The sequence below is a fragment of the Kribbella sp. NPDC004536 genome (genome assembly GCF_042873835.1).
Classification (GTDB): Bacteria; Actinomycetota; Actinomycetes; order Propionibacteriales; family Kribbellaceae; genus Kribbella.
Window position 1 is genome coordinate 109914 of the sequence record NZ_JBIALY010000004.1, and the last position, 55920, is coordinate 165833.

The following is a 55920-nucleotide window of genomic DNA, read 5'->3' on the forward strand; positions in this document are numbered from 1 at the left end:
GTCGTCGTACTCCTCCACCTCGCCCAGCGGAACCTCGCGGAGCGCGGAACGTTCTTCACGGCGCCGGCGCGCCTGCTGCTGGCGTACTTCGTCGATGAACCGTCTGGAGGCCGTCTGGATCAGCCAGGCCTTCGGGTTGTCCGGACGCCCGTCCCGCGGCCAGGTGGTCGCGGCTGCGAGCAGGGCTTCCTGTACGGCGTCCTCGGCCGCGGCGAAGTCACCGGACCAGCGCACGACAGCACCGAGGACCTGCGGCGTCAGCTCACGCAGCAGGTCCTCGAACCCCTCGTCAGTAGTCTTCGAGATCGCCATCCGCATCCATCAGCCGGCGGACCTCGATCGGTTGTTCCAGCGGTACGCCACCCGGCCCGGGAGCGCTCGACTGCTCCGCCGCGATCTCCAACGCCCTCTCCTCCGACTCCACGTCGATCAACGTGTAGCCGGCCAGGACCTCCTTCGACTCCGCGTACGGCCCGTCGGTCAGGACCGGGGAGCTCACGCCCGTCGCTCGCACGACCTTGGCGTGCTTGGGCCAGGTCAGTGCGTTCACCTCGACCAGTTCGCCGCTCTTGCGCAGCCGTTCGATGCTGTCGCCCAGGTGTTTCATGTGGGCGTCCATGTCGGCCTTGTCCCACTCGAGCATCGGGACGTCGCAGTTCCCGCCGTCCATGTTCATCAGCAGCATGAACTTCGTCATCAGGTCCTCCTAGTACGGGTTGTTTACCCGGGGACGGAGCCGGTGGCCGGTTCTCGACATCAGTCCAGCAGCGCGTCGACGAACTGCTCGGGGTCGAACGGCGCCAGGTCGTCGGGGCCTTCGCCCAGGCCGACCAGCTTCACCGGTACGCCGAGTTCGCGCTGGACCGCGATCACGATGCCGCCCTTGGCCGTACCGTCCAGCTTGGTCAGCACCAGGCCGGTCACGTTGATGACCTCGGCGAACACGCGCGCCTGGGTGAGGCCGTTCTGACCGGTGGTGGCGTCGATGACCAGCAGCACCTCGTCGACCTCGGCGGTCTTCTCGATCACCCGCTTCACCTTGCCGAGCTCGTCCATCAGACCGGTCTTGGTGTGCAGCCGGCCGGCGGTGTCGACGAGTACGACGTCCGCCTCCTCGTCGATGCCCTCCTTGACCGCGTCGAACGCGATGCTGGCCGGGTCGCCGCCTTCCGGACCCCGTACGGTCCGCGCGCCGACCCGCTCACCCCAGGTCTGCAGCTGGTCCGCGGCGGCCGCACGGAAGGTGTCGGCGGCTCCCAGGACCACGCGCTTGTCCTCGGCGATCAGCACCCGCGCGAGCCGGCCCACGGTGGTGGTCTTGCCGGTGCCGTTCACCCCGACCATCAGGACGACCGCGGGTTGGCCGTCCTTGCGGCTCGCGTTCAGCGACCGGTCCATCGTCGGATCGACCAGGCTCACCAGCTCCTCGCGGAGGATCTCCCGGGCGTGAGCGGCGCCGGTGCCCTCGACGCGCATCCTGGTGCGCAGCTTCTCGACCAGCTCCTGGGTCGGCGCCACACCCACATCAGCGGTGATCAGCGTGGTCTCGATGTCCTCCCACGCCTCCTCGTCGAGCTTGTCCCGGGACAGCAGCGCGAGCAGACCCTTGCCGAGCGAGCCCTGCGAACGGGCCAGGCGAGCGCGCAGCCGGACCAAGCGGCCCTGCGCGGACTCCGGCTTCTCGACCGCCGGCGCAGCCTCCGGGAGCTCGGTGTCCTCGAGCGTGCGGGTCGGTGTGTCGCGCGGCTCTCCGGCGTCCTCGCCGACCTGGGGCTCCGGGGCCTCGACCTCCGGCTTGGTGGCCGACGGCAACTCCCCGCGCCGCCTCCGGGCGACGACCAGGCCGGTGGTACCGACAACCAGGACGACCGCGATCACGACCACGATCGTGATCAGCGCCTGGTCGGTGAGCATCGAGATCAGCTGTGGGATCAACACGGTTCCCCATCTTGACAGACGCCCGGCCCGTCGCAGGCATTCGTCACGTCAGGCAAACCTGCTGTCGCGGTACGTGACGGGGTACCAGCTCGGGGCGATGGGTGAGCAGGACCACCGTCCTCTGCCCCGCGGCGGCGAACAGGTCGGCCAGCAAGGCCCGGCCGGTCTCCTCGTCCAGGTGCTCGGTCGGCTCGTCCAGGACGAGTACGTCGCGCTCGGCGAGCAGCAGGCGGGCGAACGCGAGCCGCTGCCGCTCGCCGCCGGACAGGCGCGCGCCGTGCTCGCCGACCATCGTGTCGAGGCCGTCCGGGAGGTTCTCGACGAAGATCCCGAGGCGGGCGCGGTAGAGCGCCTTCCAGAGCTGCAAGTCGCTCACGCCGGGCTTGGCGAGGAGGAGGTTCTCACGGATGGTCGTGTCGAAGACGTGGCTCTCCTGGGTCAGCAGACCGACCACTGACCGCACTTGGTCGCCCTCCAGCTTGGAGAGGTCTACGCCGTCCAGGAGGACCTCTCCGCCACGGGGCTCGAGGAAACGGAGCAGTACGGCTGCCAGCGTGCTCTTGCCTGAACCGCTCGGGCCGGTGATAACCACGCGGCTCCCGGCGGGCAGGTCGAGGCTGAGGCCGTCCAGTACGTCGGTGTCGTCGTACCCGACTCGTAGGAGGTTCACGTGCAGGTCGCGGCCTGGTGGGAGCGTTACCGGGTTCGCAGGCTCGGTTACTGGTACTGGGGTGTCCATGAGTTCTTGGACGCGGGCCAGGGAGGCTCGTACGCGGATGGCTAGTTGGGCGGCGGCGGGGATTCCGCCGAGTACGTCGGCGAGGGCCAGCGGGGTGAATACCAGTACGGCGAAGACGGCACCGGTGATGTTCGCCGTACTGCCGAGGACGAGGGCTGCGACGCTGGCGCCGCCGATGCACAGGACGAGAAGAGCGCTGCCCAGGCCGGCGCTCCAGGCGGACCGTCGTTCCGCCCGCGCCAGGAGGGCGTCACGGTCTGTGAAGTCCTTCAGGACTGTGTCTACAGCGTTGTAGGCCAGTACGTCGGCTGCCGTGAGCAGTGTCTCGGTGGTGGTGGCTGCCACGTCTCCGCGGGCGCCGGCGAGATTGCGCTCGGCGTGCTGTGCGCTGCGGGCTGTGAGCCACGGTACGACTGTGCAAGCCACGAGAACTGCCAGGGCGACCGCGGCACCGGCCGCTGGTAGTAGCAACGCCAGCAGGGCGACTGTGGCGGCAGCTGTCACCGCGGCCACTGCTACAGGCAGCAGCACTCGCAGCCACAGGTCCAGTACCGCATCCACATCCAGCACCAACCGCGCCAGCAGGTCCCCCTTCCGCTGACCACTGAGTGGCGCCAGCTTCTCCAATCGCCCGGTGATCCGCCCGCGCGTCTCCCCCAACACCCGGTACGCCGCGTCATGCCCCACGAGCCGCTCCACGTACCGGAACACGCCCCGCCCAACCCCGAACGCCCGCACAGCCACAATCGGCACCATCAACAACAAAACCGGAGGCTGCCCCGCAGCCGCCGTAATCAACCAGGCCGAGGTCGCCAACAACCCAACCGAAGCCCCCGCCGCCCCCACCCCAAGCACCAAAGCCAAGCCCAGCCGCCACCCAGCCCCGCCCCGGGGCCGCGCCAACTCCAACCCATTCATGCGTTCACCAACTCTCGTGCCCCCACGGCGACTGTGCGGTCGACGGCTGCGATTAGTGCGGGGCGGTGGGCGACCATGAGGATTGTTCTGCCGGTGGTGCGGAGGCTGTGGATAACTGCGGCTTCTGTGGCTGGGTCGAGGCCTGCGGTTGGTTCGTCCAGGAGTAGGACGGGGGCTTCGGTGAGGAGGGCTCGGGCCAGGGCTACTCGGCGTTGTTGGCCGCCGGAGAGTTGGTGGCCTTGTTCGCCTACCTGTTTGTCGAGTGGGAGGTCGGGGGCGCCGGCGGTGGTGAGGGCGGCGCGGACCTGAGCGTCGGTGGCATCGGGGCGGGACAGGCGAATGTTGTCGGCGACGGTGCCCAGGCGGAGACCGGGAGTTTGCGGCACCCAGGCGAACTGGCGGCGCCACTCGGCTGGGTCGAACTCGTCGGCGGCGCTCCCGCCGGCCACGACCACCCCGCGTTCGGGGGTGACGAAGCCGAGCAGGACCGAGAGGACCGTCGACTTGCCGGCGCCGCTCGGGCCGGTGAGTGCGACCACCTCACCAGGGTGGAGCTCCAGGTCGAAGCCTTCCAGCGCCGGCTCCGTACGGCCCGGGTACGTCACGGCCACGTCGTACAGCTGAAGAGCAGTCACCCGCAGATCAGGTACGTCCGAACGCTCCCCCCGCACTGGCAGCGGCGTCTCCAGCACACGGAACACCTCTTCGCTCGCCGCGACACCGTCAGCACTCGCATGGAACTGCATCCCGACCTGCCGCAACGGCAGATAAGCCTCCGGCGCCAAGATCAGCACCATCAACGCAGTCTCCAGCCCGAGCTTCCCGTCCACCAACCGCAGCCCGACGCCAACCGCAACCAGCGCCACCGACAGGCTGGCCAGCAACTCCAGCGCGAACGACGACAGGAACGCGACCCGCAGGCTCCCCATCGACGCAGCCCGATGCTGATCGGTCACCCGTCGTACGGCGGACTCCTGCGCCTTGGCACGGCCGAACAGCTTCAGCGTGGTCAGTCCACCGACAACATCCGCGAAGTGATGCGCCAGCACGGCCAGCGCATGCTGCCGACGGCGGCTACGCGCCTGTGTCACCCAGCCGATCAGCACCATGAAGATCGGGATCAGCGGCAGCGTGACCACCACGGTCCCCGCAGCAATCAGATCACCAGTAGCCATCCACCCGATCACACCGGCAGGCACGGTCGACGCCAGCACGAGCTGCGGCAGGTAGCGAGCGAAGTACGGATCAAGATCGTCCAAGCCCTTTGTCAGCAGCGTTGTGAGCGCACTGCTGCGTTCGCTACTCAGCCACACCGGCCCGAGCTTCAACGAGTGCTCCAGCACTTGCCGACGCAACGTCGACTTCACGGTGGCCGCTGCACGTTGCGCGACGACCTCCTGCGCCCACACCAGCAACGCCCGACCAGCCACCACAGCCCCTAGACCCCACGCGACCGCACCGACCCCGCTGCCCCGCAGTACGACGCCTGCGATGCCATGGGCCAGCAGCACCGCCTGCGCGATGATCAGCACGCCACTAGCAACACCGATCAGCACGGACCCAGCCAGGAACACCCGTGCACCACGTGCGCGACGCAGCAGCCGCGGGTCGAGCGGCTTCATGCGGCCACGACCCGCTTGCGGAACACCCAGTACGTCCAGCCCTGGTACAGCAGCACCAGCGGCAGGAAGATCGCCGTGATGATCGTCATCGCCTTCAGCGTGTACGGCGAGGAGGCGGCATCGGCTGCGGTGAGGGAAGTGCCCGGAAGCGTCGACGGCATCACGTCCGGGAAGAGCGCGACGAACAGCGACACCACGGCCAGTCCGATCGCGAGCGTTGTACCGACGAAGGCCCAGCCCTCACGGCGCAGTACGTTCGCGACCAGCCCGCCCGCGAACGCAACGATCGCGGCGACCGTGAGCACGACCGACGCGACGTCCCCACGCATGGACTGCGCCCACACCAGGAACGCGATCGTCAGCACCGCGGCGACCACACCCGCACGGGTAGCGAGCCGGTTCGCGCGGACCCGCAGGTCGTCGGTCGTCCGCAGCGCCAGGAAGATCGCGCCGTGCGTCACGAAGACAGCCACGAACGTCAGCCCGCCGAGCAGCGCGAACGGGTTCAGCAACGTCCCGAAGCTGCCGACGTACTCGTGCGCGTCGTCCAGCGGTACGCCGCGCACGATGTTGCCGAAGGCAACGCCCCACAGCAGCGCGGGCAGCACCGAGCCGACCACGATCATCAGGTCCATCCGGGACCGCCACGCCGGATCGTCCCGCTTCCCGCGGTACTCCAGCGCGACGCCGCGGACGATCAGCCCGACCAGGATGAAGAACAACGGCAGGTAGAACCCGCTGAACAGCGTCGCGTACCACTCCGGGAACGCGGCGAAGGTCGCAGCGCCCGCCATGATCAGCCAGACCTCGTTGCCGTCCCAAACCGGCCCGATCGTCTCGATCGCGGCCCGACGTTCGGTCTCGTTCCGGCCGAGCACGCGGTGCAGCATGCCGACGCCGAAGTCGAAGCCCTCGAGCACGAAGTACCCCGTCCACAGCATCGCGATCGCGATGAACCACACAGTCGTCAGTTCCATCTCGAGCCCCTCAGTACGCGAACGACAGTGGTTTGTCGGGTTGGTCCGACCCGGTGTCCGGTGGTGCGTCGGTCCCGGCCAGGCCGCCGCGGATCGTCCGCAGCATCAGCTTGACCTCGACCACCGCGAGCGCGCCGTACAGCGCGGTGAACCCGACCAGCGACGTGATCACCTCGCCGCTGGTCGTGCCCGGCGAGACACCCGATGCCGTCGGCAACAACCCGAACACCAGCCAGGGCTGCCGCCCGGTCTCGGTGAAGATCCAGCCGAACGTGTTCGCGATCAGCGGCAACAGCGGGAGCGGGGCCGCGACCCAGATCAGCCACCGCGCCGGTGCGCGGCCGCGGCGGGTCGTCCACAGCAGCCAGAGCGCGATCGCGGCGGACAGCATCCCGACGCCGATCATCAGCCGGAACGTCCAGTACGTCAGCGGGATGTTCGGCTTGTACGAGCCCGGGCCGTAGAGCTGTTCGTACGCGTCCTGCAGCGAGTTGATGCCCTTCACCTCGCCGCCGAAGTGCCCGGTCGCGAGGAACGACAGCAGGTACGGCGCCTTGATCGAGAAGATCTCCTTCGACCCGTCCAGCGTGCCGACGGTGAACACCGAGAACGACGCCGGTTTCTCGGTCTCGTACAGCGCCTCGGCCGCCGCCATCTTCATCGGCTGCACCTCGGTCATCACCTTGCCCTGCAGGTCACCGCTGATCGCCACACCGACACTGGCGACCAAGACGACCGAGGCGCCGATCTTCAGAGCGCTCCGGAAGACGTCCCGGTCGACGGACGGCCGCCGGATCAGGTGCCACAGCGCAACGCCGGCGACGAACGCCCCGCCGACCATGAACGCGGCGAAGATCGTGTGCGGAAAGGTGACCAGGACCACCTTGTTGGTCAGCACCGCCCACAGATCCGTCAGCTCGGCCCGGCCCCGCGAGGCGTTGTAGCGGAAGCCGACCGGGTTCTGCATCCACGAGTTGGCGGCCAGGATGAAGTACGCCGAGAGTTGCGTGCCGAGTACGACCATCCAGATGCAGCCGAGGTGGACGAGCTTCGGCAGCCGTTCCCAGCCGAAGATCCACAGGCCGATGAACGTCGACTCGAGGAAGAACGCCAGCAGCCCCTCGAGCGCCAGCGGCGCACCGAACACGTCGCCGACGAACCGGGAGTAGTCGCTCCAGTTCATCCCGAACTGGAACTCCTGCACCAGGCCGGTGACCACGCCCATCGCGATGTTGATCAGGAACAGCTTCCCGTAGAACTTGGTCAGCCGGAGGTACTTCTCCTTCCCGGTCCGGTACCACGCGGTCTGCAGGCCGGCGGTGATCGCGACCAGCGAGATCGTCACCGGCACGAAGAAGAAGTGGTACACGGTGGTGATCGCGAACTGCCACCGCGCCAGGTCCAGGGTGTCCATCGGAAGGCCTCCCAGCCCATCTACGACGTTACGTAGTAGATGTTACCCCAGATCTACTACGACCTGTAGTTATACTGATCGCGTGGCGAGTGAGGAGAAGGCACCGCGTCCCCTGGGTGACCTGGAACGCCTGGTGATGGAACAGCTCTGGGCGGCTCCGGCAGCGCTGACCGTGCGCGAGGTCCACGAGCAGCTGTCCAGCACGCGTGAGCTCGCGTACACCACCGTGATGACCGTTCTGGACCGGCTGGCGAAGAAGAAGCTGACCGAGCGCGAGCGCGACGGCAAGGCCTGGCGCTACCGGGCGGCCGCGCCCCGCGAGGAACTGGCCGCGGACCTGATGCGGGACGCTCTGGACAAGGCCGGCGACCGCCGTGCGGCCCTGGTCCGTTTTGTCGGCCAGGTCACCGACGAAGAGGCTGCGCTGCTCCGCGACGCTCTGTCCCGTCTGGACGAGCAGGGGTGACTGCCCCGGTCCTGCTGGCCGTCCTGGCGCTGGTACTGACCGGCCCGGCTCCGGCTCTGCTGGCTCGTTCCAACTGGCCCTACCGGGTCCCCCGCGCTGCCGTGATCCTCTGGCAGTCAATCGCCTTGGCCGCGGTACTGGCTGCGCTCGGTGCGGGCATCTCGTTGTCGTACTGGATCGCTGGACGGCCCGGTCAGCCTCGGTTCGACCCGTCGTCGCCACGGGACCTACTGGCCGCACTGATCCTCGCCATGGTTGCCCTGGTCGTCGTACGGCTGCTCTGGGCCGAAGGACGCGTCGCGGTCGGTACCAGGGCCAGACGTAAACGGCACCGCGACCTGGTCGACGTACTAGCAACACCGGACGGACTCATCCCGGGGTTGCGCGTACTGGCCGAAGAGACACCGCTCGCGTACTGCCTGCCTGCACTGCGTGGAGCCCGTGTTGTCGTCTCGGTCGGCGCACTGGATCGCCTGGACGACAGCGAACTCAAGGCAGTACTGGCACACGAGCAGGCGCACCTGCGTGCACGGCACGACCTCGTGCTCGAGGAGTTCACCGCACTGCACCACGCCTTCCCCCGCTGGGTGCGGAGCGACGTAGCACTCGAGCAGGCGCGCACGCTGGTCGAGCTGCTCGCAGACGACGACGCCCGCCGCCGCAACGGCGCACGGCCTCTCGCGCGCGCACTGGTTGCTCTTGCTGGAGCACCTGCGCCCGACGCGGCGCTGGCCGCAGCCAAGTCCGCGACAGTACTACGGGTACAACGCCTCGCAGGTCCCGCCGGCAACGAACGTGCTTTGTCCGCGGTCACCTACGCGGCCGCGGCAGCGCTACTGGTCCTGCCCACGATCACCGTCGCCGCGCCGATCGTGAAGGCGATCGTGGACGCGGTCAGCTAACCGAACCGTTTGCCCTCGCCTCGCGCGACGGCCAGGAGCACCAGCCCCGACAGAACCAACAGAACAACCATGGTGACGACGAATGTCAGCACTTCTCTCCCCGGATCCCCACACCCAACACAGAACCTGACGTACCTAACGCGGCAGAAGTTCCCCGAATGCCTTGGCGATTTCGTCGACCTGCCAATCCAGCGTCATCGGCGTGATCACCAGCTCGACCCACGACCACCCCGGTACGTCGGCCGCCGTCCACGGACCGCACAACGACTCGCGGGTCCGCTCCATCCGCTCCACGGCGGCGCGCTCGATCGACTCGGCCGCACGCGGCGCGTAGACCCGGAACGAGTTCGTGTGCGGCGGCTCCGGGAAGACCCGGAAACCCTCGCTCTGCAAGGACATCGCGACCTCGACGGCCCGTTCGTGCAGGTCGTCCATCAGCGGCAGCACGGTCCGCAGGCCGTTCCGCGCGGACACGGCGTACGGGAACATCGAGAACAGGTTGCCGCCGAGCCGGCGCTGCCACCGGCGGACCTCGGCGATCATGTCCTCGGGTCCGGCGAGGGCGGCACCGCTGATGCCGCCGAGGATCTTGTAGAACGACACGTACACGGTCGACGCCAGCGCACCGATCTCGGCGAGGCTGCGGCCGAGGTACGGCGTGCTCTCCCAGAGGCGGGCGCCGTCGAGGTGCAGCGGTACGCCGCGCTCGGCGCACGACCTGGAGAACACGACGAGCTCGTCCCACGTCGGCAGTACGAACCCTGCGTCGCGCAACGGAAGCTCCAGCGTGACGGCGGCGAGGTTGCCGGGGATCGCAGCCAGCTCGTCCGGACGCGGCTGGCGCGGCTCCGACGTCATCCGCTCGATGCGCAGGTGGTGTACCTCCTCGAGCGCGTTCAGCTCGTGGACCAGGAGGTGTGCCAGTCCGTGGACTGCGACCCGGCTGGTCCCGGCACGGTCGGCGTACACCCGTAGCACTGCCTGCTGGGCCATGATGCCGGTCGGGAGGAACACCGCAGCCGGCTTGCCGAGGAGCTCGGCGACCTCCTGCTCCAGCGCCGCTACCTCGCCACCGTTGCCGTAGACATCTACCTGGTCGGCTGTCGCCGCCTCCGCGAGCTCCCGCAGCCGGTCTGCTGCCGGCAGCCGCCGGCTGGAAAGCCAACGCTCACAGTTGTCCGCCGCGTTCTTCCGGCGCTCTCGCAGGTCCTCGGAGGTAGTAGCCACGCCTCCATCTTCTCCTGTTCAGATCGTGGCTGTGACCAGGTGCTTGCCCTGCACCGTTCTGATCTCTACCGAATGCACTTCATCCAGCGGGATCAGTACGCCGCCACCGAACGTACTGCCGTTTTCTGCGGCCTTCTTCGAGACCTCCCAGCTACCTGCGATCCACGTGTAGCCCTCGTTGTTCGTGACGACCATCTCGCACTGGTCACCAGCCCTGAGACCGGACAGCTGGACTTGTACCCAGCTCCAGCCCGGCCGTGGCTCCACAGTCGCTGTCATCCGTGTACCGGTGTTGGTGTCGACCGTGCTCACCTGCTTGGACCCCGCGACCGCCTGGTCGTCGTTCGGCGCCGTAGACCGTCCGAGCGCGACGCCACCGCCCAGAGCACCAGCCACCAGTACGAACGCAGCCGCAACCAGCAGCCAGGGTGAGCGCCGCCTAGGCCTTACCGGCTCTGGACGGACCTCGCGCAGCGTCCGCTGCAGCATGAGGTCGCCGCCCTCAGGTGCGCCGTCCAGGAAGGCCTCCGGCGGTACCTCACCCAGGAGGTCCTTCAGCTCGGCCAGCTCGGCCACTTCCGCCCTGCACTCAGCACAGGTGGCCAGGTGCTCCTCGACCTCGGCGATGTCAGCCGGCTCCAGCGCACCCAGGACATAGGCGCCCAGCTGCGTACGGTCGTGCTCACTCATGGGACACCTCCTCCTCGGACTTCTCTGCCAACACCGTGCGCAGAGCTCGGAGGGCGTAGTACGAACGCGATTTCACGGTACCGGGCGGCACGCCCAGCTCCTTCGCAGCTTCTGCCACGGACCGGCCGCGGTAGTACAGCTGCACCAGTACTTCACGGTGCTCGGGCGACACCTTGTCCAGCGCCGCCATCACCACCATGGTGTTCACCACGGACTCGGAGTGATCCCCCTCGACCGGTGGTCTGTCCAGTACGTCGGCCACCTCGGCCGGCCGCGCCGCTCTGGCCCGGGCCCGGTCGGTGACCAGGTTCCGCGCCACGGTCAGCAGCCAGCCCCGTACCGACCCCTTCCCGGCGGCCAGGTCGTCGGCATGCTTCCACGCCCGCAGCAGGGTTTCCTGTACGACGTCCTCGGCCGCGGCCCGGTCTCCGGTCAAACGGGTCGCGTACGCGAGCAGGCTGCGCCCGTGCTCGGCGTACAGCGCGCGTATCAGGGTCTCGGCGTCGCGCCGTCCCGGGGTGTCACCCACCGACCGCACGATACCGGGATCACGAGGCGCCGACACCAGGACAGCACCGACCGAATCAGTAACCGCCACGGCCACTACACGTACGCCCGCCCGGACCGGTTCAACTATCGTCACCGGCATGAGCCAGGAAATCCCCGCACCGGTCCAGCGCGCCCTGGACGCCATCGACGCCCTCGACAACGACGCCTTCGTCGCAGCCTTCGCCCCCGACGGCTACGTCGACGACTGGGGCCGCCAGTTCCGCGGCCCGGACCAGATCCGCACCTGGAGCACCAACGAGCTGATCGGCAAACAAGCCACGTTCACCAACACCGAGATCAGCACCCCCGGCAACCCCGTCACCATCCTCACCCAGGTCGGCGGCCAGGCTTCAACGGCCCCTCCCACTTCACCTTCACCATCCAGGACGATCAACTCACCTCGATGACCATCACTGCCTAGACGGGTTCGGGTTCGCGGATGCGTTGGGAGATTACTGCGGAGACGCCGTCGCCGCGCATGGTGACGCCGTAGAGGGCGTCGGCCACCTCCATGGTGCGCTTCTGGTGGGTGATGACCAGGAGCTGGCTGTTCTCGCGGAGTTCCTCGTAGATCTCCAGGAGGCGGCCCAGGTTGGTGTCGTCGAGGGCAGCCTCCACCTCGTCGAGGATGTAGAACGGCGACGGGCGGGCCTTGAACAGGGCGACCAGGAAGGCGACGGCCACCAGCGAGCGCTCACCACCGGACAGCAGCGACAGGCGCTTGACCTTCTTGCCCGGTGGGCGGGCCTCGACGTCGATGCCGGTGGTCAGCATGTCGGACGGATCGGTCAGCACCAGCCGGCCCTCGCCGCCGGGGAACAGCCGGCTGAAGACGTGCTCGAACGCGATCTCGACGTCCTGGTACGCCTGGGTGAAGACCTGCTCGACCCGCTCGTCGACCTCCTTGACGATGTCCATCAGGTCGCGGCGGGACTTCTTCAGGTCGTCGAGCTGCTCGGACAGGAAGCGGTGCCGCTCCTCCATCGCCTCGAACTCCTCGAGCGCCAGCGGGTTGATCTTGCCGAGCTGGTTCAGCGCCCGCTCGGCCTGCTTCAGCCGCTTCTCGACCTTCGTACGGTTGAACGGCTCACCCTCGCCCGGCTCGCTGTCGTCTGCTGACGGCACCGGAGGCACCAGCTGGTCCGGTCCGTACTCCGTGACCAGCGCGTCGACCTCGATACCGAGCTCGCCCAGCGCCTTCTCGTACAGCGCCTCGAGCCGCATCTTCTGCTCGGCCCGCGCCAGCGCGTCCCGGTGCACGGTGTTGGTCAGCTGCTCCAGGTCGGAGCTCAGATTCCGGGTCGCGGACCGGGCCTGCGCGAGCGCCTGCTCCCGGTCCGCCCGCTGCGCCTGGATGGCCGCCCGCTCGGAGGCCGCCAGCTGCAGCGAGGACTCCAGCCGCGCCAGCACGTGACCCGCTGCCAGATGTACGGCGTTCGCCGCCTCGGCCTGCCGCGCCCGCCGGGCCGCCCGCGCGATCGACCGCGCCCGTGCCTCCCGTTCCTGCCGCGCCGCCCGCTCCAGCGAGTCCGCTCGGCCGGACAGCGCCCGCGCCCGCTCCTCGGTGGTCCGCAGCGCCAACCGCGCCTCCATCTCGGCCGCCCGCCCCGCCTTGGCCGCCTCGGCCAGCCGGTCGCGTTCCGACGTGTCCGGCTCGTCGCCCTCCTCGTCGAACGCCTCGGCGTCCATCAGCCGCTCTTCGAGCTCGGCGAGACCGGACAGGTTCTTGTCGCGCTCGGCCTCGGCCGCCGCGATCGCCTCGGCCATCCGCTCGGCCTCGCCGCGGGACGCCTTCGCCAGCGACCCGAAGTGCCCGAGCTGCTCGGCCACCGCCGCCATCGACGCGTCCGACTCGTGCAGCCGGGCCAGCGTGATCTCGACGGACTCCTTCTGCCGGGCCCGTTCGTCCTCCATCGCCTGCAACTCGAACCGCAGCCGCTCGCTCCGCGCCGTCGCCTCGGTCAGCTTCTCCGCCGCCTCGTCGACCGCGGACTGCACCTCGATCAGGCTCGGCGCCGCGTCGGACCCGCCGTACGCGAAATGCGCTCCCAGGACGTCGCCCGCGCGCGTCGTACACGTGACGTCGGGCAGGTTCCGCACCAGCGATCGCGCCGCCGGAACGTCGTCCGCGACCGCGACCTTGCGCAGCAGCCGGCGCAGCGCGGGCCGGAGCGTCTCGGGGCATTCGACGACGTCCACGGCGTACGACGCGCCGTATGGCAGCACCGGCCACAGCGAGTAGTCGTCGGCCGGGGCGTCGCCGAGCAGCATCCCGGCGCGGCCGAGGTCGTGCTCCTTGAGGTGGCCGACGGCGTGCAGGGCCGCATCGGTGTGGGTGACGGCGACCGCGTCCGCGGCCTCCCCGAGCGCCGCCGCGATGGCCGTCTCGTACCCGGGCCGGACGCTCAGCAGCGCCGCGACCGAGCCCATCAGGCCGTTGATCTGCTCGGACGCCGCCAGCAGCGCGCCGGCCCCGTCCTTGCGGTTCAGACCGAGCTCGAGCGCTTCCTTCCGTGCCGCCAGACCGGTGCGCTCACGCTCGGCGTCGCGCTCCTCGGCCCGCAGCTTCGCCAGCCGCTCGTCCAGCTCGTCCAGTACCGCCTGGGCGCCCTCGTACTCCTCGTCGAGGCCCTTCTCGCCGGCGTCCAGCCCGGCCACCTGGGTTTCCAGCGCGGTGAAGTCGTGCTGCGCCTTGGCCGCCCGCTCCTCCGCCTCGCGGCGGTTGTTCGCCAGCCGGCCGATCTCGGACTCGGCCGCGGCGGCGCGGCTCTGCAGCGCGTTCACCTGGCCGGTCAGCCGGGCCAGGCCCTCGCGCCGGTCGGCGGCGGCCCGGATCAGCGCGGAGATCCGGCGCTCCTCCTCGGCCTCCTGCGCCTCCAGCTGCTGGCGGCGCTCGACCGACTCGGCGAGCAGCTCCGAATGCGCCTCAACCTCGGCCTCGATCTGCGCCTCGGTCTCGCGCACCCGGGCGGCCTCCAGCTCGAGCTCCTCGGGGTCGCGACCCGGCCGCGGCTCCTCGGCCTCGTCGTTCAGCGAACGGATCCGGTCCGCGGCGATCCGGGCCGTACCCTTGATCTTCTCGCCGAAGCCGGACAGCTGGTACCAGGTGTCCTGGGCGGCCTGCAGCGCCGGAGCGTCTTCGCGGAGCGCGTCCTCCAGCTCCGCCTCCAGCTCCCGCGCCTCGCGCAGCTTCGCCTCGGTCTCGGTCCGGCGTTCGGTCAGCCGGGCCTCGTCACGCAGCTCGGCCTCGAGGGCGGACTGGGCCTGGACGATGTCGTCGGCGAGCAGCCGGGCGCGGCCGTCGCGGACCTCGGCCTGGATCGTCACCGCCCGGCGCGCCACCTCCGCCTGGCGCCCGAGCGGCTTCAGCTGGCGGCGGATCTCGGTGATCAGGTCGCCGAGCCGGTGCAGGTTGCCCTCGGTGGCCTCCAGCTTCCGGATCGCCTTTTCCTTGCGCTTGCGGTGCTTCAGGACACCGGCCGCCTCCTCGACGAACCCGCGGCGGCCTTCCGGCGTGGCGCGCAGGATCGAGTCCAGCTGGCCCTGGCCCACGATGACATGCATCTCGCGGCCGATACCGGAGTCGCTGAGCAGTTCCTGGACGTCGAGCAGCCGGCAGTTCTGGCCGTTGATCTGGTAGTCGGACCCGCCGTTGCGGAACATCGTCCGGCTGATCGTCACCTCGGCGTACTCGATCGGCAGCGCGCCGTCGGAGTTGTCGATGGTGAGGACGACCTCGGCGCGCCCGAGCGGCGAGCGCCCGGAGGTGCCGGCGAAGATGACGTCCTCCATCTTGCCGCCGCGCAGCGACTTCGCGCCCTGCTCACCCATCACCCAGGCCAGTGCGTCGACGACGTTCGACTTGCCGGAGCCGTTGGGTCCGACGATGCAGGTGATGCCTGGTTCGAAGTTCATCGTCGTCGCGGACGCGAACGACTTGAAACCCCGGAGCGTCATGCTCTTCAGGTACAAGGCGAAGGTCTCCAACCCGTGAAAGGACAGACGGTACCTAAGGAACCGCCGTAGCTGTTCGTCACGCTGCCGCTACCCGGGGGAAGGTGTTCCGCTTCGCAGTCTACAAAGAGAACCACGTGAACCAGCGGAGGCCGAGCCGATCAGAGTTGGCCGGCGAAAGCGGTGGGGGCACAACATCAGGTGAACATACAACCGGCGGAGGCCCGGACGGGGGCCACCGCCGTGTGTGAGCAGACGGTAAAGATGTACTTCTGTGCGTCAGACGGAGGCGGGGGTCCGCAGTGCCTCGTCGACGGTGAGCAGCCGACCCTCGTGGATCTGAGCCACCAGGTGGTCGTTCTCTGCCTGGAGCCGCATCACGTGCGCCTCCAGATCTGCGACGCGCCGGTTGAGCAGACGAACCTGCTCGAGCATGCGCGGGTCAGTGCCTCCAAGATGCCCTAGAAGAGCCTTGGCCATTGTGCTGTCCTCCGGAAGGGTTCTGGCCGTCGCGCTCCTCAGTCCTGGTCAAGCGGGAGCGCCGAAAAGGTGTGCCGTCTTTCAGGGTGACACCGGCGGGGCCGACGGGTCAACCTGGGCCACATTTGTTAACGATACCTCGCTCACCAGCGAACCTGGCGTGGAACGGGCTGACATTTCGGGCACCGGTACGACGAACGGTTCATGAACGGCTCGCGACGGATCGGCCGGCCGTCCCGCGGGCACGGTGATCCCTCCTGCCCGTAGACGTTCAGGCCGCGCTCGAAGTACCCGGATTCGCCGTTCACGTTGACGTACAGCGCGTCGAAGCTGGTGCCACCAACGGTCAGCGCCTCGGCCATCACGTCGTGGGCGTGACCGAGGATCCCCTTTATTTGTAAGGGTTTCAGCGTTTCTGTGGCCCGGGCGTAGTGGAACTTCGCCCGCCACAACGTCTCGTCGGCGTAGATGTTGCCGATCCCGCTGACCGCGGTCTGGTCCAGCAACGCCCGTTTGAGTCCGGTCCGGCGGCGGCGCAGTTTGGCGACCACCGCGTCGGTATCGAACAGCGGATCGAACGGGTCGCGGGCGATGTGCGCGATCTCGGCGGGCAGCTCCGCGCCGCCCTCGGAGTAGGACAGACCACCGAACATCCGCTGGTCCACAAACCGGACCTCTTGGCCGCCATCCGAGAACCGGAACCGGACCCGCAGGTGCGGCTCGTCCGGCGCGCCGACCGGCTGGACCCGGAACTGGCCGCTCATCCCGAGGTGCGTCAGCACGGCGTCACCCGACGTGAGCGGCAGCCACAGGTACTTCCCGCGCCGGGCCGGCTCGGCGAAGACCTGGCCCTTGAGCCGGGACACGAAATCCTCCGGCCCGGCGGCGTGTCGCCGCACCGGGCGCGGATGCAGCACCTCGACCGTGTCGACGGTCCGGCCGGTGAGAAACTCCACCAGCCCCCGCCGCACCACTTCTACCTCAGGAAGCTCAGGCACCTCAGGGCTGCTGCGAGGGGTCCACGCTGTCCGGGTGCGCGGCGCGCAGGGCCTTCCAGGCGGTCTCGGCGGCCTGCTGCTCGGCTTCCTTCTTGCTCCGGCCGATGCCGTGCCCGTAGGTGTCGGTCCCGATCCGGACCCGGGCCTCGAACGTCTTCGCGTGGTCCGGCCCGGACTCCGCGATCACGTACTCCGGGACGCCGACGCCGAGCTGGGCGACCAACTCCTGCAGCGAGGTCTTCCAGTCCAGGCCGGCGCCGAGCCGGGCCGACGACTCCATCAGGTCGTCGAACAGCCGGTGCACCACCCCGCCCGCGACCTCGAAGCCGCGGTCCAGGTACACGGCGCCGATCAGCGCCTCGACACAGTCGGCGAGGATCGAGGACTTGTCCCGACCACCGGTGGCCTCTTCCCCGCGGCCGAGCCGCAGGTACTTGCCCAGCTTGAGCTCGCGGGCGACACCCGCGAGCGCACGCATGTTGACCACCGCGGCGCGGAGCTTGGCCAGCCGGCCTTCGCTCAGGTCCGGGTGGTTCCGGAACAGCGACTCCGTGACGATGACGCCGAGCACGGAGTCCCCGAGGAACTCCAGCCGCTCGTTCGTCGGCAGCCCACCGTTCTCGTACGCGTACGAGCGGTGGGTGAAGGCGTGCTCCAGCAAATTGTCAGCCAGCGATACGCCGAGCCGCTGGTTCAGCTCGGCGTAGAGCCCCGTTTCGTTGACCGAATTCACTGTGACTGGTGCCGTTTAGCTCTCGACGACCTGGCGGCGCTCACCCTTGGCGCCGTACTGGCCGCAGTTCGGGCAGACGGTGTGCTGCAGGTGCTTCGCGCGGCAGGCGGGGTTCACGCAGGTCACCAGCGACGGGGCAGTGGTCTTCCACTGGGCCCGGCGGCTGCGGGTGTTGCTGCGCGACATCTTCCGCTTCGGAACGGCCACGGTTACGGACTCCTCGGTTTCACAGGCTGGTCGGACCCGCCGGTTGGTTGGTGTATCTAGTTGTGCTGCTCGTCCTGCTCGCGCAGGTTGCCGAGGGCGGCCCAGCGGGGGTCGATCCGTTCCTCGTGCTTGTGGCCGGGCTCGTCCGCCAGGCGTACCCCGCACTCGGGGCACAGGCCCGGACAGTCGTCCGTACACAGTGGCTGGAACGGCAGTGCGAGCACCACCTGGTCCCTCAGCACCGGCTCGAGGTCGATCAGATCGCCCTCCATCCGGCTGGCCTCGTCCGGCTCGGCGTCGCTCTCCGGGTAGACGTACAGTTCCTGGACGTCAGCGAGGAACTCGTCCTCGATATCGACCAGGCACCGCGCGCACTCCCCGACCAGGCGGCCGCGGGCCGTTCCGGTGACGAGCACCCCTTCGACCACCGATTCCAGCCGTAGATCGAACTGGATCGGATCGCCTTCGGGAACGCCGATCACGTCGATTCCGAGATCTGCCGGCGCCGGCGCCGTAAAGGTGACTTCGCGTTGGGACCCGGCGCGGCGTGTCAGCTCGTGCGTGTCGATCACGAGTGGGGACCGCGGGTCCAGGACGCTCAGGGCAACCCTTTCAGGCGTGGGCAGGCAAGATCTCGGTCTCGTCGAGACCGGTTGTCAAGACTACCAACTCCGCGGCGTACCGCCCAATCCGGGGCAGCCTAGAGCGTGTTCAGTAACCGAGCGTGAACGGCAGGGGTCACGAACGTGCTGACGTCGCCGCCGAGCCGGGCGATCTCCTTGACCCAGCTGGAGGAGATGAACGCGTGCTCCGGCGCGGTCGGGAAGAACAGCGTGTCCACCCCGGTCATCCGCCGGTTCAGCTGCGCCATCTGCAGCTCGTAGTCGTAGTCGGCGGCCGAGCGGAGCCCTTTGACGATCACCCTGGCGCCCTCGGCCTTGCAGTAGTCGACCACCAGGCCGTCGAACGAGCCGACGCGGACGTTCGGGAACGGCTCGACCAGCTCGGTGAGCATCTCGATCCGCTCCTGCGGGCCGAACAGCCGGTTCTTCGACTGGTTCACCCCGGTCGCGACGATCAGCTCGTCGAAGGCGGCTGCCGCCCGGGTGACGATGTCCAGATGCCCGACGGTGGGCGGGTCGAAAGTGCCTGGAAAGACCGCCTTAGCCATGCCGGTGACCGTACCAAAGGCGGGCCTCGCCGTACTTACGGTCCCGCAGCGCGGCGAACCCCTCCGGCCACTCCCACGGCTCGCGTTTCCCGCGTTCGACCACGACGACCGCGTCGTCCGCGAGCCAGCCGCGTGCCGCCAGGTCGGTCAGCACGTCCTGCAGCTCGGCGGTCTCCAGCTTGTACGGCGGGTCCGCGAAGACGAGGTCGAACACCGCCGGGGCGTCACCCGCTGTGACCTTCTCCACCGGTCGGGTGAGCAGCTTCGCGCCGGGGAGGTCCACCACCTTGATGTTCGCCGCGATCACGTCGGCCGCCCGCCGGTCCGACTCGACGAGTACGGCGGTCGCGGCGCCCCGGGACAGCGCCTCCAGCCCGATCGCGCCGGATCCGGCGTACAGGTCGAGCACCGCCAGCCCGTCGAAGCTGCCGAACTCCGACTCCAGCGACGAGAACAACGCCTCCCGCACCCGATCGGCGGTCGGCCGCGTCCCACTCCCCGGCGGCACGGCGATCCGCCGCCCCCCGGCCGCTCCCCCGACGATGCGTGTCACGTCTTCTCCAGGTATTCGGTGGTCTCCGACTCCAGGGCGCTCCGGACCACGGCGAGCAGTGTGGGGAACTCGGACAGCGCGGGGTCGACGCCGACGATCCTGGTTGCCTCTTGCCGCGCCCTCAGGATCACGTCCTCGTCGCGCAGCACGCTCAGCAGCTTCAGGCTCGACCGGCGCCCGGACTGCGCGACCCCGAGCACGTCGCCCTCCCGCCGGGTCTCCAGGTCGATCCGGGACAGCTCGAACCCGTCCGTCGTGGACGCGACCGCCTCGAGCCGCCCGTACGACTTCGACCCCGCCCACAGGTCGGTGACCAGCAGGCACAGCCCAGGGACCTTGCCGCGCCCGACCCGCCCGCGCAGCTGGTGCAGCTGTGAGATCCCGAACCGGTCCGCGTCCATGATCACCATCGTCGACGCGTTCGGTACGTCGACGCCGACCTCGATCACGGTGGTCGCGACCAGTACGTCGATCTCGCCGGCCGCGAACCGCGACATCACCGCGTCCTTCTCGTCGGCCGGCAACCGCCCGTGCAGGATCTCCACCCGCAGGTCGTGCAGAATCTCGCCGAGCGCCTCGGCCACCTGGACCACCGAGATCGGCGGACGCACCTGCTTCTTGCCGCCCTCGTCGGTCTCGAGCAGCTCGCCTTCCTCGTCCTTCGCGTTCTTGACGTCGTCGCCGATCCGCGGACATACGACGTACGCCTGGTGCCCCTTGCCGACCTCCTCGCGGACCCGGGCCCAGGCACGCTGCAGCCAGTCGGGCCGCTCCTTCGCCGGTACGACCGACGACTGGATCGGCGACCGCCCGGCCGGGAGCTGAGTGAGGGTCGACACCGCGAGGTCGCCGAACACGGTCATCGCGACCGTCCGCGGGATCGGCGTCGCGGTCATCACCAGTACGTGGGGCGTGTTCTCACCGGACTTCGCGCTCAGCGCCGCCCGCTGCTCGACCCCGAACCGGTGCTGCTCGTCGACCACCACGAGCCCGAGGTCCGCGAACTGCACCTTGTCCTCCAGCAGCGCGTGCGTGCCGACGACGATCCCGGCGGCCCCGCTGGCCGCGTCGAGCATCGCCGTACGTCGCGAGGCCGCGTTCAGCGAACCGGTCAGCAGGCCGATCTTCGTCGCGTTCTCCGCACCGCCGAGCATGCCTTGCTCGGCCAGCTCGCCGAGCATCTTCGTCAGCGTCTTGTGGTGCTGCACCGCGAGCACCTCGGTCGGCGCGAGCAACACCGCCTGGCCGCCGTTGTCCACGACCGACAGCATCGCCCGCAGCGCGACCACGGTCTTGCCGGAGCCGACCTCACCCTGCAGCAGCCGGTGCATCGGGTGCGGGCGGGCGAGATCCGCGAAGATCTCCTCCCCCACCTCGGCCTGGCCCTCGGTCAGCTCGAACGGCAACCGCTTGTCGAAGTCGTCGAGCAGGCCGCCCTGGACCCGCGGCCGCGGTACGGCGTTCAGCGCGTCGGTGACCGCACGGCGCTGGGCGAGGATCGTCTGCATCACCAGCGCTTCCTCGAACCGGAACCGCTGCTGCGCGTCGTGGATGTCCTTCTCGGTGTCCGGCAGATGCACCTTCTGCAGGGCGTCGCGGAGCCCGAGCAGCTTCTCGTTGCGCAGGATCAGGTCCGGCACCGGGTCGTCGATCCGGTCGTCCAGGCCGTCCAGCACGATCTTCACCGACCGCTCGATCGTTGCGGTCGGCAACTTCGAGGTCGCCGGGTAGAGCGGCCGGAACGGCCGGGCCCGGCGCTCGATCTCGGCCTCGGTCAGGTCGTCGGTGTCGAGCACCTCGGTGCCGGGATTCTTCAGCTGCATGGTGGTCCGGAACATCGTCACCTCGCCCCAGAACAGGGCGGCGGTGCCGGGCTTCAGCTTCTCCAGCAGCCACGGCTGGTTGAAGAACGCCAACTCGATGTCGTTGCGGCCGTCGGTGACCACGACCTTGGTGATCGTCCGCTTCTTGCGGAACTTGTAGGCGTCCTCGGGCTTGATCTCGAGCTTGGTGTCCAGCGTGCGGGCGCTGACCTTCTTGACCCGGCCGTTGACGGTCGCCTGGTCGCCGACCTCGAGCTCGTCGAACGGCGTCAGCTCGCCCTTCTTCAGGTACCGCCGCGGGTAGTGCCGCAGCAGCTCGCCGACGGTCTCGATCCCGAGCACCTCGGCGAACGTCTTGGCCGTCTTCGCTCCGAGGAAGTCGCGGAGCTTACGGTCGGTATCGGTTCTCATTCCACCCCGATCAGCAACGGGTACCTGTCCTGCCCTCCGTCGTACACCATCACGTCGACATCTTTGCGCTGCCGCCGGACATGTCGCTCGACCGCCGCCGCGAGTTCGGGGTCCGCGTCCCGGCCGGTGACGATCGTCAGCAGTTCGCCGCCACCACCCAGCAGCCGGTCGACCACGCCGTACGTCGCCTGCTCCAGGTCGTCGGTGATCAGCGCGAAGTCGCCGTCGACCACGCCCAGCGCGTCACCGACCCGGCACATTCCGGCCATCGTCCAGGCGTCCTTGACCGCGATCGTGACCGCGCCGTGGCGGGTCTGCCCGGCGGCGGCCGAGAGCTGTACGACGTCGTCGTCGAAGCTGCGCTCCGGGTCGTGGACGGCGACCGCGGCCAGGCCCTGGACCTGGGCGCGGGTCGGGATCACCGCGACGCGGATGCCGTCCTGGCGGGCCGCGGTCGCGGCGGCCTCGGCGACCGCGATCGAGTCCTGGTCGTTCGGCAGGATCACGATCTCCGGGGCCTTCGACTGCTCGATCGCCTGCAGCAGTTCACCGGTCGAGCAGCGCCGGCCGGGTCCGCCGCGGATGATCCGGGCGCCGGCCTCGGCGAACAGTTCGCCCAGTCCGTCGCCGGCGACGATCGCGATCACGGCCCGGCCCGGGGCCGGCTCGTGCTGGTGCGCCTGATCGGCGAAGTGCGTGACCCGGATCCGGTGCGGGCGGCCGATGTCGATGCCGTGCTCGATCGCGGCGCCGACGTCGTCGGTGTGGACGTGGACGTTCCACAGCCCGTCGCCGCCGACCACGACGACCGAGTCGCCGAGCGCGGCCAGGCTCTGCCGGAAGTCCCCGATCTTGTCGTCGGCCGCGTCCAGCAGGTACATCACCTCGTACGCCGGTCCATCGACGCTTGCACTGCTTTCACCCTGGGGCTCCACGCGGGCAGGTACCTCGACCCGGACGTGCTGCCCGGTGAGGACGGACTCCATGGCGCCGAGGATCACCACCAGGCCGGCTCCCCCGGCGTCGACGACGCCCGCGCGGCGGAGTACGTCGAGCTGTTCGGTCGTCTTCGTGAGCGCCTGGCGGGCGGAGGCGACCGCGGCGAGGCAGACGTCGGCGAGGGACTTGCCCTCGTTCGCGGCGGTCATCGCGCCGGTCGCGGCCGCGCGGGCGACGGTCAGCATCGTCCCTTCGACCGGCTGCGCGACCGCACCGTACGCGGCGTCGGCAGCGAACCGGAGGGCGTCCGCGAAGGCGGCGGCCTCGCTCATCTTCGGGTCGGCCAGGACACCGTTCACCTGGTCCCGCGGGAGGTTCTCGTCCAGGCGGAGGCCGCAGGCGCGGATCAGCTGCGAGGTGATCACGCCGGAGTTCCCGCGGGCGCCGAGCAGGGCACCACGGCCGAATGCCTGGATCGCCTCGGTGAAGGTCAGCTCGCCCTTCGGCAGCGCGTCACAGGCGGCTTCCCAGGTCAGGTAGAGGTTGGTCCCGGTGTCGCCGTCCGGCACCGGGTACACGTTCAGCTCGTCGATCCCGGTCCGCGCCCGCGCCAACTCCGCCAACGCGGTCCGAGCCCACGCCCGCAACACCTCAACCGTCAGTTCCTCCACGCCCGGAAGGCTAACGCGTACCGAACGACAGGAGGTGGTCCCCTCCGCGACCAGTTCGGCGCGGGTCGCCAGGCGGGCGGGGGCGTATACGTACCCGACTACGTCCTGTCGTTCGGTACGGTTCCCCGGTGAGTGTGTTGTTCTCGGCCGCAGCCGACAGCTACGGGTTGGCGGTGCGGGAGCTCCGCGGCGAGTTCGGGCGAGACCTGAAGATCGAGCGAGTCGGGGCGGAGCTCGGCCGGGTGGACGGACCGTCGGTGCGAGAACTGGCTGCGGCGTGCGACGACGGCCGGATCATGTTCGTCCGCCATCTGACGGTCGAGATCGCGAGCTTCGAGGAGCTGCCGCCGGACTACGAGCTGGCGGAGCTGGTGCTGGCCGAGCTGCCGGAGTACCCGAAGGCGCTGGCCGTCCAGGCGTGGACCGACGGTCCGGGAGGCGGCTCGTACTACCACCGTCTGGAGGAGGCGCTGGCCGGCCGAGGAGTGGCCGTCACCCGCTCGGGCCAGGAGTATGTCGTCTCGTGCTTCGGCGGCCGGAAGGCGATCCTGCTCGGGGTGAACCGGCTCGCGGACAGTCTGTCGGACTGGCCGGGTGGGCGGATGCGGTTGGCTCGGGGGGAGGGGCGGGTGTCGCGGTCGGAGTTCAAGTTGGAGGAGGCGATCGCGACGTTCGGGCTGGAGTTGCCGAGGGGCGGGAAGGCCGTCGACCTGGGGGCGTCGCCGGGTGGGTGGACGCGGATTCTGCGGCAGCACGGGCAGGAGGTGTGGTCGGTCGACCCCGGTTCGCTGGATCCGCGGCTGCGTGATGACCGGCGGATCCACCACGAGGCGACCACCGCCGGGCGGTTCTTCGCGGCCAACCGGGTCCGGTTCGACGTGGTGGTGAACGACATGCGGATGGACCAGGTGACCAGCGCCCGGATGATGCTCGACGCGGCCGCCCACCTGCGCCGCGGCGGTCTCGCGGTCGTCACCCTCAAGGGCGGCGGCAAGAACCCGCTCGACGGCGCCCGGCGCGGCATCGACGTACTCCGCGAGCGGTACGACGTACTGCACGCCCGCCAGCTCCACCACAACCGCAACGAGATCACCGTCGTTGCCCGCAGACACGACTAGGCGCCCGGGGGGAACCCCGGGCGCCTGGTCGGAAAGCCCTACACGGAGAAAGCTGGATCAGCCGACGACGCGCTGGACCTTTCCTGCCTTGATGCAGGAGGTGCAAACCTTCATCCGGGTCGGGGTGCCCTTGATGATGGCGCGGACCGGCTGGATGTTGGGGTTGAAACGGCGCGGCGTACGAGCCTTGACCCGCCGGATCATCGCGCCCTTACCCAGGCGGGCAACGCTGTTGCCGAACGTCGGCTGCTTGCCGCAGACATCGCACTTCTTAGACATGATTCTCCGTGTTCAGGGTCGTGACTCCGACAGATCATGTTACATGGCTGTCAGCACACGACCAATTCGAGTGCCAGGCCCTGATCAGGCAGTGAGGTACGCCACTTCGTCGTCGGTCAGCGACACCGAGAGCCCCGGTGTCGAGGTCCGCGTCTCGCTGACGTGCCGCGGCCCGATCAGCGGGAACACCGGGTACGGCTGGTGCAGCAGCCAGGCCAGCGCGATCGCCGTCGGCTCCACACCCTTCGCCGCCGCGAGCTCCCGCGCACGGTCCAGCCGCTGGAAGTTCTCGTCGGAGTAGAAGCAGCGCACCAGCTCCTGGTCCGACGTGTCCTCCGGCTTGGCCCGCCCGGTGAAGAACCCGCGCGCCTGGCTCGACCACGGGAACAGCGCGACCTGCCGTTCCCGCAGCCACGCCTGGGACTCGTCGTCCGAGACGTGCCGGCAGCCGGCCCACGGTACGTCGTACGCCCGCGCGAGGCTGAGGTGGTTGCTGAGCAGCGTGAACGGCTGCTTGCTGTTCGCCTCGGCGTACGCGTTGGCCTCGTCGAACCGCGCGGTGGACCAGTTCGACCCGCCGAACGCCTTGATCCGCCCGGCCTTGAAGTGCTCGTCCAGTACGTCCACGAACTCCGACACCGGGATGTCCTCGTTGTCCCGGTGCATGAAGTACAGGTCGACGTGGTCGGTCTGCAGCCGCTCGAGGCTCTCGTGCAACTGCCGGGTGATGGACTCCGGGTCGCAGTGCGGGGTGTGCGCGCCCTTGCCGATCACCACCACGTCGTCCCGGTTGCCACGCGACGTCATCCACTGCCCGAGCAGCTTCTCGCCGCGCCCGCCGCCGTAGATGTACGCGGTGTCGAACGTCGTACCGCCCCGCTCGACGAAGTCGTCGAAGATCACCGCGGCGTGCGGCAGCGTCTGCTGGTTGTCCACGCCCATCACCAGGCGGGACACCTGCTTGTCGACGCCCGGTACGTGGCCGTACGTCATCGGGGCGTCCGCGCGCTTGGCCAGCGGCCGTCCGGTCGCGGTCGGCACGATCGCGTCGTCCCGCTCGCTCGCGTACTGCTGGCCGATCGCGGCCCGCCACTGGTCCTGCACGGTCAGGTTGCCGAGCGTGTCCGCCCAGCTCATCTCCGGCGCCTCCTTCGCGCCGGAAGCGATCGCGGCCTGCACGGCCTCCGCCTCCGCGGTGTAGATCAGGGCCGGTTCCGCGGCGATGTCCCGCGACTCCTCTCCGACCCGGTGCAGGGTGACGTGCGCCGGCTTGCCGTCGCCGCCGAACCACGGGTCCTCGACCACGAGGTAGCCCTCGCTGCCGAAGATCCGGACCTGGTTCTGGTCGGACAGCCGCACGCCGGTGCTGAGCTGCGCGGTGATGCCGCCGTCGAAGAACAGCGTCGCCACCGTCCACTCGTCTACGCCGGTCTCACCGACCGTGCCGACCGCGTTGACGGCGGCCGGTTCGGCGTACGGCTGCCCGGTCGCCGCGCCGGCGATCAGCCGGGCCATCGAGACCGGGTACCCGCCGACGTCGAGGATGCCGCCGCCGGCCAGGTCGTCGGCGAAGATCCGGCTCTCCGGCCGGTACCCGGCCGCGAACGCGAACGTCGCCTGGATCTGGTGGACGGTACCGATCTCGCCGTCGCGGACCAGCTGGGTGATCAGCTTGGTCTGCGGCAGGCACCGGTACATGTACGCCTCCATCAGGAAGACGTCGTTGCGGACCGCGGCCTCGATCATCGCCTCGGCCCACGCGCGGTTGATCGCCAGCGGCTTCTCGCACAGGACGTGCTTGCCCGCCTCGGCCGCCTTGATCGCCCACTCGACGTGCATCGGGTGCGGCGTCGCGATGTACACCGCCTCGACGGACGGGTCGGCGAGCAGCTCGTCGTACGACGCGTGCCGGTTGGCGATGTCCCACTTGTCGGCGAACGTGTTCGCCGACTCGATGGACCGGCTGCCGACGGCGACGACCTCGTTGGTCTTCGAGGTCGGCACCTGACTGGCGAACCGGGAGGCGATGTTGCCGGTGCCGATGATGCCCCAGCGGAGCTTGTGGTCAGTCAAAGGGAATCCCGTGGTTTGTAGGGTGGAGGTCAGAACTTCATGGCGCCCGCGGCCAGGTCGGCGATGAACGAACGCGCGCCGATCAGGAAGACGCCGATCAGGGGGATGACACTCATCAGCGCACCGGCCATCACCATCGAGTAGTCGGTGCCGTAGATGCCGTTCAGCTGGTCGAGGGCGACCTGCAGGGTGAGCCGGTTCGGGTCCGTCATCACGATCAGCGGCCAGAGGTAGTCGTTCCAGACGTTGATGAAGGTGAAGATGCCGAGGAAGGCCAGGCCCGGCCGGAGCACCGGCAGACCGACGGTCAGGTACTGCCGGAAGAAGCCGGCGCCGTCGACCTTGGCGGCCGCGATCAGCTCGTCCGGGATCGCGCCCTTGGCGTACTGGCGCATCCAGAAGATGCCGAACGCGTTCGCCGCGCCCGGGATGATCAGGGCCTTCAGCGACCCGATCCAGCCGAGCTGCGCGAGCACCACGAACTGCGGCACCAACGACAGCTGGGTCGGGATCATGAACGTCGCCAGCAGGATCCCGAACAGCACGTTGCGGCCCGGGAACTGGTACTTCGCGAACGCGAACGCGGCCAGCGAGTCGAAGAACAGCACCAGGACCGTGACGGCCAGTGAGGTGATGAGGGTGAGCAGCATCGCGCCGAAGAAGTCGATGTTGTCCAGCACCTTGCCCATGTTCTCGAACAGGTGCGAACCGATCAACAGCTTCGGCGGATAGCTGAAGATGTCAGGAGTCGTGTTGGAGGCCATCACGACCATCCAGTAGAACGGGAACAGCGAGACCAGCACGCCGAACATCAGCACGATGTGACCGACGGCGGTGCGCACGCGCTCAATGGACATCTGCGGCCTCCCTCTTGGCATTCTGGGCTGCGATCCGGCGTTCCACCCGTCGGGCGGCGCGTCGGGTCAGGCGTTCGTCGTCGTTGCCGCCGATCAGCCGCCAGTTGATGATGCTGAACAGCACGATCAGGATGAACAACGCCCAGCCGACGGCCGCTCCGTACCCGAACTGGTTCTTGATGAACGCGCTCTGGTACAGGTACGAGACGATGGTCAGGCCGGCGTCGCCCGGGCCGCCGATGTTGTTGGTGTCGCCGAACAGCACCCGCGACTCGGTGAAGATCTGCAGGCCGCCGATCGTCGAGGTGACCGCGGTGAACAGGATCACCGGCCGCATCATCGGTACCGTGATCCGCCAGAACGTCTGCCGCGAGCTCGCGCCGTCGACCTTGGCCGCCTCGTACACGTCCTGCGAGATCGCCTGCAGGCCGGCCAGGTAGATGATCGCGTTGTAGCCGACCCAGCGCCAGGTGACGATGGTGGCGATCGCGACCTTGATCCCCCACGGCGAGGTCAGCCATTCGACCTGACCGACGCCGATCGACTGCAGGAAGGCGTTCAGCAGGCCGAAGTTGTTGCTGAAGATCGAGCCGAACACCAGCGTGATCGCGACCACCGAGGTGACGTTCGGGATGAAGTACGCGATCCGGTAGAAGGTCCGCAGCCGGGTCGCGTTGTGCAGCGCGTAGGCGATCACCAGCGCGAGCAGCAGCATCGGGACCGTGGACAGCACCCAGATGATGAGGGTGTTGCCGATCGTCTTCCAGAACGTGGCGTCGGTGAGCAGGTAGTGGTACTGCTCCAGCCCGACCCATTTCATCTGGCCGATGCCGTCCCAGGAGTGGAACGAGATCCAGATCGAGAACAGCACCGGGAACGCACCGAAGATCGCGAACAGGACGAAGAACGGCGCGACCGCGGTGTACTGCGGGAACGCCTGCCGGAACTTGTTCGGCGGCTTCTCCGTGGCAACGGTCGCCGTCGCCGCGGCTGGAACCGTCTTGGTGGTGACTGCCATCTCAGATCGCCCCCACTCGGCTGAGTTCGCGCTGGATCTGTCGCTGGGCGTCGGCCCAGGCCTGGTCGGGGCTCTTGCCGGCCGCCTCGATGTTCACCAGTTCGGAACTGATCGGGGTGTCGACGATGCTGTCGTACGGCGAGAAGTACGCGCCCGGGTACTTCTTCGCGGAGTCCGCGAACACGTCGACGATCTTCTGGCCGCCGAAGAACGGATCCGGCGCGGCCAGCTTCGGGTCGGTGTAGCTGGCCGGCGTGGACGGGAACAGCACCGGATCCAGGAACGCCTGGGCCTGGTTCTTGGCCGACTCGAGCCAGCTGATGAACGCGAACGCCGCCTTCGGGTTCTTGCAGTACTTGGTGATCGCCAGGAACGACCCGCCCTTGTTGCCGGCGCCACCAGGAGCCGCCGTCACGCGCCAGAGTCCCTTGGTCTTCGGCGCCGCGTTCTTCGGCCCGAGCTGGGCCCACCAGACCGCGCCGTTGTACGCGACCAGCTTGCCGTTGGTGACGACGGCGTTCTTGTCGCTGGAGTTCTGCGCGTTCGCCGACAGACCTTCCTTGACGACGCGTACGGCCAGGTCGAACGACTCCCGTACGTGGTCCTGGTCGCCGATGTACTGCCCGTCCCGGGTCATGTACTTCTTCGGCAGCTGGGCCATCCGGTAGCCGTAGATGCTCGTGATGTTGTCGGTGATCGACGAGCCCGGCACGGCCTGCTTGACCTTCTTGCCGAGCGCGATGAACGCGTCCCAGTCCGGCGCGAGTCCGGCGACGGCGGCCGGGTCGATGTCGATGCCGGCCTTGGTGAAGATGTCCGTGCGGTAGAACAACGCGGTCGGCCCGGTGTCCATCGGGTACGCCATCATCTTGCCCTGCGGGGTGACGCCCCACTTCCACTTCCAGGGCAGGAAGTCCTGCTCCAGGTCCTTCGCGCCGAGCTCGTACAGGTCGTGGAACTGGTCCGCGTTCGGGAAGTAGGTGGCCACGTCGTCGTTGATCGCGACGATGTCCGGGACCAGGGACTTGCCGGCCAGCGCGGTCAGCACCTTGGTCTTGTAGTTGGAGCCGATCCGGGTCATCGCGAGCTTCATCCCGTCGTACCCGGGGATGGCCTTCTCCGCCTGGCTGATCAGGTCGTCGTTGACGGAGCCGACCCAGGTCCACATACTGAGCTCGTTCTTCCCACCGAGCGAGCTGACAGATCCACAGCCGGTGAGACCGGCGGCGGCCGCGGCGGTGCCGGCCGCGAGAAACTTCCTTCTACTCAGGGTCATAGCCTCACCTGGCGCTTTCTGTTGGTTTTCGCCGGAAGGTGTCCACATATGTTTACGTAGCCATTAAGGTAAGCGCATACCGACTGAACCGGTCAAGTGCCTGATGACAAGATGGCGCCATGAGTTCACGCGCCGTCCTGTTCGATGCCGACGGGGTCCTCCAGCGGCCCACCTTCGACTGGTGGACCCGGCTGGGGTCGCTTGTACCGAGCGACGGAGAGGCGTTCGTGGCCGAGCTGATGGCCGCGGAGAAGCCGTCGCTGGTCGGCAAGGGCGACTTCCGGGACGCACTCGCCGACGTACTGCGGCGGTGGAACTCGGCCGCGACAGTGGACGAGGCGATCGAGCCGTGGAGCTGGTTCGCCGCGGAGCCCGAGGTGATCGAGCTGATCCAGACGCTGCGGGCTGCCGGGATCGGCTGCCACCTGGCGACCAACCAGCACGCGTACCGGCGGGCGATCATGCAGGACGAACGCGGGTACGGCGGTTGGTTCGACCGGACGTTCTACTCCTGCGACCTCGGCCTAGCGAAGCCGGATCCGGCGTACTTCCGGGCGATCCTCGGCGCGATCGACGTACCGGCGTCCGAGGTGCTGTTCATCGACGACAACGCCGCGAACGTGGCGGGCGCTTCGGCCGTCGGTCTTCGGGCAGAGCTGTACGACCTGTCGGCCGGCGTACCAGCCCTGATCGAGCTACTACGCCGGCACGACCTTCCTGTCTAGGTCCGCGGGACCTTCAGCTTGTCCCAGGTCTCCTTGCCCGGGATGCCGTCGGCGTCGGCGCCGGTGAAGTGTTGCTTCTGCTGCCAGCACGAGTACGACTTCACGTCGCCGGTGCCCCAGGTGTCCTTGTTCGTCTGGGTCTCGTACTTGTTGCACCCGACCGCGACCAGCCGGTTGTGCATCGCCTCGATGATCGGGCTCTTGCGGCCCGCCACGAAGAACGACTTGCCCGGGAACGTCACGAACCCGGGGACGTGAGTGCCGCCGTGCACGTACACCGGCCGGCCGTAACCGACGATCCAGTTCGACATGCGGACGTGCCGGTCGCAGACGTCGTCGTAGTTGCCCTCGATCGTGTAGACCTTCGAGCCGCTGACCCCGGTGACCAGGCCGACGTGGTCGATCGCGGACTTCAGGTCGGTACCGCCCCAGTCGAAGAAGACGATGTCGCCCCGCTGGATGCCGGCGATGTCCACGTGCCACTGGCCGTGGTTCTTGAACGCCTTCGCATGCACAGTCGTCTTCGCGAAGTCGCCGCCGAAGGTGACTGCGTCCTCGTTCCCGGAGTGCCAGGCCCAGTACGTGATCGAGGCGTCGCACCACGGGAAGTTGCCGTTGAAGTCCGAGCCGTTGCGGTCCCGGTACCACTTCTGGATCTTGTTCGGCTCGCCCAGGCCGAGGTCCAGCTCGGCCTGGGCGACCATGTCCTCGACGCCGCTCACGACCCCGCCTCGGCGTAGTCGTCCGGCCCGCGGCCGTACCCGCCGTCCTTGTCCGGCGGCCCGAACTCCGCGGCCAGCAGCTCGGCCTCGTTCTCGATGTGGTGGTCGAACGCAGGCTCGACCAGTCCCCGCGCCTGCTCTTCCTGGGACATGTCGTCCGGCACGTCGTCCAGATTGTCCAGCGCCGGCCTGCGACCGGTGCGTACGTCGTCCGTCGTCATCCTGATCCCCCTCAAGACACTGCTCCCCCAGGTCTCGAACCCTCATCCTCCTCCGCCCGCAAACCGCACGGAAGTGCGCGGCACCCAGGAATTTCTCAGCGAACGGCCGGCGGTACGGCGACCGGGACTGTGTGGATCTGGCCGGTGCGGGCGTCGCTGCGGAGGCGGGCGAGGTTGTCGGCGATCGTGTCCTGCAGGTGCCACTCGGAGGTGAGGATGCACAGGGTCGGGCCGTCGAAGTCGGCCAGCGTGAGCGAGAACGGCGCGCGGTTGGCCGGGAGGTCGATGCGCTGCAGGATCTCGCCGCCGTCGGCGACCCGTACGACGCCCTCGCTGCCGGTCTGGGACCAGATCGCGCCCTCGGCGTCCAGGCAGATCCCGTCCGGGCCGAGGTTGTCGGCGTACACCCGGCGGTTCGTCAGCCCGCCGTCCGGCTGTACGTCGAAGGCCGTCAACCGGCCGGCGAACGACTCGGCGATCACCAGCGTCCGGCCGTCCGGGGTGAGCACCATGCCGTTCGGGAACTCGATGCCGTCGGCCACGTCCCGGACCGTCCCGTCCGGCGTGACCAGCTTGATCCAGCCGGGCTTGGGCGCTTCGCCGGCGGAGAAGTTGAAGTCCGCGCCGTCCAGGTAGATGTTGCCGTGGGCATCGAGCACGAGCTCGTTCGCGTGCTGGTCGGCGAGTACGGTGACCGTGCCGTCGGGCTCGTAGCGGCGGAGCTTGTCGCCGGTGGTGAGCAGGCGGCCGTCGGGCGTCCACTCGATCGACCAGCCCATCAGGTTCTCGACCGGGACGTCGAAGTACTCGGCCTTGCCGTCGGCGTCGATCGCGACCACCTGCTGCTGGGTCCAGTTGCAGAACCACAGCCGGCCGTCGTGCCAGCGCGCGGACTCGGGCATCGCGAGGCCGTCGATCAGGAGCTTCATGGTGTGCTGCCTTCCTCGTTGCGGGGGTGCTTTCACCCTCTACACGAACGAGGTGCGGCCCGATCGACGGCTCAGCAGGAAAAGTACGGCGAGCAGTGGGAGCGTGATCAGGTACGCCGTACGTAGGTCGACGGCCCGTGCCAGTACGGCCAGGAGCGCCGGCGCGACGAGGATCGCCGTACCGGACGCCATCGCGCCCACGGCGGCGAGCCGGGCCGCGCTGATTCCGGGTGTCGCGACGAGCGACGCGAGCGTCACCGGGTAGAGCGGCGCCACGCCGAGCCCTGCCACGATCAGCCCAGCGGCTACCACAGCGGGTGCGTCGAACAGGCTCACCAGCAACGTACCCGCAGCCGCCAGCACGCTGGACGGCACCACCGGCGACCACCCGTTGATCCGGATCGGCCCGATCGCCCGCCCCACCGCCATCCCGATCGGAAACGCACTACCGAGCAGCGCCGCCGTAGCCGTGGGCAGCCCAGCAGCCACCAGCCGAGCCACACCCCAAACCACAAAGCAGAACTCGACGGACACGGCCAGTACCACCCGCAACCACCCCACGCCCACGTCCATCACCACACGCCGTCCCACCCGCCGCCACTTCCCCGCCAACCCAACCGCCGGAGCAGAGTCGATGAGAACGGGTACCGCGGTCGCGGTAGGTGGTGGTGGCGGCTGTGTGCGTCGCGTGAGAACGGCCAGCAGAAGAAGGGGCGGTGCTGCGGCGAGCATTGCCAGGCGGCCGGTTGGGCCGAGGGTGTCCAGGGTGCCTACCGCTAGCGGCGCGAGAATGCCGACGCCGCTGGCTACTGCGTTCACGCGGCTGAGGCGGGACGCGGCGGTGGGGCCGTTGAGCATGAGTGGGGCTACCAGCACGAGCAGTGCACCGCCCAGGCCGACCAGCAGCCCACCTGCGATTGCCACCACGTACGCAGGAGCGACCGCGATCAGCACCGCCCCGACCGCGCACACAACAGACCCCAGCCCGAGCACCGTAGGAATCGCCCACCGCCGCAGCATCCGTGGGCCGACCACAGCAACCAGCATGAGCCCAACAGCGAACCCGGACGACAGCAACGCCAACCGACTGGTCGGCTCGCTCAGGTCGCGCGCAAGGATCGCCACGCACGCTCCGAGCCCGGACAGCACGAAGCCCATCGCCGACAGTGCGATCCCGATCCGGATCCCGTCCGTCCGGCTCCCGGCGTCCACAGCGTCAAAAGGAGCCTCGGGGGTCATTCCAGACCTTGGAAAAGCCCGTCGAGCCGGTGCAGGTCCGGGAGCTCGATGTCGGCCGGCACACCCTTCAGCCCGGCCGTCAACGCCCCCGAGGCCTTCCCGGCCGACAACCCGACGACAGTGTCCTCCACCACCAGACACTCGGTGACAGGTACGCCGAGCAGCTCCGCCGCCCGCACGTACCCCTCGGGGTCCGGCTTACCGCGGCTCACGTCGTCAACCGTGACGAGCACCGACGGCGCGATCCCGCCCGCGGTCAGCCGCACCTTCGCGAGCTGCGCCGGCGCACTGGTGTAGACCGCCCACGGCAGCCCGATCCGCTCGAGCGTCGCGAGCAGCTCGACCGCGCCCGGCTTGGCCACCACGCCGTCGACGTCGTTGACCTCGAGCTCGTACACCCGCGCCCACGCCGCCGCCCGCTCGTCCGCCGACGCCGCCGGCAGGAACTGCGCGACCGTCGCGGCCGCCGGGTTCCCGTGCGCGACCGCGAGCACCGCGGCCGGGTCGAGCCCGCACTCGACCGCCCAGCGGCTCCAGCAGCGGTCCACGACCGCGTCCGAATCCACCAGGGTGCCGTCCATGTCGAACAGCACCGCGCGGATGTCCCGGATCTCCATCAGCCCTCCCATTAAACTCGTCCTCCGAGCATAAACGGAAGGCAGCGATGACTCCAGTACGCCGGGGACAATGGCAGACGGCCGCGGACGTCCTGACCCAGGTCGCACGCCGGCCCGGGGTCACCCGCGCCGAGGTCGCACGGACGCTCCGGTTGAGCACGGGCTCGGCTACGGAGGTGACTGCCCGGCTACGCGACGTACAACTGCTGACCGAAGCGCCTGCTCCCAGCCAGGGCCGCGGCCGTCCCACGACAGTCCTACAGGCTCACCCCGAAGGCCCCGTGGTGCTGGCACTCGACCTACGGCAGTCCAGCTGGCGCAGTGCGGTCGTAGCACTGGACGGGGCGCTGAAGGACCCGCAGTACAAACGACACCGCAGCAGGCGTGCCCAGCCCGTCCTGAACAACCTGCGGCGAGCTGTGGAGCAGACACGGGAGCAGTACGGCGACCGCCTGCAGCTGGTGAGCCTCGCCGTACCAGGGACTGTCCGCGACAACCACCTCATGCAAGCGCCGACGCTGGAGTGGGCCGAGCTCGATCTGGCACAGGTCACCGCCAACGTCGACGTACCACTCCTGGCAGGCAACGACGCCACGCTCAGCGGCGTGGCAGAGGCCCGTACGGGTGCGGCTGCCGGAGCCGGTACAGCACTACACCTGATCATCGAGGTGGGTATCGGCGGCACCCTGCTGATCGACGGCGTACCGGCGCAGGGCGCTTCGGGTGCGGGTGGTGAGTACGGGCATGTGCCGTTCGGGGACCGATCGCGGCCGTGCCCGTGCGGCGCCCGCGGCTGCTGGGACCTGGAGATCGACGGCCGCGCCCTGGCTCGCCACTTGAAGCAGCCAACGCCTGACGACCCGGTGGCGTACGCAGAGGACGTACTGACACGTACTGACCGTGCTGCCCGCGCAGCAATCACCAGGGTGGTCACGGCCCTTGGCCACGGAATCGCAGGCCTCGTCAACGCCCACGACCCCGACGTGGTGACTGTCGGCGGCCTGGCTATCCGACTACGCGCAGCAGCCGAGCAGGAGTTTGACGCGGCCTACCAGGAGGGCCTGATGACGTTCCACCGCGCGGCTCCGCCGCCAGTACTACCCGCTGCCCACCAACTCGACGGCCCGCTCCGCGGCGCCGCCGCGCTGGCGCTCGACCACCTCACCACCGAACCAGCCATCGCCACCTGGGTGGCGCAGCACTAGTCGGCGACTTCGGCCTCTTCCACTACCTCTTCGACTTCCGGCTTGGGCTTCGGCACGATCGGAGGCTCCAGCTTCGCCAGGATCTCGGTGATGTCGTGCCGGTGGTGCTGAATCTCATGCGCCGTGTGGCGGATGATCCAGCCGAGCGAGCGTGGCGCCCGGACCGGGTAGTTGTAGAGCCCGAGCTTCCCGAGTTGCTGCGGCTGCAGCACCCGCGCCGCGGCCCCGAACTCGCGGGCGTTCCGCATCAGCGCGGCCGCGACCTCCGCCGGGTCCTGGGCCTCGTACTTCTCCTGCTTCACCCGTCCCGTCCGGTCCATCGGCGCGTACACAGGGCGGTCCTCCGCGAGGCACTGCGCGATCCGCAGGCGCTGCACCTCAAGTACGTCGCGCACGTGGCACGCGTACTCGATCGCCGACCACACCTCGGGCTCAGGCCGCAGCCGCACCACGTTGACGTCCGGACCGGCCGCGGCCTTCGTCAGGGCCATCGCACAGTCGGCGGCCTGCCGGATCAGTAGCGTCACAGTGCCCTGCAGGTCGCCTGTGTCGTAGTTGAAACCGCACTGCTCGCAGTACCCGTCCACCGGGGGCCGCTGCTTGCTCAACTGCTACTCCCTCTGAATCTCCATGCATGGTCGACCGGCCCGATCCCGTCACCCAGCGCGAAGCCGGCCGCGATCGCCCCGGTCACGTACTCCTTCGCGGCACCGACGGCGGCCGGTACGTCGTACCCACGTGCAAGGTACGACGCGATGGTGCTCGCCAACGTGCAGCCGGTGCCGTGCGTGTGTCTGTTGTCGGCGCGTGCAGCACTGTACGTACGGCGTACCCCAGGGCCATGCAGTACGTCGACAGAGGTCTCTCCCTCGTCGTGGCCGCCCTTCACCAGCACCCAGGCAGCACCTGCGTGCAGCAGCTCCTTCGCCGCGAGCTCCCGGTCCTCAACCGTCCTCAGCTCGACGCCTGACACCGGTCCGAGCTCGGTGAGGTTCGGAGTGAGCACAGTGGCCAGCGGGACGATCTCAGAGCGGACAGCCTCCATCGCGTCGGCGGCAAGCAGCGCGTCGCCGTGCTTCGACACCGACACTGGGTCGACCACGACGGGTACACCGTCCGGCAGCGTCCTCAGCAGGTCCGCGACGACCCGGACCATCGACTCGGACGCGAGCATGCCGGTCTTCACCGCGTCGACGCCGATGTCGTCGACCACGCTGCGGAACTGCGCGCGGACCTGCTCCGCCGGCAGCTCCCAGGATCCCTGGACGCCGAGGCTGTTCTGCGCGGTGATCGCGGTCAGCACGCTCATACCGTGCACACCGTTCGCGAGCATGGCCTTCAGGTCCGCCTGGATCCCGGCGCCACCACCGGAATCCGAACCCGCGATCGTCAGCACTCTGGGCGGGCGCATCTCAACTCCTGAAGTGGGCGTGTCCGGTCTCCGCAGCATACGGCGCGCCGTCCACGGTCACGGTTCCGGCCGGGCGTTCCTCGTTGCCCTCGGCAACCGAGCCGATGACGGTCCAGCCCTCGGGTACGTCGGCCGGTTCGAAGGTGCCGACCAGGGCGTGGTCCTCGCCGCCGGTCAGCACGAACTTCAGCGCGTCCACACCGGTCGCGGCCGCCACCGCCTGGAGCGGCTCCGGTACGGTCAGCGCCTTCGTGTGCACGTCGATGATCACCTGGCTCGCCGCCGCGATGTGACCGAGGTCGGACAGCAGCCCGTCACTCACGTCGCACAACGACGACGCTCCGCCGGCAGCCGCCTTCGGGCCTTCGTCGTACGGCGGCTGCGGGCGGCGGTGCGCCTCGACCACAGCCCGCGGCGAACGGAACCCGCGGGCGAGGACCGCCCAGCCCGCCTCGGCCCAGCCGAGCCGGCCGACGTACGCGACCTCGTCGCCCGGGCGGGCGCCGGAACGCAGTACGGGCCGGCGGCCGTCGAGCGAGCCGAACGCGGTGACCGACACCACGATCTTGTCCGACTGGACGGTGTCGCCGCCGACGATGCTCGCGCCGACCAGTTCGCACTCGTCGACGAGGCCCTGGTTCAGCTCGAGCACCCAGGCGGTCGGCAGGTCCGCGGGACCACCGAAGCCGACGACGAGCGCAGTCGGCCGGGCGCCCATCGCGGCGACGTCGGCCAGGTTCTGCGCGGCGGCCTTGCGGCCCACGTCGTACGCCGACGACCAGTCCTGGCGGAAGTGCCGGCCCTCCACCAGCAGGTCGGTCGTGATCACCATGCGCCCGTCCGGCACCGCCAGCACGGCCGCGTCGTCACCGGGACCTACCAGGACGTCCTCACTCTGGGACAGCCCCTTGGTGACGGCCGCGATCAGGCCGAACTCACCCGTGCTCCCCAACGTCTCTGTCACGTCAGCAGACCTCCCATGTACCCACCGGGAGTCTAGGCGGTACCGTGACGTGGCAACGAGTACGCCCGGCCGCCTGGCAGTACTGTGGCCGGAGCCAGCTGAGGACGACTGAGTGGAGAACGACGTGGTGGTCCAGGCCTACATCCTGATCCAGACCGAGGTCGGCCGCGCGGCCGACGTCGCGGCACAGATCGCCGAGGTCCAGGGCGTCACTCTGGCCGAGGACGTCACCGGCCCGTACGACGTGATCGTCCGAGCCGAGGCCCGCAACGTCGACGAGCTGGGCAAACTGGTGGTTGCCCGGGTCCAGAACGTCCCCGGCATCACCCGCACCCTGACCTGCCCCGTCGTCCACATCTGACCCGCAGCACAGGGACCCGCCGCCTTCCGGTATGCCCAAAATCCACTCCCGCACCGCCCCCGGCGCGGCCCGCCGCGCGAGCCTGCCCCTGCCCGCGGCCCGGCGCGCGGGCGCGCCACTGCCCGTGGCGCGGCTCGCGGGCGCGGCGCTCTGCGTGCTGCTGATCGCCGGCTGCACCCCCGGCGCCACGCCGGTCCCCGTACCGTCCCCCGGCCCGGAGGTCGCGGCCGCGTGCACCGACCTGGTCAAGGCCCTGCCGGCCAAGGTCCTGGACGCGAAGCGCCGCAAAACGACTCCCGAGAGTCCGCTCACGACCGCGTACGGCGATCCGCCGATCGAGATGACCTGCGGCGTGGCCGCACCCGCCGGCACGCCCGAAGCCCAGTCCAAGTGCTTCGAGGTCAACGGCGTCGGCTGGTTCGCCAAGCAGGTCCAGAACGGCTATGTCTTCACCACCATCGGCCGCGCGCTCTACTTCGAGGTCGCAGTCCCCAACAAGTACGCCCCGGAAGCCAACGCCCTCACCGACGTCTCCGACGCCGTCCAGAAACACGACAAACTGGTCATACCCTGCCTCTGAAGACAGTGCCTGGAGTGTGTCCGGTTCGGGCGGCTGGGCGCGACGTATCGGGTGGAAGCGCCCGGTGCGGGTGCTCGGGACGATGGGAGAGCGTTGTGAAGTACATGATCCTGACGTACGCGTCGCAGCAGGACTACGACGGGATGGCGGGGAAGGGGAACGCTGCCTGGGCCGCGGAGGACTTCGCGGCAATGGGAGCGTTCATGGAGAAGTTCAACAACGAGCTCATGGAGTCGGGTGAGCTGGTGGAGACCCGGGCGCTGGCGGCGCCGGTGCTGACTCGGAGGCTGGGGTCGAAGGACGGGCAGGCGGTGGTGACCGATGGGCCGTACGCCGAGACGCAGGAAGTGCTCGCCGGTTACTGGATCGTCGAGTGCGAGTCGTTCGATCGGGCCACCGAGATCGCGGCCCGGCTGGCCGACACACCGGTGCCGGAGGCCGCATGGGCCAAGGCGTACGCGGACATTCGCCCGATCGCCGACGGACGCGACGAACTGGTGGGGTGAGGCCCGATGACCGCACCGCACCGTCGGCCGCGTCGATCGGTGCGGTGTGCGGCCGGGCGGGGTGAGGTGTAAGCGATGGTTGTGCCGCTCGAGGAGTTGTTGCGGGGGTTGGCGCCGCAGGTGCTGGGGGCGGTTGTGCGGCGGTTCGGGCATTTCGACACCGCTGAGGACGCGGTGCAGGAGGCGTTGCTCGCGGCGGCACAGCAGTGGCCGGTGGACGGCGTACCGGCCAGTCCTCGTGGGTGGTTGATCACGGTGGCTTCGCGGCGGCTGACGGATCTGCTCCGGCGGGAGCAGGCCCGTCAGCGGCGGGAGGATCGGGTCGCGCAGTGGGCGCCGCAGGGTGTGCCGGTCGGCGACACCGACGACACGTTGGTGCTGCTGTTCCTGTGCTGCCATCCGTCGTTGTCGGCGGCGTCGCAGATCGCCTTGACGCTGCGGGCCGTCGGCGGTCTGACGACGGCCGAGATCGCGCGGGCGTTCCTGGTGCCGGAGGCAACCATGACGCGGCGGATCACCCGGGCGAAGGCGAGCGTGCAGGACAGCGGTGCGCGGTTCACGATGCCGGCCGACCGGGAGGAGCGGCTGGGCGCGGTACTGAAGGTCGTGTACCTGATCTTCAACGAGGGATACGCGAGTACGACGGGTCCCAGCCTGCAGCGGGTGGAGCTGGCCGCCGAAGGGATCCGGCTGGCGCGGATGTTGTACCGGTTGCTGCCGGACGATCCCGAGGTCGCCGGGTTGCTGGCGTTGCTGCTGCTGACCGACGCCCGGCGTCCGGCGCGGACCGGTCCGCTCGGCGAGCTCGTACCGATGGCCGACCAGGACCGCTCGCTGTGGATCCCGGAACTGATCGACGAGGGCGTGCAGCTGATCACCGCGACACTCCCCCGCGGGCCGGTCGGCCCGTACCAGCTACAGGCCGCGATCGCCGCGGTCCACGACGAGTCGCCGTCCGCCGAGGAGACGGACTGGCCGCAGATCGTCGCGCTGTACGACGTCCTGCTGCTGCTGACCGACAACCCGATGGTCGCCCTCAACCACGTGGTCGCCGTCGCCATGGCCCACGGCCCCACCGAAGGCCTGGCCTGCTTGTCGGCCATCGAACACGACGAACGCCTGACAAAGGACCACCGCCTGTACGCCGTTCGCGCCCACCTACTGGAACTCTCCGGCAACCCCACGGCCGCCCGCGAGGCCTACGAACAAGCCGCCACCCGAACCACCAGCATCCCCCAACAGCGCTACCTACACCTACGGGCCAGCAAGCTTTAGTGGCGGGCCCAGTGGGTGCGTTCGTCTGGGCGGTCGTTGGTGGTGGTGCCGGAGGCTGTGGCGAAGTGGCGGGTGATGCGGTGGTTGGGGGTGTACGGGGGCCAGCCGGGGGTGCCGCTGGTTGCGAAGGTGATCCATGAGCTGTGGATCAGGTCGGCCAGGTGTTGGGGCGGGGTGGGGCCGAGCATGGTGGTTACGGAAGGGTCGTCGAGGTTGTCGAAGACGAAGGCGAGTTCTGCCGCGTGGCAGGCGCCCAGGGTGCCGTTGCAGGCCGGGGACTTCCAGGCGAACTCGTAGAGGTAGGTCCCGGCGTGGGCCTCGGCCAGGCGGATGGCGGGGATTCGGTAGTAGGCGTCGGTCATGACCGCGGCCAGTACGTCACCCGGCGTGGCGCCGGGGCGGTTCGCTCGGTAGCGGCGTACGCCGGCCGGCGACAGGCCGAAGCGCATGCGGGCGGCGGCGTACAGCAGTGGGGTGTTGATGGTGGCGGCTACGCCGGTGGGGATCAGGAAGAGACGGGCTTCCTCGCTGTTCGTTCCGACCATCAGATCGACGTCCACTCCCGCCCGGATGCGGTCGAGCGGTGGCGCGGGCAGCAGTTCACCGTCGACGACCGGGCTGAACGGGAGCAACGTCCGGGCGACATCGCCCCAGACCTTCGGCCGCGCCTTGCCCATCACCTGTTGACCGAGCTGGTCCTGCACCGCGAGCAGCCGCTCGATCGGAACCCGCGCGATCGCCTCCCGCGTCGGCGCGGTACCGAGCGCCGCGGCTAGCCGTTCCCCCACGATCCGAGCGGTCGCGGCCCCGATCGTGTTGTTCGCGGCGCCGGACTGAGCGATCGCCCGGTGGAACAGCCCCGACGCGGCGGGCATCGCGAGCAGCGTGCAGACGCTCATCGCCCCGGCCGACTCCCCGAAGATCGTCACATTCCCAGGGTCACCACCGAAGGCCGCAATGTTGTCCCGTACCCACGTCAGCGCCGCGATCTGGTCCAGCAGTCCCAGGTTCGGCGTCCCGTCCCCGAACCACAGGAACCCGTCCGCCCCGAGCCGGTAGTTCAGCGTCACGAGTACGACGCCGTCGCGCGCGAACCGGCTGCCGTCGTACACCGGAAGCGCACCGGACCCGCTGGTGAACGACCCGCCGTGGACGAACACCATCACCGGCGCCCGCCCGTCCAGTCCCGGCGTCCAGACGTTCAGGTTCAGGTAGTCGTCGCCCGGGACGATCGTCCGCGGGATCAGCTCCCCGATCAGCCCGACCGTACCGGTCTGCGGCGCGGTCGGGCCGTACGTCGTCGCGTCGAGCGGCGAGGTCCACGGCTCCGGCGGCTGTGGCGGCTGGAACCGGTTCGCCCCGACCGGCGCAGCGGCGTACGGGATGCCCTTGAATCCCAGGCCGTCGCCGAACCCAAGGCCATCGCCGCGGACCGGGCCGGACCGCGTGTCGACGACCGTCATGCCGACGGGATCAGCGCAGGCCGGTCGGCCGGGTCGTCGCCAGGTCGATCAGGTGCTGCACGAGGCTCGCGTAGTCCTTGCCCGACGCCGCCCACAGCCGCGGGAACATGCTGGTCGGCGTGAAGCCGGGCATCGTGTTGATCTCGTTGATGATCACCCGGCCGTCGGCGTCGACGAAGAAGTCGACCCGGGCGAGCCCCTCGGCCTCGATCGCGTCGAACGCGGTCAGCGCCTTGGCCCGGATCTCGCTCGCGAGCCCGGTCGGCAGGTCGGCCGGTACCGAGAGCGCCAGGTACTCCTCGCCCTCCGGCAAGTACTTGGTCTCGAAGTCGTAGAAGTCGTGCCCGCCGCCGGACACCGCGACCTCGCCGCAGACGCTGACCTCGGGTTTGGTCCCGTCCAGCCCGCCGAGCACCCCGACCTCGATCTCGCGCGGGTTCTTGGCCGACGCCTCGACGATCACCTTCGGGTCGTGCGCCCGGGCCTCGACGATCGCGCCGTCGAGCTCGTCCAGGCTGTTCACCTTGGTGATCCCGAGGCTGGACCCGCCCCTGCACGGCTTCACGAACACCGGGTAGCCGAGCGCGTCCACGGCGGCCCGGCACGCGTCCGGATCCTGCCGCCAGTCGCGGTCGCGGATCACGACGTACGGCGTGACCTCGAGGCCGGCGGCCTGGAAGACGACCTTCATGTAGTGCTTGTCCATGCCGACGGCGCTGGCGAGTACGCCGGAACCGACGTACCGGATGTCCGACATCTCGAGCAGGCCCTGGATGGTGCCGTCCTCGCCCCACGGGCCGTGCAGCAGCGGGAACACCACGTCGACCTCGCCGAGCGTGCTCGGGACCTGGTCGGGCTCGCTGACCACGAGCTCGCGGTTCGCACCGAACAGCACCGGCATCGCGGTGACGTCGACCTCCGGGAGCTTGCCGTCGGTGATCGACAGCCGCTCGGGGTCGCCGCTCTCCAGCACCCAGTGCCCGCTGGTACTGATCCCGACCGGGACGACGTCGTACTTGTCCCGGTCGATGACCTGCAGGACGTTCGCGGCGGTCACGCAGGAGATGGCGTGCTCGCTCGACCGGCCGCCGAAGACGACGGCGATCCGGGGCTTGCGCTGGCTTTCTGAGAACTCACTCACCGGCTCGACTGTAGCGGTCCGCGGCTGCCGATCCGACCGGGGTCAGGTTAAGAGATCTTCAGATCGGCGCGTCCCAGTCCACTGGCAACGCTGTCACTCCGTACACGAGCGTGTTCTCCCGGTAGTCGATCCGGTCGAACGGTACGGCGAGTCGCAGCGTCGGGATCCGCGCGAACAACCGGGTGAAAACCTCCTGCAGCTCGACCCGCGCCAGCTGTTGCCCGATGCACTGGTGCGGCCCGAACCCGAAGGCCACGTGCGCCGCGGCCTGCCGTTCGAGGTCGAGCCGGTCCGGGTCCGGGAACACCGTCTCGTCCCGATTCGCCGAGGACAATGCGGCGATCAGGTAGTCGCCGGTCCGGATCGTCGACGGTCCGACCGTCAATTCGTCGGTCACGTGCCGGAACAGGCCGAAGTGCACGACCGACAGGTACCGCAGTAGCTCCTCGACCGCGCCCGGCACCTTCGACGGATCGGACCGGAGCAGTTCGAGCTGCGCGGGATTGCGGAGCAACGCCAGCGTGCTCAGCGCGATCATGTTCGCGGTCGTCTCGTGGCCGGCGATCAGCAGGGTGACCCCGATCGACACCAGCTCTTCCAGGCTCAGCGGCGTACCGAGGTCCTCGCCGCGGGTGATCAGCCGGGAGAGCAGATCGTCGGAGCGGTTCGCCTGCTTGGCCAGTACCAGGCTGACGATGTACTGGTTGAGTTCGTCGCTGGCCCGCTGGATCTCGTCGGTCCAGCCGTCGACCCGGACCAGCTGGGCGCTGCGTTCCTGGAACTCGTCGCGATCGGCGTACGGAACGCCGAGCAGCTCGCAGATCACCAGCGACGGGATCGGCAGCGCGAACTCCTGCACCAGGTCGACCGGGCCACCGGACGCGAGCAGGCCGGTGATCCGGTCGTCGACGATCTCCCCGATCCACGGCCGCATCGCCTCCATCCGCTTGACCGCGAACTCGGTCGCCAGCATCCGGCGCAGCCGTTTGTGCGCGTCCCCGTCCACCTGCAGGATCGACCCGGACTCGGCCTCCCGGTCCAGGTCGGCGTCGGGTACGACGTGGTCGGACGGCGCCAGCCGCGAGCTCAGCCGGCGGTCCCGGAGCAGGGTGCGGACGTCGTCGTACCGGCTGATCACGTACGCGTCGACGCCGGCCGGGGTGGACACCTTCGCCGGCGCCTCGGTCCGGCGGTAGCCGGCGTACTCGGGTGCCGGGTCGAACGGGCATCCGGACGGCCTGGTGGTCGGAAAGCTCTCGGTCATCGCGCACCCTTCCGAAGATTTTGGTAGTGACTACCATATGGCTGACGCTTCCGATCCGGAACACCCTTCGGCGAGTCGTAGGCGGTACCCTGCCCGCCATGGGACTGCGCGAGGTGAAGCGGGAGCGGACCCGCCGGCTGATCGCGGACAAGGCGTTCGAGCTGTTCAGCGACCACGGGTTCGGCCGGACCACGGTCGAGCAGATCGCGGCCGCGGCCGAGGTCGGCCCGAGCACGCTCTACCGGTACTTCCCGACCAAGGAGGGGCTGGTCCTCGAGTTCGTCGACGACTGCCTCGCCGACGCCGTCCGGTGGTTCGGCGACCAGCCCGCACTGGACCTGAGCGTCGGCCTGCGGACGGTGATCGAGCGCGTCCTGGAACAGCTGGAGACCAACCCGGACCGCGTCCGGGCGGTGTTCGACCTGGCCGAGCGCAACGAGTCGGTGAGCGCCCACCTGAACGAGCTGATCTGGCGCTTCCGCAACGACCTGGCCGCCCAGCTGGTCCGGCGGCTGCCGAGCAGCGACCCGGTGCACACCGAATTCGTCGCGGCGCTGTCGGCCGGCATCACGATGAACATCATCGAGAACGTGGTCCGCGTCTGGGTCGACACCCCGGGCCCGGTGGACGCCCGGCAGCTCGCCCGGCAGGCGGTCGCGCTCGTGGAACACGGCAACCTCCCACTCCCCGGCTCCCGCTGATCTCCGCTGCCCCCGCTGACCGGTAGAGCCTGGTTGCCAGCGACAATTCGAGGTATGAGTCCTGACCTCGACCCCTCCACTGTCGTCGTCCACGCGGGCCGCCCGGAGCGGGTGCCGAATGCGCCGGTGGGTCCGTCGCCGGTGTTCAGTTCGACGTACGTGGCCGGCGGGGATCGCGGCTACGGGCGGTTCGGGAACGACGCGTGGACCGCGCTCGAGGACACGCTCGGTCAGCTCGAAGGCGGGCGGGCGCTGAGCTTCGCGTCCGGGATGGCAGCGGCCGCGGCGGTGGTCGACCTGGTTCCGGTCGGCGGCCGCGTGGTCGCGCCGCAGCACGCCTACTCTGGCGTACTCGCGCTCCTCGACCAGCAGGCCGCAATTGGCCGGCTCACCGTGGTCCGGGCCGATATCGCCGACACCGAGTCCATCGACCTGACCGACGCCGACATGTTGTGGATCGAGTCGCCGACCAACCCCGCGATGGAGGTCGCCGACATCCCGGCCCTGGCTGCGGCCGCACATGCCGCCGGCGCGACCGTCGTCGTCGACAACACATTCGCCACTCCCCTGCTGCAGCAGCCGTTGCGGCTCGGTGCGGACGTGGTGATGCACTCGGCCACCAAGTTCATCGCCGGCCACTCGGACGTGATCCTCGGCGCGGTCGTCACCGCCGACGACGACCTCTGGTCCGCGATCGAACTACGACGCCGCAGCCTCGGCGCGATCGCCGGCTCGATGGACGCCTGGCTCGCCCTCCGCGGCCTGCGTACGCTCGCCCTCCGCCTCGAACGCGCCCAGTCGAACGCGGCCTACCTGGCCGGGCGACTGCAACAGCACCCGCGCATCAGCCGAGTTCGCTACCCAGGCCTGCCTGACGACCCGGGTCACGACCGGGCCAAAGCGCAGATGTCCGGCTTCGGCGCGATCCTCGCGATCGAACTGGGCGGCGACGCGGAAGCGGCTCAGAAGGTCTGCGAGAGCACGAACCTCTGGGTCCACGCCACCAGCCTCGGCGGCGTCGAGTCGTTGCTCGAACGCCGCCGCCGCTGGCCGATCGAGGTCCCGACGATCCCCGAAGACCTGATCCGGCTGTCCGTCGGCATCGAGCACCCCGAAGACCTCTGGGCCGACCTGGCGCAAGCCCTCAACGCTTCTTGAGCACCGGCCCACCGAGGAAGGTCACTACGCACAGCACGACCGGCAGGATGAACGCGATGTTCAGCGGCATCCAGTGCGCGAGCCCGCCGATCAGCGCGGGCCCCGCCAGCAGCCCGACGTACCCGAGGCCGACCACGCGCGCCATCAGCGCGCCGGACGACCGTGGGTCGAGGTTCCCGGCGGCGGTGAACAGCTGTGGTACGCCGCCCGCGAGGCCGAGGCCGAAGATCGCCCAGCCGACCAACGCGACCGGGATCCACTGTACGACGATCACCAACGTCAGCCCGACCGCCGCCATCGCGGCACCCCACCGGACGATCGCCGCCGGACCGACGACGGCCGCAACCCGGTCGGTGAGGAACCGCCCGACGGTCATCGCGACCGCGAACGCGCCGTACGCGTAGGCCGCCGTACTGACCGAGGTCCCGAGGATGTCGCGGAAGTGCAGTGCTGCCCAATCGTTGGCCACACCCTCGGACAGCATCAGGCCGAACGCGAGCCCGCCGAGCGCCCAGACCAGCTTGGCCGACGGCCTCTCCCGCGGCGCGTCGTCAACCTCCTCCGGCGGTTCGGTTGCCTCCAGCAAGAATCGGCTGGCGATCAACGACAGGCCGATGCAGACCAGGCCGGACAGCGCGAGCGTGACCTCGGTCGGTACGCCGGCCCGCAACGTGGCCGCACCGATCACCGCTGCGATCGCCCCGCCGATCGACCACATCGCATGGAACGCGGCCATGATCGGCCGCGGGTACCCGCGCTCGACCACGACGGCCTGCGCGTTCATCCCGACGTCGATCGAACCGTTGCCGAAGCCGACGAAGATCAGCGCCAGCCCCAAGGTCCACCAGTTCGTGGCGAGACCGGGGCCGGCGAGCGCGACGCCGAGCAGGATGCCCGCGGCCGGTACGAGCCGGCGCTGGCCGAGCTTGTCCACGAGCGGCCCGGCGACCTGCATGCCGGTGAAGGCGGCGCCGCCGAGGACGAGCAGGAGCAGCCCGAGGGTGCTGTGCGTGATCCCGGTCCGCTGCTCGATGCTCGGGATGTGTACCACCCACATACCGACCGCGAAGCCGTTCAGGCCGAAGTACAGCCAGGTAGCAACACGCGCCGCCCGCGGCGGCGCAGCAACCATCAGCGTCAAGACGCCACCTCGACCAGGGCGCCGCGTTGGGTGAGCAAGGTTCGTTGGTCCTCGGGGGCGGAGTCGTCGGTGATGATCAGGTCCGGGCGGTCGGCCGCGCAGACGTAGGCAAGCGCCGCCCGATCCCACTTGGCACCGTCGGCGAGCACGATGGTGCGGGTGGCGACCTTCATTGCCTCCTGCTTGACCTCGGCATCGCCCAGGTCGAACGCGGTCAGCCCTGCGTCGAGGCTGAACGCACACGGGCTCAGTACGGCGGCGTCGAAGCGCAGCGCTCGCAGCGAGGCGACGGTCAGTGGTCCGACCAGGGAGAGCTCGCCCTTGCGCGCCTCACCACCCGGCATCAACAGCCGGATCCGCGGCGCGTCGGCCAGCTCGTGCGCGACATGCAGGGACAGCGGCATCACCGTCATCGCGCGGTCGTGCAGGAGCTTCGCCGTCTCGAGGGCCGTCGTACCGCTGTCGAGAACGATCGTCTCGCCGTCGCGGAGATGCTCGACCGCGGCACGGGCGATCGCCTGCTTGGCGGCGACCGCGGCCTGCGCCCGCAGCGAGTGCGGCGGCTCCAGACCGGCCGGCATCGCCGACACGGCGCCGCCGTGGACGCGCTTGAGCACGCCCTGCGCAGCGAGGAAGTCGAGGTCGCGGCGGACCGTCATGTCGGACGCCTCGGTGGCCTCGACCAGTTCCTGGACCGACACTCGGTCGCCGGCTCGCAGTCGTTCTACGATCACTTGGTGCCGTTCCGCACTTCTCATGCGCAAAAAACTACCATCCGCCTGATCGTTCAAACAGATAGTGTGTTCGCTTGTGACCGATGACACCACGCTCGTCAAACGTTCCCGGTACGCCGTCGCCGCGGTCTTCTGCGTGCACGGATCGGTGACCGGTTCGTTCGCGACCCGGGTGCCGTGGATCCAGGAGCACGCCGGCGTCTCCGCGGGCCAGCTCGGGCTCGCGCTCGCCTTCCCGGCGCTCGGCGCGGCGTTGATGATGCCGCTCGCCGCCCGGGTCAGCCACCGGTTCGGCACCCGCAACGCGCTCCGCGGGCTGCTCGCGCTCTGGACGCTCGCGCTGATCCTGCCGTCGTTCGCGCCCGGGCTGCTGACGCTGTGCGCGGCGCTGCTGATCTACGGCGGTACGGCAGGCATGGCCGATGTCGCGATGAACGCGCTCGGCGTCGAGGTCGAACGCCGGTTGAAGAAGTCGATCATGTCCGGACTGCACGGCCTGTGGAGCGTGGGCGCACTGCTCGGCTCGGCGGTCGGTACGGTCGCGGCGCACGCGAATCTCAGTGCGCAGGTGCATCACACGATCGCGGCCGTCGTACTGACGATCGTCGGCGCGGTGGTATGCCAGTTCGTGCTGAACCTGCATCCCGAGGACGACGAGGAACCGCCGGCGCGGTTCACGCTGCCGCCGAAGTCGGCGCTCTTGATCGGGGCGGTCGGGTTCTGCGCGGTGTTCGCGGAGGGCGCGAGCCTCGACTGGTCGGCGGTTTACCTGCGGGACGTCCTCGACAGCTCGGCTGGTGTCGCGGCCGGTGCGACCACCGGGTTCGCGTTGACGATGGCGATCGCGCGGATCACCGGTGACGCGGTTGTCGACCGGTTCGGCGCAGTCCGGACGGTACGGGCCAGTGGGGTGATCGCGACGCTCGGCGGCCTGCTCGTGGTCGTCTCGCCGAACGCGATCGTCGCGATGATCGGCTTCGGGCTGATCGGGATCGGCATCGCGGTCGTCGTACCGCTCGCCTTCGCCGCGGCCGGCCATACCGGCGCCAACGCCAGCCAAGCGATCGCCGGCGTCGCCACGATCACGTACGCGTCCGGGCTGGTCGCCCCGTCGATCATCGGCGGCATCGCGCAGGCCAGCAGCCTGACCATCTCGTTCATCGTGGTCACCGCGCTCGCGGCCGGGTTGGCGGTCTTCGCGCGCGTACTCGCAACCAAAACAGAAGCTGGGGAGCTGCAACGGTGACGGACTTTCGGACGGCAGGACCAGAGGACGCGGCCGCGGTCGCCGAGCTGCACGGCGACAGCTGGCGGCGGCACTACCGGGGCGCGTACGCCGACGCGTTCCTCGACGACGAGTCGCCCGAATACCTCACCGCGATGTGGACCGAGCGCCTCACGAACCGGGAAGGCACGCGGACGACGGTCGCCGAGTACGACGGGCAACTCATCGGCCTCGCGCACGTGGTGTACGAGGCGGACCCGAAGTACGGCGCGCTCGTCGACAACCTGCATGTCCGCGCGCTCCGCAAGCGGCAAGGTCTTGGCACCCAGCTGCTCGCCCACGCGGCGAAAGACGTCCGGACCGGTCTGTACCTCTGGGTGCTCGAGCAGAACACCGCCGCGCAGGCGTTCTACGAAGCCCGCGGCGGGATCCGCGGCGACCGCAAGGACGTCCCGCCACCCGGCGGCGAACCTCGGCGCCTCAATGGAACGCCGGCCTGCTTCCGCTACTACTGGCCGGACCCGGTCAGCTTGACGGTCTCGATCAGCGCGTACGACGCCTGACTCGCCGCCTCGGGATCACCGGCCCGGATCGCGTCGAGTACGTCGACGTGCGCGTCGCCGAGCCGCTGGTCCTCGGGAATCGTCGCGGTTTGGTGGATCGACTCGGTCATCACCTCGGCGAGTGCGTCGTACAACCGCAGCAGCAACGGGTTGCCGCTGGCGACCACGACCCGGCGGTGGAAGTCGGTATCGACCGCGACGAACGCGTCCAGATCCCCCGCCGCGAGCGCCTCGCCGCGAGCCACCAGGACCTCCTCCAGCGCGGCGAGCGCTGCCGGGTCCGGGTTCCGCGCGGCCAAGCGGGCGGCCGCTGCCTCGATACCGGCGCGGGCGTCGAGGACGTGCGTGAGTGAGGCCGACAGCTCGTCGCGGACCAGGACACCGCTGATCTCGTTCGTCGCGCGGACGTACGTACCGTCGCCGACGCGCGGCTCGAGCAGACCGGTCAGGCTGAGCGATCGCAGCGCCTCGCGGACCGTGCCGCGGCTGACGCCGAGCTCGGTCGCGAGCTGATGCTCGCCCGGGATCCGCGACCCACGCGGCCAGGTCCCGGACTCGATCCGCGCCCGGAACTGCTCCGACACCTGCAGCACGAGCGGCACCTGACGCACCAAAGGTTCCATGGCGTACAGTATATAAATGTCGGACATCTACACGGAAGCTTGACGAGAGGTGTGTTGTGGCAGTGCTGACCGAACCCATGGCCCGAGAGCGGTCGTCGCTGATCACCGCGACCGCCTTCGTGGTCGCGCTGAGCCTGCGCCCGGCGCTGACCGCGGTCGGCCCGGTGCTGCCGCGGATCGGCGACGCGCTGCAGCTCGGTGAGGCCGCGCAGGGTCTCCTCGGCACGCTTCCGCTGCTGGCGTTCGCGGTCGCCTCTCCCCTGGTTCACCTGGCGTCGCGCCGGTTCGGGATGGAGCGGGCCGTGTTCGTGTCGCTGCTGGTGCTGGCGGCCGGCAGCGCGCTCCGTCCGTACACGGGCCAGGCGGGCCTCTGGATCGGGACGGCCGTCGTCGGCGCCGCGATCGCGGTCGGCAACGTGCTCGTACCGGTCATCATCAAGCGCGACTACGCCGGCAACGTGTCCCGGGCGACCGGCATCTACACGGCCTTCATCACCGGCGGCGCCGCGATCGCGTCGATCCTCGCCGTACCGATCGCCGACGCGGTCGACTGGCGGCTGTCGCTCGCGGTCTGGGGCGGTCTCGCCGTACTGGTCGCGGTGATCTGGCTGCCGCGGACGCTGGCCCCGGAGCCCCTGCCGGCCGCTTCGAAGGACGACGAGGCGCCGGTGGTGAGCGTGTGGCGGCAGCCGATGGCCTGGCTGGTGACCGGGTTCATGGGGCTGCAGTCGACCAGCTTCTACCTGTTCGTGAACTGGCTGCCGACGATCGAGATCTCGACCGGCGGCGTCTCCGAGCGCGCCACCGGCGTCCACCTGTTCGTGTTCCAGGTCTTCGGCCTGATCGGCGGGCTGAGCATTCCGTTCCTGCTGAAGCATCCGACCAACCAGCGGGCCGGCCTGATGACGGCGAGTACGCCGATCCTGATCGCGCTGCTCGGTCTGCTGGTGGCGCCGCAGCTGGCGATCGTATGGGCCGTCGTCGGCGGTCTCGGTCAAGGCGCCGGGCTGGTTGCCGCGCTGTCGCTGATCAGCCTGCGCGGCCGCGGGCACCACGAGACTACCCAGCTGTCCGGGATGGCGCAGGCAGTCGGCTACACGCTGGCCGCGGCCGGCCCGGTCGTGGCCGGTTACCTGACCCAAGTGACCGGCGGCTGGAGTACGACGTTGAGCGTGTTCGCCTCGCTCGCCGCCGTCCAGGTCGTACTCGGCTTCGTGGCCGGCCGGGACACCCGGCCGGCCTGACCAGTCGGGAAACAAAAGGCCACCAGGTGGCGAAAAGTTTCCCCGCCTCGGCTACTTGTCCGTCGCGAAGGCTGCGTCGAAGGCGGCTTCGGGCTTGTCGAAGGCGAGCTTGCGGATCACGTCGACCGCCTCCGCGGCGCCGACCTTGCGCTCCATGCCGGCGTCCTCCCACTCGACCGAGATCGGGCCGTCGTAGCCGATCGAGTTCAGCACCCGGAAGCAGTCCTCCCAGTTCACGTCGCCGTGGCCGGTGGAGTAGAAGTCCCAGCCGCGCCGCGGGTCCGCCCACGGCAGGTGCGAACCGAGCCGGCCGTTCCGGCCGCCGCCGACCCGCATCTTCGTGTCCTTGCAGTCCACGTGGTAGATCCGGTCCTTGAAGTCCCACAGGAACGCGACCGGGTCGATGTCCTGCCAGACCATGTGCGACGGATCCCAGTTCAGGCCGAACGCCTCCCGGTGGCCGATCGCCTCGAGCGCGAACGTGGTGGTCCAGTAGTCGTACGCGATCTCCGACGGGTGCACCTCGTGCGCGAACCGCACCCCCTCCTCGTCGAACACGTCGAGGATCGGGTTCCAGCGGTCGGCGAAGTCCTTGTACCCGGCCTCGATCCGCTCGGCCGGTACCGGCGGGAACATCGCGACGTACTGCCAGATCGACGAGCCGGTGAAGCCGATGACGGTCTTCACGCCGAGCTTCGCCGCCGCCCGCGCGGTGTTCTTGAGGTCCTCGGCGGCGCGCTGCCGGACGCCCTCGGCGTCACCGTCGCCCCAGACCCGGGCCGGCACGATCGCCTGGTGCCGGAAGTCGATCGGGTCGTCGCAGACCGCCTGCCCCACCAGGTGGTTGGAGATCGCGAAGACCTGCAGGTTGTACTTCTCCAGGATGTCCTTGCGGCCTTGGACGTACGTGTCGTCGTCGACCGCCTGCTGGACGTCGAAGTGGTCACCGGAGCAGGCGATCTCGACGCCGTCGTACCCGGCCTCGGACGCGAACTGGCAGACCTCTTCGAACGGCAGGTCGGCCCACTGGCCGGTGAAGAGTGTGATCGGACGAGGCATCTGAGCTCCTAGGCGTTCTCGACGGTGATCCAGGCAGAGTCGTTGGCCGCCGACCGCAGTACGGCGTCGACCACGCGGGCCGACCGCGCTCCGGCGGCGAAATCGGGCAGGCCGTCCGGGCGGTCCCCGAGGACGGCGGCGTAGCTGTCGGCGACGAACGAGTCGAACGCGTCCTGGTACCCCTGCGCGTGACCGGCCGGCAGCCGGTTGACCCGCGCCGCGTCCGGGCTGAGCGTGCCGGGGTCGCGGGTCAGCAACTGGGAAGCGTCCACGTGGCCGACCCACAGCCGGTCCGGGTCCTCCTGGTCGAACCCGAAGCTCGACTCGGTACCGGACACCTCCAGGTACAGCCGGTTCTTCCGGCCGGCGGCGACCTGGCTGACCACGATCGTCCCGACCACGCCGGCCTCGGTCCGGAACTGGGCGGTGGCCAGGTCCTCGGTCTTCACCTCGACGCCGCCACGCTGCGCCCGTACGGTCCGGAGCTGGGCGCTGATCGCGGCGATCCGGTCGCCGGTGACGAACTCGGTCAGGTCGCACCAGTGCGAACCGATGTCCGCGAACGTCCGCGACGGGCCGCCGGTGGTGTCGTCGACGCGCCAGTTCTGGTCGTCGGCCCCGGCCAGCCAGTCCTGCAGGTACGAACCGTGCAGGCTGGTGATCAGCCCGGCCTCCCCCGCGGCGATCCGGGCGCGCAGCTCACGAACCATCGGGTGATAGCGATAGACGAACGGCACGGCGCCGACCAACTGCGCTTCGTAGGCCGCCGTCTGCAGGCCGATCGCGTCCTCGACGGAGGTCGCGAGCGGCTTCTCGCAGACCACGTGCTTGCCGGCATCCAGGGCCTTGAGCGTCACGTCGCGGTGGGTGTTGTTGGGCGTGCAGACATGGACGACGTCCACGTCCGCCGCGAGCAACTCGTCGAGCGTCGCGAACCCGCGCTCGGCACCGGTCGCCTCGGCCGCCGCCTCCGCCCGCGCGGGCGACGATCCGACAGCTCCCACCACGGTCGCACCGGAGACCAGCGCGGCCCGGCCATGGACCTGGCCCATGAACCCGCCGCCGACGATCCCGACCCTCAGCTTCCGCGCATTGGTGGACACGTCGAAGGACGCTATGGGACCCTTTTGAACCCTGTCAAGCAAAAGTCCACGACCAGTACGACGAAAGTTCCGGTGCATGAGCGATCTCGGTACGGCGGATCCGGTGCTGCGGTTGCTCCGGGACGGGCAGCCGCGGACGCGGGCCGAACTGATCGAGCTCAGCGGGCTGGCGCGGTCGACGGTGACCGGGCGGATCGAGACGTTGCTGGCCGCCGGTCTCGTCGTACCTTCCGGTGAGGCCGCTTCCACCGGCGGGCGCCCGCCGGCGCGGTTCCGGTTCAATCCGGCGGCGCGGCTCGTACTGGCCGCGGACGTCGGCGCGACACATCTGTCAGTCGCCCTCACGGATCTGACCGGGACGATCCTGGACCGCTCCACGACACCGCTCGCGATCGCGGAAGGTCCCGAGGTTGTGCTGGACGCGGTCGCCGAGGCCGGGCTGGCCTTGCTGCGTACGGCTGGACGCCCGGTGACGGATCTCGCCGGGACCGGGGTCGGACTACCGGGGCCGGTCGAGCACAGCACCGGCCGGCCGAACCATCCGCCGATCATGCCGGGCTGGGACTCGTACGACGTGGTCGGCCGGCTGCACCAGCGGCTGCCCGGTCCCGTCCTGGTCGACAACGACGTCAACATCATGGCGCTCGGCGAACACGCCACGGCGTACCCGGACGTCGAGCACCTGCTGTTCGTGAAGGTTGCCACCGGCATCGGCGCCGGCGTGATCAGCGGCGGCCGCCTGCACCGCGGGGCGCGCGGCGCGGCCGGCGACATCGGCCACATCCAGGCGCCCGGCCATACCGAGGTCTGCCGCTGCGGCAACGTCGGTTGCCTGGAGGCGATCGCCTCCGCGGCCGCGCTGGCGTCGAAGCTCGGTGTCGAAACCAGCCAGGACATCGTCGAACTGGTCCGGGCCGGCAACACCGAAGCAACCACGGCGATCCGCCAGGCCGGCCGCGAGATCGGTACGGTCCTGGCCGCCGCGGTCAGCCTCCTCAACCCGTCGGTGATCGTCGTCGGCGGCTCCCTCGCCCAAGCCGGCGACAGCCTACTGGCCGGCCTCCGCGAAACCGTCTACGCCAGATCGTTGCCCCTGGCCACAACCCACCTGCACGTAGCCCCCTCCCGAACCGGCCCCGACGCCGCCCTCCTCGGCGCCGCCACCCTGGTCCTCACCCAAACCCTCAGCTAACCCCAACGTTCGGACTTCGCGCTGCGGGAGACGAGGCTGAAGAGCATGTCCTTGGGGGTCATTTCGCCGGCTACGACCTTGGTGACGTGTTCGGCGATCGGCATCTCGACGTCGTGGTGGTGAGCCAGTTCGCTGATCGAGGCGCAGGACTTCACGCCTTCGGCGACCTGGCGGGTGCCGCCGGCGATCTCGGCGACGCTCATCCCCTGGCCGAGCTTCTCGCCGAACGTACGGTTGCGCGACAGCGGCGACGAGCAGGTCGCGACCAGGTCGCCGAGGCCGGCCAGACCGGAGAACGTGTGCTCGTCGGCGCCGAGGGCCGTCCCGAGGCGGGCGATCTCGGCGAGGCCGCGGGTGATCACCGAGGCGCGGGCGTTGTCGCCGAAGCCGAGGCCGACGGCCATCCCGACGGCCAGCGCGATCACGTTCTTGCAGGCGCCGCCGAGCTCACAGCCGACGACGTCGTTGTTCGTGTACGGACGGAACGTCGGCGAATGGCACAGCTTCTGCAACCGCGCCGCGGTCCCCTCGTCCGCACAGGCGACGACGGA

At 69.4% G+C, this 55920-nt stretch carries 58 protein-coding genes (2 of these 58 running past the window's edge); 16 read left to right on the forward strand and 42 right to left on the reverse strand.

The features are described from left to right. The 7 genes from ACFYRU_RS33775 to ACFYRU_RS33805 all read right to left on the reverse strand — a co-directional run. Positions 1-312, reverse strand: partial view of an RNA polymerase sigma factor gene (locus ACFYRU_RS33775; RefSeq protein WP_387666361.1) — the 5' portion only. 894 nt of this gene lie to the left of the window's left edge; the window shows 312 of its 1206 coding nt (coding positions 1-312); the start codon lies at positions 310-312; its stop codon lies beyond the left edge, outside the window. Continuing rightward, positions 290-697 (reverse strand): YciI family protein, encoded by a 408-nt coding sequence (locus ACFYRU_RS33780; protein ID WP_387666363.1) that lies wholly within the window; start codon positions 695-697, stop codon positions 290-292. The genes ACFYRU_RS33775 and ACFYRU_RS33780 overlap by 23 nt, the downstream gene beginning before the upstream one ends. Before the next feature lie 59 nt (positions 698-756). Further along, positions 757-1914 carry a signal recognition particle-docking protein FtsY gene (ftsY, locus tag ACFYRU_RS33785; protein ID WP_387667442.1) on the reverse strand — a complete coding sequence of 386 codons (1158 nt, stop codon included), beginning with the start codon at positions 1912-1914 and terminating at the stop codon, positions 757-759. Positions 1915-1981: 67 nt separating this feature from the next. Continuing rightward, entirely contained in the window at positions 1982-3595 is a 1614-nt protein-coding gene (cydC, locus tag ACFYRU_RS33790; protein ID WP_387666366.1) for a thiol reductant ABC exporter subunit CydC, read from the reverse strand. Continuing rightward, positions 3592-5217 (reverse strand): thiol reductant ABC exporter subunit CydD, encoded by a 1626-nt coding sequence (gene cydD, locus ACFYRU_RS33795; RefSeq protein ID WP_387666369.1) that lies wholly within the window; start codon positions 5215-5217, stop codon positions 3592-3594. The genes cydC and cydD overlap by 4 nt, the downstream gene beginning before the upstream one ends. Continuing rightward, positions 5214-6194: a cytochrome d ubiquinol oxidase subunit II gene (cydB, locus tag ACFYRU_RS33800; protein WP_387666372.1), complete on the reverse strand. Its 981-nt coding sequence runs from the start codon at positions 6192-6194 to the stop codon at positions 5214-5216. The genes cydD and cydB overlap by 4 nt, the downstream gene beginning before the upstream one ends. Positions 6195-6204: 10 nt before the next feature. Beyond that, on the reverse strand, positions 6205-7608 hold the full coding sequence (locus ACFYRU_RS33805) for a cytochrome ubiquinol oxidase subunit I (RefSeq protein ID WP_387666375.1): 1404 nt from the start codon (positions 7606-7608) through the stop codon (positions 6205-6207). 82 nt (positions 7609-7690) lie between these two features. Here ACFYRU_RS33805 and ACFYRU_RS33810 point away from each other — a divergent pair, with 82 nt between their 5' ends. Both ACFYRU_RS33810 and ACFYRU_RS33815 read left to right on the forward strand, forming a co-directional pair. Continuing rightward, positions 7691-8074: a BlaI/MecI/CopY family transcriptional regulator gene (locus tag ACFYRU_RS33810; protein ID WP_387666378.1), complete on the forward strand. Its 384-nt coding sequence runs from the start codon at positions 7691-7693 to the stop codon at positions 8072-8074. Next, positions 8071-8976: a M56 family metallopeptidase gene (locus tag ACFYRU_RS33815; RefSeq protein WP_387666381.1), complete on the forward strand. Its 906-nt coding sequence runs from the start codon at positions 8071-8073 to the stop codon at positions 8974-8976. The genes ACFYRU_RS33810 and ACFYRU_RS33815 overlap by 4 nt, the downstream gene beginning before the upstream one ends. Before the next feature lie 135 nt (positions 8977-9111). On the opposite strand, the gene ACFYRU_RS33820 is transcribed toward ACFYRU_RS33815, so the two are convergent. The 3 genes from ACFYRU_RS33820 to ACFYRU_RS33830 are packed head-to-tail and all read right to left on the reverse strand — an operon-like array spanning position 9112 to position 11422. After that, positions 9112-10203 carry a threonine aldolase family protein gene (locus ACFYRU_RS33820; RefSeq protein WP_387666384.1) on the reverse strand — a complete coding sequence of 364 codons (1092 nt, stop codon included), beginning with the start codon at positions 10201-10203 and terminating at the stop codon, positions 9112-9114. A gap of 18 nt (positions 10204-10221) precedes the next feature. Then, the gene (locus tag ACFYRU_RS33825) at positions 10222-10893 is read right to left on the reverse strand and encodes an anti-sigma factor family protein (protein ID WP_387666387.1); all 672 of its coding nucleotides are present in this window, start codon (positions 10891-10893) and stop codon (positions 10222-10224) included. Next, positions 10886-11422 carry a sigma-70 family RNA polymerase sigma factor gene (locus ACFYRU_RS33830; RefSeq protein WP_387666390.1) on the reverse strand — a complete coding sequence of 179 codons (537 nt, stop codon included), beginning with the start codon at positions 11420-11422 and terminating at the stop codon, positions 10886-10888. Before ACFYRU_RS33830 ends, ACFYRU_RS33825 begins: the two co-directional genes overlap by 8 nt. Before the next feature lie 118 nt (positions 11423-11540). Between ACFYRU_RS33830 and ACFYRU_RS33835 the strand changes: the two genes are divergently transcribed. After that, complete coding sequence (locus tag ACFYRU_RS33835; RefSeq protein ID WP_387666392.1) at positions 11541-11849, forward strand: nuclear transport factor 2 family protein; 309 nt, start codon at positions 11541-11543, stop codon at positions 11847-11849. A 10-nt stretch (positions 11850-11859) separates the two neighbouring features. Here ACFYRU_RS33835 and smc read toward each other — a convergent pair whose 3' ends face one another. The 10 genes from smc to ACFYRU_RS33885 form a co-directional block, all read right to left on the reverse strand. Next, positions 11860-15414 carry a chromosome segregation protein SMC gene (smc, locus tag ACFYRU_RS33840; protein WP_387667444.1) on the reverse strand — a complete coding sequence of 1185 codons (3555 nt, stop codon included), beginning with the start codon at positions 15412-15414 and terminating at the stop codon, positions 11860-11862. A 261-nt stretch (positions 15415-15675) separates the two neighbouring features. Further along, positions 15676-15831, reverse strand: a complete 156-nt coding sequence (locus ACFYRU_RS33845; protein WP_238151152.1) for a hypothetical protein — start codon at positions 15829-15831, stop codon at positions 15676-15678. A gap of 188 nt (positions 15832-16019) precedes the next feature. Then, positions 16020-16874, reverse strand: coding sequence for a bifunctional DNA-formamidopyrimidine glycosylase/DNA-(apurinic or apyrimidinic site) lyase (mutM, locus tag ACFYRU_RS33850; RefSeq protein WP_387666395.1), 855 nt, complete (start codon positions 16872-16874; stop codon positions 16020-16022). A gap of 1 nt (position 16875) precedes the next feature. Continuing rightward, positions 16876-17607, reverse strand: a complete 732-nt coding sequence (gene rnc, locus ACFYRU_RS33855) for a ribonuclease III (RefSeq protein WP_387666397.1) — start codon at positions 17605-17607, stop codon at positions 16876-16878. A gap of 15 nt (positions 17608-17622) precedes the next feature. Continuing rightward, positions 17623-17814 (reverse strand): 50S ribosomal protein L32, encoded by a 192-nt coding sequence (gene rpmF, locus ACFYRU_RS33860; protein WP_130387616.1) that lies wholly within the window; start codon positions 17812-17814, stop codon positions 17623-17625. 56 nt (positions 17815-17870) lie between these two features. After that, a complete protein-coding gene (locus tag ACFYRU_RS33865) occupies positions 17871-18386 on the reverse strand; it encodes a YceD family protein (RefSeq protein ID WP_387666401.1) in 516 nt (171 codons plus the stop codon). Between the two features lie 128 nt (positions 18387-18514). After that, positions 18515-18985 (reverse strand): pantetheine-phosphate adenylyltransferase, encoded by a 471-nt coding sequence (gene coaD, locus ACFYRU_RS33870; protein ID WP_387666404.1) that lies wholly within the window; start codon positions 18983-18985, stop codon positions 18515-18517. After that, complete coding sequence (gene rsmD / locus ACFYRU_RS33875; protein ID WP_387666407.1) at positions 18978-19538, reverse strand: 16S rRNA (guanine(966)-N(2))-methyltransferase RsmD; 561 nt, start codon at positions 19536-19538, stop codon at positions 18978-18980. The genes coaD and rsmD overlap by 8 nt, the downstream gene beginning before the upstream one ends. Continuing rightward, the gene (gene recG / locus ACFYRU_RS33880; protein WP_387666410.1) at positions 19535-21772 is read right to left on the reverse strand and encodes an ATP-dependent DNA helicase RecG; all 2238 of its coding nucleotides are present in this window, start codon (positions 21770-21772) and stop codon (positions 19535-19537) included. The genes rsmD and recG overlap by 4 nt, the downstream gene beginning before the upstream one ends. Next, positions 21769-23382 carry a DAK2 domain-containing protein gene (locus ACFYRU_RS33885; protein ID WP_387666412.1) on the reverse strand — a complete coding sequence of 538 codons (1614 nt, stop codon included), beginning with the start codon at positions 23380-23382 and terminating at the stop codon, positions 21769-21771. The genes recG and ACFYRU_RS33885 overlap by 4 nt, the downstream gene beginning before the upstream one ends. Before the next feature lie 128 nt (positions 23383-23510). Here ACFYRU_RS33885 and ACFYRU_RS33890 point away from each other — a divergent pair, with 128 nt between their 5' ends. After that, a complete protein-coding gene (locus ACFYRU_RS33890; RefSeq protein ID WP_387666415.1) occupies positions 23511-24500 on the forward strand; it encodes an SAM-dependent methyltransferase in 990 nt (329 codons plus the stop codon). A 57-nt stretch (positions 24501-24557) separates the two neighbouring features. Here the strand turns inward: ACFYRU_RS33890 and rpmB are convergent, their stop codons facing one another. The 5 genes from rpmB to ACFYRU_RS33915 form a co-directional block, all read right to left on the reverse strand. Beyond that, positions 24558-24779: a 50S ribosomal protein L28 gene (rpmB, locus tag ACFYRU_RS33895; RefSeq protein ID WP_184830723.1), complete on the reverse strand. Its 222-nt coding sequence runs from the start codon at positions 24777-24779 to the stop codon at positions 24558-24560. A gap of 84 nt (positions 24780-24863) precedes the next feature. Further along, the gene (locus ACFYRU_RS33900; protein ID WP_387666418.1) at positions 24864-26852 is read right to left on the reverse strand and encodes an aldo/keto reductase; all 1989 of its coding nucleotides are present in this window, start codon (positions 26850-26852) and stop codon (positions 24864-24866) included. Between the two features lie 29 nt (positions 26853-26881). Next, positions 26882-27709 (reverse strand): carbohydrate ABC transporter permease, encoded by an 828-nt coding sequence (locus tag ACFYRU_RS33905; protein ID WP_387666421.1) that lies wholly within the window; start codon positions 27707-27709, stop codon positions 26882-26884. Further along, positions 27699-28727 (reverse strand): carbohydrate ABC transporter permease, encoded by a 1029-nt coding sequence (locus tag ACFYRU_RS33910; protein ID WP_387666424.1) that lies wholly within the window; start codon positions 28725-28727, stop codon positions 27699-27701. The genes ACFYRU_RS33905 and ACFYRU_RS33910 overlap by 11 nt, the downstream gene beginning before the upstream one ends. Position 28728: 1 nt before the next feature. After that, a complete protein-coding gene (locus tag ACFYRU_RS33915; RefSeq protein ID WP_387666426.1) occupies positions 28729-30003 on the reverse strand; it encodes an extracellular solute-binding protein in 1275 nt (424 codons plus the stop codon). 119 nt (positions 30004-30122) lie between these two features. Here ACFYRU_RS33915 and ACFYRU_RS33920 point away from each other — a divergent pair, with 119 nt between their 5' ends. Continuing rightward, entirely contained in the window at positions 30123-30728 is a 606-nt protein-coding gene (locus ACFYRU_RS33920; RefSeq protein ID WP_387666429.1) for an HAD family hydrolase, read from the forward strand. On the opposite strand, the gene ACFYRU_RS33925 is transcribed toward ACFYRU_RS33920, so the two are convergent. The 5 genes from ACFYRU_RS33925 to ACFYRU_RS33945 all read right to left on the reverse strand — a co-directional run bounded on the left by ACFYRU_RS33925 (position 30725) and on the right by ACFYRU_RS33945 (position 34456). Next, positions 30725-31450: a peptidoglycan-binding protein gene (locus ACFYRU_RS33925; protein ID WP_387666432.1), complete on the reverse strand. Its 726-nt coding sequence runs from the start codon at positions 31448-31450 to the stop codon at positions 30725-30727. The genes ACFYRU_RS33920 and ACFYRU_RS33925 overlap by 4 nt on opposite strands. Next, complete coding sequence (locus ACFYRU_RS33930) at positions 31447-31671, reverse strand: hypothetical protein (RefSeq protein ID WP_387666435.1); 225 nt, start codon at positions 31669-31671, stop codon at positions 31447-31449. Before ACFYRU_RS33930 ends, ACFYRU_RS33925 begins: the two co-directional genes overlap by 4 nt. A 95-nt stretch (positions 31672-31766) precedes the next feature. Beyond that, a complete protein-coding gene (locus tag ACFYRU_RS33935) occupies positions 31767-32600 on the reverse strand; it encodes an SMP-30/gluconolactonase/LRE family protein (RefSeq protein WP_387666438.1) in 834 nt (277 codons plus the stop codon). Positions 32601-32639: 39 nt separating this feature from the next. Continuing rightward, entirely contained in the window at positions 32640-33812 is a 1173-nt protein-coding gene (locus tag ACFYRU_RS33940) for an MFS transporter (protein ID WP_387666441.1), read from the reverse strand. Between the two features lie 23 nt (positions 33813-33835). Then, positions 33836-34456, reverse strand: a complete 621-nt coding sequence (locus tag ACFYRU_RS33945; RefSeq protein ID WP_387666443.1) for an HAD-IA family hydrolase — start codon at positions 34454-34456, stop codon at positions 33836-33838. Positions 34457-34503: 47 nt separating this feature from the next. Here ACFYRU_RS33945 and ACFYRU_RS33950 point away from each other — a divergent pair, with 47 nt between their 5' ends. Further along, positions 34504-35661, forward strand: a complete 1158-nt coding sequence (locus tag ACFYRU_RS33950) for an ROK family protein (RefSeq protein ID WP_387666446.1) — start codon at positions 34504-34506, stop codon at positions 35659-35661. Here ACFYRU_RS33950 and ACFYRU_RS33955 read toward each other — a convergent pair. Genes ACFYRU_RS33955 through ACFYRU_RS33965 form a run of 3 tightly spaced genes read right to left on the reverse strand, consistent with a single transcriptional unit; the run spans position 35658 to position 38036 of the window. After that, a complete protein-coding gene (locus ACFYRU_RS33955; protein WP_387666448.1) occupies positions 35658-36269 on the reverse strand; it encodes a DinB family protein in 612 nt (203 codons plus the stop codon). The two genes, ACFYRU_RS33950 and ACFYRU_RS33955, sit on opposite strands and share 4 nt — an antisense overlap. Further along, entirely contained in the window at positions 36266-37072 is an 807-nt protein-coding gene (thiD, locus tag ACFYRU_RS33960; protein ID WP_387666451.1) for a bifunctional hydroxymethylpyrimidine kinase/phosphomethylpyrimidine kinase, read from the reverse strand. The genes ACFYRU_RS33955 and thiD overlap by 4 nt, the downstream gene beginning before the upstream one ends. A 1-nt stretch (position 37073) precedes the next feature. Beyond that, a complete protein-coding gene (locus ACFYRU_RS33965) occupies positions 37074-38036 on the reverse strand; it encodes a thiamine-phosphate kinase (RefSeq protein ID WP_387666454.1) in 963 nt (320 codons plus the stop codon). A 127-nt stretch (positions 38037-38163) separates the two neighbouring features. On the opposite strand from ACFYRU_RS33965, the gene ACFYRU_RS33970 reads away from it, so the two are divergent. The 4 genes from ACFYRU_RS33970 to ACFYRU_RS33985 all read left to right on the forward strand — a co-directional run bounded on the left by ACFYRU_RS33970 (position 38164) and on the right by ACFYRU_RS33985 (position 40758). Then, positions 38164-38397: an Lrp/AsnC family transcriptional regulator gene (locus ACFYRU_RS33970; protein ID WP_198682133.1), complete on the forward strand. Its 234-nt coding sequence runs from the start codon at positions 38164-38166 to the stop codon at positions 38395-38397. Positions 38398-38428: 31 nt separating this feature from the next. Then, a complete protein-coding gene (locus ACFYRU_RS33975) occupies positions 38429-38977 on the forward strand; it encodes a DUF3515 domain-containing protein (RefSeq protein WP_387666457.1) in 549 nt (182 codons plus the stop codon). A gap of 104 nt (positions 38978-39081) precedes the next feature. After that, positions 39082-39483 (forward strand): YciI family protein, encoded by a 402-nt coding sequence (locus ACFYRU_RS33980; protein WP_387667446.1) that lies wholly within the window; start codon positions 39082-39084, stop codon positions 39481-39483. 75 nt (positions 39484-39558) lie between these two features. After that, on the forward strand, positions 39559-40758 hold the full coding sequence (locus ACFYRU_RS33985; protein ID WP_387666460.1) for an RNA polymerase sigma factor: 1200 nt from the start codon (positions 39559-39561) through the stop codon (positions 40756-40758). Here ACFYRU_RS33985 and ACFYRU_RS33990 read toward each other — a convergent pair. The 3 genes from ACFYRU_RS33990 to ACFYRU_RS34000 are packed head-to-tail and all read right to left on the reverse strand — an operon-like array spanning position 40755 to position 44626. After that, positions 40755-42221, reverse strand: coding sequence for a carboxylesterase/lipase family protein (locus tag ACFYRU_RS33990; protein WP_387666463.1), 1467 nt, complete (start codon positions 42219-42221; stop codon positions 40755-40757). The two genes, ACFYRU_RS33985 and ACFYRU_RS33990, sit on opposite strands and share 4 nt — an antisense overlap. Before the next feature lie 10 nt (positions 42222-42231). Further along, positions 42232-43362 carry a D-alanine--D-alanine ligase family protein gene (locus tag ACFYRU_RS33995; protein WP_387666466.1) on the reverse strand — a complete coding sequence of 377 codons (1131 nt, stop codon included), beginning with the start codon at positions 43360-43362 and terminating at the stop codon, positions 42232-42234. 58 nt (positions 43363-43420) lie between these two features. Further along, positions 43421-44626, reverse strand: a complete 1206-nt coding sequence (locus tag ACFYRU_RS34000; protein ID WP_387666469.1) for a cytochrome P450 — start codon at positions 44624-44626, stop codon at positions 43421-43423. 98 nt (positions 44627-44724) lie between these two features. Between ACFYRU_RS34000 and ACFYRU_RS34005 the strand changes: the two genes are divergently transcribed. Together ACFYRU_RS34005 and ACFYRU_RS34010 are read left to right on the forward strand one after the other, a co-directional pair. Beyond that, positions 44725-45327, forward strand: coding sequence for a TetR/AcrR family transcriptional regulator (locus tag ACFYRU_RS34005; protein ID WP_387666472.1), 603 nt, complete (start codon positions 44725-44727; stop codon positions 45325-45327). A gap of 54 nt (positions 45328-45381) precedes the next feature. Further along, positions 45382-46485 (forward strand): trans-sulfuration enzyme family protein, encoded by a 1104-nt coding sequence (locus ACFYRU_RS34010; RefSeq protein WP_387666475.1) that lies wholly within the window; start codon positions 45382-45384, stop codon positions 46483-46485. Here the strand turns inward: ACFYRU_RS34010 and ACFYRU_RS34015 are convergent. Together ACFYRU_RS34015 and ACFYRU_RS34020 are read right to left on the reverse strand one after the other, a co-directional pair. Beyond that, on the reverse strand, positions 46472-47617 hold the full coding sequence (locus ACFYRU_RS34015) for an MFS transporter (protein ID WP_387667449.1): 1146 nt from the start codon (positions 47615-47617) through the stop codon (positions 46472-46474). The genes ACFYRU_RS34010 and ACFYRU_RS34015 overlap by 14 nt on opposite strands. A 5-nt stretch (positions 47618-47622) precedes the next feature. After that, entirely contained in the window at positions 47623-48384 is a 762-nt protein-coding gene (locus tag ACFYRU_RS34020) for a DeoR/GlpR family DNA-binding transcription regulator (RefSeq protein WP_387666478.1), read from the reverse strand. A gap of 52 nt (positions 48385-48436) precedes the next feature. Between ACFYRU_RS34020 and ACFYRU_RS34025 the strand changes: the two genes are divergently transcribed. Beyond that, entirely contained in the window at positions 48437-49606 is a 1170-nt protein-coding gene (locus ACFYRU_RS34025; RefSeq protein ID WP_387666481.1) for an MFS transporter, read from the forward strand. Then, positions 49603-50148, forward strand: coding sequence for a GNAT family N-acetyltransferase (locus ACFYRU_RS34030; protein WP_387666483.1), 546 nt, complete (start codon positions 49603-49605; stop codon positions 50146-50148). Before ACFYRU_RS34025 ends, ACFYRU_RS34030 begins: the two co-directional genes overlap by 4 nt. Here the strand turns inward: ACFYRU_RS34030 and ACFYRU_RS34035 are convergent. Then, positions 50094-50771 (reverse strand): FadR/GntR family transcriptional regulator, encoded by a 678-nt coding sequence (locus tag ACFYRU_RS34035; RefSeq protein WP_387666486.1) that lies wholly within the window; start codon positions 50769-50771, stop codon positions 50094-50096. The genes ACFYRU_RS34030 and ACFYRU_RS34035 overlap by 55 nt on opposite strands. Before the next feature lie 62 nt (positions 50772-50833). Between ACFYRU_RS34035 and ACFYRU_RS34040 the strand changes: the two genes are divergently transcribed. Continuing rightward, a complete protein-coding gene (locus tag ACFYRU_RS34040; RefSeq protein ID WP_387666489.1) occupies positions 50834-52015 on the forward strand; it encodes a CynX/NimT family MFS transporter in 1182 nt (393 codons plus the stop codon). Positions 52016-52066: 51 nt separating this feature from the next. On the opposite strand, the gene ACFYRU_RS34045 is transcribed toward ACFYRU_RS34040, so the two are convergent. Further along, positions 52067-53074, reverse strand: a complete 1008-nt coding sequence (locus tag ACFYRU_RS34045; protein WP_387666492.1) for a sugar phosphate isomerase/epimerase family protein — start codon at positions 53072-53074, stop codon at positions 52067-52069. Positions 53075-53082: 8 nt separating this feature from the next. Further along, positions 53083-54177 (reverse strand): Gfo/Idh/MocA family protein, encoded by a 1095-nt coding sequence (locus tag ACFYRU_RS34050; RefSeq protein ID WP_387666494.1) that lies wholly within the window; start codon positions 54175-54177, stop codon positions 53083-53085. A 76-nt stretch (positions 54178-54253) separates the two neighbouring features. Here ACFYRU_RS34050 and ACFYRU_RS34055 point away from each other — a divergent pair, with 76 nt between their 5' ends. Continuing rightward, a complete protein-coding gene (locus ACFYRU_RS34055; RefSeq protein ID WP_387666497.1) occupies positions 54254-55369 on the forward strand; it encodes an ROK family protein in 1116 nt (371 codons plus the stop codon). Here ACFYRU_RS34055 and ACFYRU_RS34060 read toward each other — a convergent pair. After that, a protein-coding gene (locus ACFYRU_RS34060) for an NAD(P)H-dependent glycerol-3-phosphate dehydrogenase (protein WP_387666500.1) crosses the window boundary here: on the reverse strand, positions 55366-55920 show its 3' portion. Its footprint extends 450 nt past the window's final position; 555 of the gene's 1005 nt are visible here — the last part of the coding sequence; its start codon lies beyond the right edge, outside the window; it ends in the stop codon at positions 55366-55368. The genes ACFYRU_RS34055 and ACFYRU_RS34060 overlap by 4 nt on opposite strands.

Excerpts from the sequence above, each read along its gene's own strand:
- ACFYRU_RS33780 (WP_387666363.1), bottom strand. The coding sequence starts at position 697 with ATGACGAAGTTCATGCTGCTGATGAACATGGACGGCGGGAACTGCGAC.
- ftsY (WP_387667442.1), bottom strand. The coding sequence starts at position 1,914 with ATGCTCACCGACCAGGCGCTGATCACGATCGTGGTCGTGATCGCGGTC.
- cydC (WP_387666366.1), bottom strand. The coding sequence starts at position 3,595 with ATGAATGGGTTGGAGTTGGCGCGGCCCCGGGGCGGGGCTGGGTGGCGG.
- cydD (WP_387666369.1), bottom strand. The coding sequence starts at position 5,217 with ATGAAGCCGCTCGACCCGCGGCTGCTGCGTCGCGCACGTGGTGCACGG.
- cydB (WP_387666372.1), bottom strand. The coding sequence starts at position 6,194 with ATGGAACTGACGACTGTGTGGTTCATCGCGATCGCGATGCTGTGGACG.
- ACFYRU_RS33805 (WP_387666375.1), bottom strand. The coding sequence starts at position 7,608 with ATGGACACCCTGGACCTGGCGCGGTGGCAGTTCGCGATCACCACCGTG.
- ACFYRU_RS33825 (WP_387666387.1), bottom strand. The coding sequence starts at position 10,893 with ATGAGTGAGCACGACCGTACGCAGCTGGGCGCCTATGTCCTGGGTGCG.
- ACFYRU_RS33835 (WP_387666392.1), top strand. The coding sequence starts at position 11,541 with ATGAGCCAGGAAATCCCCGCACCGGTCCAGCGCGCCCTGGACGCCATC.
- ACFYRU_RS33845 (WP_238151152.1), bottom strand. The coding sequence starts at position 15,831 with ATGCTCGAGCAGGTTCGTCTGCTCAACCGGCGCGTCGCAGATCTGGAG.
- coaD (WP_387666404.1), bottom strand. The coding sequence starts at position 18,985 with ATGGCTAAGGCGGTCTTTCCAGGCACTTTCGACCCGCCCACCGTCGGG.
- recG (WP_387666410.1), bottom strand. The coding sequence starts at position 21,772 with ATGAGAACCGATACCGACCGTAAGCTCCGCGACTTCCTCGGAGCGAAG.
- rpmB (WP_184830723.1), bottom strand. The coding sequence starts at position 24,779 with ATGTCTAAGAAGTGCGATGTCTGCGGCAAGCAGCCGACGTTCGGCAAC.
- ACFYRU_RS33905 (WP_387666421.1), bottom strand. The coding sequence starts at position 27,709 with ATGTCCATTGAGCGCGTGCGCACCGCCGTCGGTCACATCGTGCTGATG.
- ACFYRU_RS33910 (WP_387666424.1), bottom strand. The coding sequence starts at position 28,727 with ATGGCAGTCACCACCAAGACGGTTCCAGCCGCGGCGACGGCGACCGTT.
- ACFYRU_RS33915 (WP_387666426.1), bottom strand. The coding sequence starts at position 30,003 with ATGACCCTGAGTAGAAGGAAGTTTCTCGCGGCCGGCACCGCCGCGGCC.
- ACFYRU_RS33920 (WP_387666429.1), top strand. The coding sequence starts at position 30,123 with ATGAGTTCACGCGCCGTCCTGTTCGATGCCGACGGGGTCCTCCAGCGG.
- ACFYRU_RS33930 (WP_387666435.1), bottom strand. The coding sequence starts at position 31,671 with ATGACGACGGACGACGTACGCACCGGTCGCAGGCCGGCGCTGGACAAT.
- ACFYRU_RS33935 (WP_387666438.1), bottom strand. The coding sequence starts at position 32,600 with ATGAAGCTCCTGATCGACGGCCTCGCGATGCCCGAGTCCGCGCGCTGG.
- ACFYRU_RS33945 (WP_387666443.1), bottom strand. The coding sequence starts at position 34,456 with ATGGAGATCCGGGACATCCGCGCGGTGCTGTTCGACATGGACGGCACC.
- ACFYRU_RS33950 (WP_387666446.1), top strand. The coding sequence starts at position 34,504 with ATGACTCCAGTACGCCGGGGACAATGGCAGACGGCCGCGGACGTCCTG.
- thiD (WP_387666451.1), bottom strand. The coding sequence starts at position 37,072 with ATGCGCCCGCCCAGAGTGCTGACGATCGCGGGTTCGGATTCCGGTGGT.
- ACFYRU_RS33975 (WP_387666457.1), top strand. The coding sequence starts at position 38,429 with ATGCCCAAAATCCACTCCCGCACCGCCCCCGGCGCGGCCCGCCGCGCG.
- ACFYRU_RS33980 (WP_387667446.1), top strand. The coding sequence starts at position 39,082 with ATGATCCTGACGTACGCGTCGCAGCAGGACTACGACGGGATGGCGGGG.
- ACFYRU_RS33985 (WP_387666460.1), top strand. The coding sequence starts at position 39,559 with ATGGTTGTGCCGCTCGAGGAGTTGTTGCGGGGGTTGGCGCCGCAGGTG.
- ACFYRU_RS33990 (WP_387666463.1), bottom strand. The coding sequence starts at position 42,221 with ATGACGGTCGTCGACACGCGGTCCGGCCCGGTCCGCGGCGATGGCCTT.
- ACFYRU_RS34000 (WP_387666469.1), bottom strand. The coding sequence starts at position 44,626 with ATGACCGAGAGCTTTCCGACCACCAGGCCGTCCGGATGCCCGTTCGAC.
- ACFYRU_RS34005 (WP_387666472.1), top strand. The coding sequence starts at position 44,725 with ATGGGACTGCGCGAGGTGAAGCGGGAGCGGACCCGCCGGCTGATCGCG.
- ACFYRU_RS34010 (WP_387666475.1), top strand. The coding sequence starts at position 45,382 with ATGAGTCCTGACCTCGACCCCTCCACTGTCGTCGTCCACGCGGGCCGC.
- ACFYRU_RS34015 (WP_387667449.1), bottom strand. The coding sequence starts at position 47,617 with ATGGTTGCTGCGCCGCCGCGGGCGGCGCGTGTTGCTACCTGGCTGTAC.
- ACFYRU_RS34020 (WP_387666478.1), bottom strand. The coding sequence starts at position 48,384 with ATGAGAAGTGCGGAACGGCACCAAGTGATCGTAGAACGACTGCGAGCC.
- ACFYRU_RS34035 (WP_387666486.1), bottom strand. The coding sequence starts at position 50,771 with ATGGAACCTTTGGTGCGTCAGGTGCCGCTCGTGCTGCAGGTGTCGGAG.
- ACFYRU_RS34045 (WP_387666492.1), bottom strand. The coding sequence starts at position 53,074 with ATGCCTCGTCCGATCACACTCTTCACCGGCCAGTGGGCCGACCTGCCG.
- ACFYRU_RS34055 (WP_387666497.1), top strand. The coding sequence starts at position 54,254 with ATGAGCGATCTCGGTACGGCGGATCCGGTGCTGCGGTTGCTCCGGGAC.